Origin of the sequence: Erysipelatoclostridium sp. An173 (genome assembly GCF_002160495.1) — a bacterium.
GTDB lineage: Bacteria > Bacillota_I > Bacilli_A > Erysipelotrichales > Coprobacillaceae > Thomasclavelia > Thomasclavelia merdavium.
Genome location: NZ_NFKR01000001.1, coordinates 1 through 57671, shown reverse-complemented (window position 1 = coordinate 57671; position 57671 = coordinate 1). Strand labels below are relative to the sequence as shown.

Below are 57671 nucleotides of genomic sequence, written 5' to 3'. Positions count from 1 at the left end.
TGATAAATATGTAGAAAAGTATGGCGTAAATTAAAAAAAGTGCTAGTAATTATTAAAAGACTATGATATTATATATGTCGAAAGTTTACTGATGGAGGTGTAAATAATGAGAGAAAATATTATTTATAGATGTACTGAATGTGGTGAAGAAAACTATATTAATACAAAAAATAAACGTAATCATCCAGAAAGAATGGAAATCAACAAATATTGTCCTAGATGTAACAAAAAAACTGTTCATAAGGAAAAGAAATAAGCACTTGGGCTTTTTTTCTTTATTGGAGCATTAATTATGAAAATAAAAACTTTTGTTTTAGGAGTTATGCAAACTAACTGTTATATTGTTAGCAATGATGAAAATCACTGTATGATAATTGATCCGGGAGCACAAGGAAAAAAAGTAGCTAAATATTTAGAAGAAAATGAATTGGTTTTAGATGCTATTTTATTAACTCATGGGCATTTTGATCATATTGGCGCTGTGGATTATTTGTATGATAAATATCATTGTCCAATTTATATTCATCATGAAGATATTGAAATGCTTACAAATTCGCGTCTAAATTTATCGTATTTAGAAAAACCATTTAGTTTAAGCGCTCCAGTGACTCCAGCTAGTGAGCATATGGAAATTTCCGGTTTTAAAATTTGCTGGTTTCATTTGCCAGGACATTGTCCCGGTGCTTCAATGATTTATCTTGAAGATGAAAATGTTATTTTTTCAGGAGATGTTTTATTCAATGGTTCTATTGGCCGATTTGATTTTCCAAATTCATCTAAATATGATACATTAACTTCAATTGAAAAAATTAAAACATTTAATTTTGATGCAACTTTATATCCAGGACATGGACCTAGTTCCACTTTAAAAAGTGAATTATTATCTAATCCATATTTACAAAAATCGTAATTTTTACGATTTTTTTTATTTTAAGCAAGTAATTTTATAGTTTGGGGTGTAAATGATAAGTAGGAGGTAGAATTTTATGGATGAACTTTTTGAAAAAATTCTAAATCGAGCAATAGAAAGCAAAACAACTGATATCCACTTTTTAAATAAAAATCGATGTACAATTTCTTTTCGACAGCAAGGAGATTTGATTTTGCATGATCAAATTGAAACTAAAATCGGAGCTAAATTATTTAACTATATTCGATTTAAATCGAATATTGACATGAATTATCGTTTACGCCCACAAACAGGTCATTTAAATTATACGTATGAAAATAAAGTCTATTATTTAAGAATTTCTAGTTTACCAGGTAAAGATTTAGATAGTATCGTAATTAGAATTTTAAACAATCATAAAATATTATCGATTGAAGAATTAACTATATTTAATGATGTTATAGAGTTTCTAAAATCAATTACTTTGCAAAATACTGGTTTATTTATTGTAAGTGGGGCAACAGGTTCTGGTAAGTCTACTACACTGTATGCATTGTTAGATACTATTAATCAATATCGACGCAAGAATATAGTTACACTAGAAGATCCTATTGAAATAAAGAAAGACTATTGTTTGCAATTACAAATAAATGAAAAATTGGGAATTACTTATCAAAACTCTTTAAAACAGATTTTAAGACATGATCCCGATATAATTATGATAGGTGAAATTCGTGATGAACAAACGGCTAAATTGGCAATTACGTGTGCATTGACTGGCCATTTAGTTTTAACTACACTTCATTCAAGTGATTGTTTAATGGCAATTAGAAGATTATTGAATTTAGGAGTTTTAAAAATAGATATTGAAGATGTTTTGGTTGGTGTTTTGTCGCAAAAAATGCTTTATCATAAATATAGTCATAAACCATTGATTTTACCTGAGTTTATTGATCGTAAAAACGTTTTAAATTATTTAAATAATCAGGATTTTAAATATCATACTTTTAGTGAAAATGTAAAATATTTATTAGAGAAGGATTTGGTTGATTATCGCCAAGTAACCGGTATCGGATATGAATGATGATTATCGATTATTAGAAAATATAGCGATATTTTTAAATCAGGGTTATTTAATTGAAGATATTTTACAATTATGTCAGGCAGTTTCTAAAAATCCAAATATTAACTCAATAAAGAAGGCTTTAAATGAGGGATATAGTTTAGATGAAGCGATTATCCAAAGCAATTTTAATCATTTATTTATAGAATTTTTTAAGTTCTTTCGTTTAGATAATAATATTTCTAAAGCAATATTACAAAGTTTAAAAATATGGAAGAAAATGAGTGAAACAAAAACAAAACTAAAAAAACAATTAACATATCCATGTATTTTGATTATTTTTTTAGTTGCATTTTCAATTTTTATCGTCTATGGATTATTACCATCGGTTAGTCAGCTCTTTCTTGAATTTGATATCACACCTGGTTTTTTTACAAATCTTATTTTTACCTTATTTAAAATAATTCCCATTTTAATTATTTTTGCAATTTTAATACTTATTATAGCTTCATCAATAACGATATATGCTATTAAAAAACAGTATTATCAATTATTGGATTTTTTAGTTCAACACGTGTTCATAACTAAAGCAACTATCCAAAAGTATTATTCATTAAAATTTGCCCTTTATTACAATGAACTTTTGGAAATTGGTTATGATTCAACTGATATTATTGTTATGCTTTATCAAAAGATAGATGATAGTGATATTAAAATGTTAATCTATGAAATCTATTTAAAAATTTTAGAAGGTGAAGATCTCGAAAAGATAATTAGTGAATTTATCTATTTTGAACCATTATTAGTTACATGTTTTAAGTTATTGTATCACGATAATCGAAAACAAAAATCAATGAGCAATTATTTGACTTTATCACTTGATAATTTAAATCATCATATTAGTAAAATTATTAAAATTGCAGTTGTTTTTGTGTATTGTTTTACTGCGGTATTTGTAATAATGGTTTATGTTTCCATTATTATTCCAATGATGAATGTAGTAAATAATTTATAAAGGGAGCGATGGAAAATGAAAAAGATGCAAAAAGGTTTTACTTTGATTGAATTGATTTTTTGTATTTCAATTATTTTAGTAATTTTGTTATTGGTTATTCCTAATGTAACTAGTAAAAATCGAGTTGTTAAAGAAAAAAGTTGTGACGCTCAAATCGAAGTGGTTAATTCACAGATAATATTGTATGAGATCGAGCATGGCAGATTACCAACTAGTATTTCTGATTTAACATCAGGTGATCATCCTTACTTAACTCAAAAACAGGCTACTTGTCCTAGTGGTTTATCAATTTATATCAGTGATGGTCAAGCATATGCTAGGTAAAAAAGGATTTACCATGGTTGAGATGTTATTTGTATTAAGTATTATGATTGTCTTAAGTGTCTTTACTTTACATTTTAGTATCTCTAATCGTCCTAAAATTGCAATAGAACAGCAATGTAGTCAGATTATATCTTTATTAGAGGAAGCAAAAATGTTAGCTTTAACTAGTCACGATCAAGTAGATATCAATATTTCATCAAATCAGATATCGTATAGTCAAGGTAACAAAAGTCGTACACTGTTATTAAATTTTTCTTATTACTTTAAATATTACTATGATTTTCATTTTAATAAAAATGGCAATATTAGTTCAGGCGGTCGGATCGAACTAGGCAATACAAATGAAATTAAAACAATTATTTTAAATGTTGGTAGTGGGGCTTTTTATGTTCGTTAAAAAAGGAACTACTTTAGTTGAAACTTTACTTGCGTTTAATATTTTTGTAAGCTGTGTTGTAATTATTTTAAGCTGTTACAATTTGGCTTTAAATCATTATCAAGATAATCAACAAGAATATAAGCAATATATAGAACAGCAAAAAATCAAGGAAAGACAGTTATGGAGTGGCAACAATTTGTACACAATGATAAACGAGGTTTTACCTTAATAGAGGTATTGTTTTCATTATCGATATGCTTGTTGATTATTTTAAATACAGTACCAATTTTAAAAGTTATTACAGTTAAAGATAACCTTGAAATTACTACAAGCAGCTTTTCACTAGGTGCCAATCAAATTAGTAAAATTTTATTTACTGCTAAAGATATTCAAGTATCTGATAGCTTAATCTATACTAATGAAGATGATGAGCAGTTTACAATATCGCTTGATAATGGTCGGGTTGTAAAAGAACCAGGATTTGATATTTTGATTCATAATGTAGATGAGTTATCTTTTTATCAAAATGATAGAAATATTTATATGGAATTAAATCGTGATGATAATAATTATACTTATTTGATTGCCTGTGATTATCAAATAAGCGAGGAAGAAAATGAAACTAGTGCTGAAATCGAAGAAAACTAAGGGAGCTATTTTACAAATTGTTTTAATTATCTTTATGGTCATTGTTTTAAATATTACAACATTTTTTTCTAATGTAATAGAAAATAGTCGAAGTATATCAAGAATAAAAGCAATTGATGAAAATCGTCTGATTGAATTGGCAATAATAACTTACTATAAAGAAACGATAGCTAATAGTATTTTATTTAGCGATGAAATTAGTGTTGGTGATTATCAGATTAATTATACTGTTGATGATATGGGGAGTTATTATTATATTGTAACAAAAGTAATTCGAGATAGTGATGAATATGGTTTTGAAATAGAAATTGATTTAGAAAAACTGATTCTAATTTCTTTTGAGTATCAATAATTAGTAAAAATACTTCACTTGAGATAATATTTTTGATATACTTACAAAGTAATTTACATATAAGGAGAATTTTAAAATGATAAGTGTTGGAGATTTAAGACCAGGAGTTACATTTGAATATGATGGAAATTTATTCGTAGTATTAGATTATTCTCATAATAAAACTGCTCGTGCAGCTGCAAATATTAGAATTAAAATGAAAAATTTACGTACTGGTGCAACTACTGAAATTACTTTTGGTGGAAATGACAAAGTAAAAAAAGCTCATGTTGATAAAAGCAAAATGCAATATTTGTATAATTCTGGAGAAGCTTTAGTATTCATGGATAATGAAACATATGAACAAATTGAAATTCCTGCAGACAATTTAAAATGGGAAATCAATTTCTTAAAAGAAAGTGATGAAGTTGAAGTAACTAGTTATGAAGGTGAAGTTTTAGGAGTTGCTTTACCAATTAACGTACCATTTAAAGTTATTGAAACTGAACCTGCTGTAAGAGGTGATACTGCAACTGGAGCAACAAAAAACGCAGTTATTGAAACTGGTTTCCAAATTAAAGTACCTTTATTTATTTCAGAAGGTGAAGTTGTAATTGTAAATACTGTTGATGGAAAATATCAAGGTAGAGCTTAACACTAGTTTAAAAACTAGTGTTTTTTCATATTTTTTTCTTTTATGCATATAATAAAATAGTGATAAAGGAGAAATAATATGAATAGACAAGCTATTACATTTTTGACATTATTTAGTCTGATTTTAGTACTTTCAATTTATTATGTTCTTCTACCTCCAGAAACAGAAACTAATGAAGTAGCAGTAAATAGTGGTGAATTATCGCAAATTGAAATTTTACAAGAAGAACTTGATCAAAAGCGAGCTGATTTGATTAGTGAAAATAATGCAATCATTGCTTCAAGCGAAAGTAGCAGCGATGAAATTGCAAGTGCTCTAGCATCTATTAGTGAAGCTAAGGAAACAGCAGCTTTAGAAAAAGAAATTACTAAAATAATTAATGATGCTGGTTTTAAAAGTGCTTTTGTAGAAGTAGAAAATAAAACAATTAAAGTTGTTGTTGATAAAAAAGAAGCCAATAGCAGTGATGCCAATAGTATTATTAAAACAATAATGGAAAAAACTAACAATGAATATCAAGTAGAAGTCAAGTTTATTAGTGACACTTGAATTTTGTCTTGATTTTATATACAATTATAGTATATAAAAGGAGTAATTGATATGAATCAAGAATACTATTCAGTAAAAAATGAATCAAATTTAGGAAAATTGAATATCGGATTAAATGTTTTTCAAACTATTGTTGAAAAAGCAGTAGATTCTATCGAAGGTATTCAATTTGAAGGAAATATGATTCCTATTCCTGGAAATGGACCAGTTAATGTAACAATCAATAAAAATAATCATGTTTCAATTACTGTTGCTATATTGGTAAATTATGGTTTAAATGTTACTACATTAACAACAACTCTACAAAATAAAATTGCTCAAAGTTGTTTTGAAATGACAGGAATTAAAAATGTTAAAATTAACATTGATGTTAAAGGAATTAATTTCTAAAGATTATCGATTTGATAATCTTTTTATTTGCTGTAAATTCGTTTATTTTAAATGCCAAATATGGTAAAATCATGATAGATATTTTGGAAGGACGGTTTTAATGAGAAAATATAGAAAAAGATTAATACGTGAAAAAGCTGTGATTGCAACTTATCAAAAGTTGTTAGTTGATACAAGTGAAGAAGAAATTAAAGAATATTTAAATAGTGATAAAGAATTATGTGCTGATCGTAGCGATTATGATTATTGTTTATTAATGATCACTAGTATTGTAAATAAAATTGGCAAGTATCAAGATGAAGTTGCTAAACATTTAAAGAAAAACTGGTCAGTGGATCGCTTGTCAAAAATAGAATTAGCAATATTAATTGTAGCTTGTTATGAGTTATTAGAAACTGATCAAAGTCGTGAAATAATTATCAATGAAGCAGTAGAATTATCAAAGAAATATTGTGATAATGATTCATATAAATTTATTAATGGATTATTAAATAAAGTCGTGAAATAGTGGAAAGAAAATATTTAACGGTTACTGCTTTAAATCGCTATTTAAAAGCAAAAATTGATGCTGATAGTCAATTACAAAAAATTTACATAATGGGTGAGATTTCCAATTTTAAGCATCATAGTTCTGGACATTTGTACTTTACTTTAAAAGATGAAAACTCTCGAGTTAATGCTGTTATGTTTTCTTCAAAGGCTCGAAAATTGCCATTTGAGCCTGCTAACGGTATGAAAGTATTTATTCAAGCAAGTGTTTCAATTTATGATGTTGCCGGAACATATCAGCTTTATGTAGATAAAATGGAACAAGATGGACTAGGAAATCTTTTTTTACGATATGAACAATTAAAAAAACAACTAGCTGGGGAAGGATTATTTTCACCTGAAAATAAAAAACAGATTCCTAAGTTCCCTAGTAGAATTGCTGTATTATCAGGTTATCCAAGTGCAGCGTTGGCTGATGTTGTTAGGACGATCAAGTTAAGATTTCCTGTTGTTAGAATTGTAGCTTTTCCAATACCCGTACAAGGAAAAGATGCATATATAAAAATTTGTCGAATGTTAAAGTATGTCGATAGTTTAAATTTTAATACGATTATTATTGCCCGAGGTGGCGGTTCGTTAGAAGAACTTTGGAATTTTAATGAAGAATTGTTAGCTCGAGCTATTTTTGAATGTAAAACTCCTATTATTAGTGGAGTGGGTCATGAAGTTGATTTTACTATTTGTGATTTTGTTGCTGATTATCGTGCAGCTACGCCTACTGCGGCTGCAATTAAAGCAACTCCGGATTTAATGGAATTGAAGCAAAATGTGGCAAACGTTGAGTATACTTTAAGTACATTAATGAAACAAAAAATCAATATATATAAAGAAAATTTTAATCGTTTAAGTTCGTTTTACTTGTTTAAAAATCCAAATAAATTGTATGAGGATAAAAAAGCTAAAGTTGATTATCTATACGATAAACTTTGTTACGCTTTTAATGATAATTTGAATAGTCAAAAAAATAAGACTACTAATTTGATTCAGGTTTTTAATCATCAAACTAACCTTTTTTTGACAAATCAAAAAAATCAATTAAAAGTTATTGATCATACTATGAATATGGAAATAAAGCGAAAATTGCAAATCAATCAAGAAAAATATCGGTTTTTAATTTCAAAATTAAATACTTTATCACCATTAAAAACATTAGAAAGAGGATATGCTATTGTTTTGAAAAATGAACAAGTTGTTGCTTCAAGTAATTCTTTAAGCAGTGGTGATGAAATTGAAATTAAAATGAAAGATGGTTCGAAAAAAGCAGTTATAAAATAGGAGGGATAGAATTGGAAAATATTACTTTTGAAGAAGCAATGAAAAGATTAGAAGAAATAGTTGCAGCTTTAGAAAATAATCAGGTTTCTTTAGAAAAAAGTGTTGATTTATTTCAAGAAGGTATTAAATTATCAAAGATTTGTAATGATAAACTTAATAATATTGAAGATAAAGTAGCTAAAATTTTAGTTGATGATAAACTAGAAGATTTAGAAATAGAGGATAAAAATGGATAGTATAGTTGAACAAATCAACACTCGATTAGAAACAATTTTAAATCCATATCAAGATTCTAGAGTTAAAGATGCAATGATGTATTCATTGCAAGCTGGTGGAAAGAGAATTCGCCCTGCTATGATGCTTCAAGTTATTCGTAGTTATGGATTAGATTGGCATCCATATCTAGATATTGCTTGTGCTATTGAAATGATTCATACATATTCATTGATTCATGATGATTTACCAGGTATGGATAACGATACATTAAGACGTGGAAAACCTACATGTCATGTACAATTTGATGAAGCAACAGCTATCTTAGCTGGAGATGGTTTGTTGAATGAAGCTGTTAATATTATTTTAAATACTAATGTTACAAGTAATCAAAAAGTTGCATTACTAAAAATCTTATATCAAGCAGCTGGTATCAATGGAATGATTTTTGGACAATCATTAGACTTAAAATTTGAACACCAAAAAGCAAACCAGCAAGAACTAAATATGATCCACCATCATAAAACAGGTGACTTAATTAGTGCTGCATTAATGATGGGAGCTTGTATAGCTAATGAAGCTGATCAAAAAATCTGGCAAGAGATTGGATATAAAATAGGTTTAGCTTTCCAAATCCAGGACGATGTTCTTGATGTAGTTGGAAATAGTGAAATTTTAGGAAAAGAAGTAGGAAGTGACATAGAAAATCATAAATCTACTTATGTTACTTTAATGGGAGTAGAACAATCTAGTCAGGAAGTAAATAAATTATTTAAAGAGGCAATGGAGTTAATATATAAATTAAGGATTAATCATGGCTTAATTTTAGAAATTATTGAAAAATTACAGAAAAGAGTGAAATAATGGATCTAAATAAAATTAAAGATCCCTCTTTTTTAAAAGAGTTGGATATTAGACAATTAAATGAACTAGCTGGAGAAATACGCCAATTTTTAATCAATAGTATTTCGCAAACTGGAGGGCATCTTTCTAGTAATTTGGGGGTAGTTGAATTAACAATAGCTTTGCATTATGTTTTTAATTCGCCAGAAGATAAAATATTTTTTGATGTTGGACATCAATCATATGTTCATAAAATTTTAACTGGTCGTGCTAACCAATTTGCCACATTGCGTAAGTATGGTGGACTTTCGGGATTTCAAAAACGCTGTGAAAGCGAGCATGATTGCTTTGAAGCCGGACATTCTTCTACCGCATTAAGTGCAGCAATAGGAATGGCAGTAGCTCGTGATTTAAATCATCAAAATTTTCATGTTATTCCCGTTATTGGTGATGCTGCAATGGTCGGTGGAGAGTCATTAGAGGCATTAAATCATTTAGGTTCAATTAATAATAAAGTGATTATTATCTTAAATGATAATCAAATGGCAATTGGTAAAAGTATCGGTGGTTTTGGTGAATTTCTTTCTTCTGTTCGTATTAGTGGGACTTATAATAATTTAAAGGAAGATTATCGTAACTTAACATCACATAATAAATTTGGACAAATGATTTTTAATGTTTCTAAAAGAATCAAAGATTTTGTTAAACATGGTTTAATTGATGATACAATTTTTGAAGATTTTGGTGTTGAGTATTTAGGGCCGGTCAATGGTCATAATTTTGATGATTTGATTAGAGTTTTAAATTTGGCTAAAAATAGTAAATCAAGTGTCGTTGTTCATGTAGTGACTAAAAAAGGACGTGGTTATAAATTTGCAGAAAATGATAAATCAGGAAAATGGCATGGTATTGCTCCATTTAATATTGCTGATGGTACTTTAAAAAATCCTGAAAAGAATGGCAAAGTTAGCTGGTCTAAAGTTGTCGCTGATTATATTGAAATGAAAATGGCTAGTGATCAGGATATTGTCGCTATTACTCCAGCAATGATTCATGGCTCAGCAATGGATAACTTATTTAAACATTATCCTGATCGTTGTTTTGACGTAGGAATTGCTGAAGAACATGCATTAACTTTTACTTGTGGTTTATCATTAGCCAAGAAAAAGCCGTTTATTTCCGTTTATTCTTCTTTTTTACAACGTGCCTACGATCAAATAAATCATGATCTTGCTAGAATGGATTTAAGTTGTTTGATTTGTGTTGATCGCTGTGGTTTTGTTGGTGCTGATGGGCCAACTCATCATGGAGTATTTGATTTAGGAATTTTAAATCAATTACCAAATGTTATTATTTGTGCTCCTAATGATAGTGCTAATACTAAAAGATTTATTAATACATATTTAAAAAATAATGATCACCCTTATATTTTAAGAATTCCTCGTGGTGAAATTGAAAACAATGAAATTGAAGAGGATGAAATTTTACCGATTGGTAAATGGCAAATCGACATAACAAATGACTATGATGTTACAGTTATTAGTTATGGCCAAAATGTAACACGTATTAATGAATATTTTAAGGATAAAGAAATAAAGATAAGGTTAGTAAATGCTTTATATATTAAACCGATGGATACACAAATGTTGCAAGATATTGTTGATGACAAGCCATTAGTTGTATATGAAACAGATTTAAAGATCAATTCGCTTGCAAGTAATATAGCTTATTATTATTCACAAAATAAAATTTTGAAAAATATCTATAGTTTTGGTGTTGATGATCATTATTCTACACAAGGTACTATTGATGAAATCTTAAAAGATGAAGGTTTAGATATGGATAGTTTTTATCAACGGATAAAGGAGATTATTAATGAAGAAAGAACGAATTGATGTTTTATTAGTTGAACAAGGTTTTTTTGATTCACGCGAAAAAGCTAAAAGAGCGATAATGGCCGGAATAGTACATGATGAACATGATATTATAGATAAGCCAGGCACTAAAATACCAGTTGATTCAAAATTATATGTTAAAGGTAAAGTTTTGCCTTATGTTTCTCGTGGTGGCTTAAAGTTAGAAAAAGCCATAAAAGAATTTAATTTAGATTTAAAAGATAAAATCATGGTTGATATTGGTAGTTCTACGGGTGGCTTTACTGATTGTGCGCTGCAAAATGGTGCTAAATTAGTTTATGCTATTGATGTTGGAACTAATCAATTAGTTTGGAAATTAAGAAATGATCCTAGAGTTGTCGTAAAAGAACAAACTAATTTTAGATATGCAACAAAAGAATTGTTTGAATATGGTATACCATCATTTGCAAGTATTGACGTATCCTTTATTTCTTTAAAATATATTTTTGAACCACTTAAAGACATTTTATCTAAAAGTGATCAGGTTGTTGCTTTAATTAAGCCACAATTTGAAGCAGGAAGAGAAGAAGTTGGAAAAAAAGGAATTGTAAAAGATGCTAAGATTCATCATCAGGTTATTGAAAATGTAATTGAGTTTGCTCATAACAATAATTTTGAATTAGAACAGTTAACATTTTCACCAATAACTGGTGGTGAAGGAAATATTGAATTTTTAGGTTTATTTGTTAAAGACGGTATTTTTAATAGTGACATAAATATCGATGAAGTAGTAAATAATGCGCATGATTGTTTTAAAAGGTAGGTGAAAATATGCTAGAAAGTATCTATATTGAAAATTTTGCTATAATTGATCGTTTAGAGGTGGATTTTTTAAATCATATGACAGTTTTAACTGGAGAAACTGGAGCTGGAAAATCAATTATTATTGATGCTATTGGTCAATTAATGGGCAATAGAAGCCAAACTAGTTTTATCAAAGCTGGTAAAGATGAGTGTTTTATTGAAGGTGTTTTTACTATTGCTAAAAATTCACCAGTTTTAGCTAAATTAAAAGAATTTAGAATTGAATTTGATGATAAACTAGTAGTATCAAAATCATTTAATCGTGATAACCGTACAGTTATTAAAATCAATTATAGAAATGTATCAAAGATGGTATTGCAATCAATTATGAGTGAGTTGATTGATATTCATTCACAGTTTGAAACTCATAGTTTATTTGATTCTAATAATCATTTAGATATTTTAAATCATTTTATTGGTTCTTCAATTGAATCTTTAAATAAGCAATATAGTTTAGCATATCGTACTTATCGAGAAATAAATCGGGATTATCAAAAAGCTTTGAATGAGGAATTAAGCGATGAGCAATTAGAATATTATCAAAGCCAATTAGATGAGATAAATAGTCTTGATCTAGATACAATTGATGAAGATAGTCTTGACTATGAAAAGAAACAATTACAAGAATATGAAAAAATCAAAGAAAAAATTAATAATTATCGCCAATATATTAATGGTGAATACGGTGTTTTAGCAAATTTAAATAATGCCGTTAATGAATTAGAAGCGATTAGTGATAATCCTAATTATAGTAGTATCTATGAAAAAATGTATGATTTATACTATAATTTAATGGATTTAGATGATGAAGTAATAAGTGAATTTAATAGCACTAATTTTGATGAGTATCGTTTAAATGAAATACAGGAAATTTTATTTAAATTAAATCGCTTGAAAAGAAAATATGGACCATCAATTTCAACTATCAAAGAAGCCAAAAAAGAAATTGAAATGAAAATTGCAACCTTTAATAATCGTGAAAGATTTTTAAATGATCTAAAAAAACAATTATCAATTGCATTTCAAGAAGCAAAAGAGCTGGCTGATGCTATAACTGAGCTTCGAAAACAAGAAGCGCAAAAGTTTACGGATGCTGTAACTAATGAGTTAAAATCATTATATTTAGATAAAGTTGTGTTTAAGATTGATTTTAAAAAAATTGATTTGCAAGCTAATGGACAAGATAAAGTAGAGTTTTTAATCTCAACTAATGCTGGTCAAACATTGAAACCATTAAATAAAGTTGCTTCTGGTGGGGAAATGTCACGTATTATGCTTGCAATTAAGATTTTATCTTTAAAAAGCAGTTCTATTGAAACTATAATTTTTGATGAAGCTGATACTGGTGTTAGTGGTAAAGTTGCTGAAAGTATTGGTGCTAAAATGAAAAAAATAGCTAAAGATCATCAGGTTTTATGTATTACTCATTTAGCACAAGTTGCTGCTTTTGCTAAAAATCATTATTTAATTAAAAAAGTAGCTAATGATAATGATACTAACGTATCAATAACTAAATTAAATTATGATGAAAGTATTATGGAAATTGCTAAATTAATATCTGGTAAAGAAGTATCTCATGAATCGATTGAACACGCTCGAAAATTGAAAGAAAATAGCGAATAAATAATTACATAATAGCCAAACTAAAATGTAGCTAATGCTACAAGGAGGTTTTTATGCTTTTTAAAAAGCTATTCCTTTCTTTGATCCTGGCTTTGACCATTATTAATCCAGTTGCCGCTTATGCAATATCACTAATTCCTGGTGGCGATTCAATTGGAATTGAATTAGATTATCAAGGTGTTGTTATTACTGGTGGATATGCAATAGAGATTGATAACAAAAGTTATAATCCAATTAGTAATGATTTTCAAGTTGGTGATTTAATAACAGCCATTGATGATCAAAAAGTAACTTGTATTGAAGATTTAACATATGTGATCAAAAACAAAACTGATGATTTAACATATGATTTAACTATTAAACGTGGTGATAATGTAATTCATCAGGGTTTAAAAGTTGTTTATGATAATCAACAGTTTTCAACTGGACTATATGTAAAAGATTCTATTAGTGGAGTAGGGACTTTGACCTTCTATAATCCAGAAACACATTCATTTGGGGCTTTAGGCCATGCTATGAGTGATTCTAAACTAGATAGTGAAAGTTTGCTTCAAGAAGGAAGCATTTATGAAAGTAATGTAACTAGTATCAAAAAAGCAACAAGTCAATCTTCAGGAAATAAAATTGCAGACATTTCCAATGTTGAAATAGGTAGTATAAACAGCCATAGTCAATTTGGTATCTATGGAACTTATAATTATGATATTTCCAATCGTGAAATGATGGAAACTGCAACTATTGAAGAAACGAAACTTGGTAAAGCTTATTTCTTGACAGTTTTAGAAGGTAATGAAATTGTAAAATGTGAAATTGAAATCACAAAATTAAATAGTCAAGATACGGTTAAAGAAAAGGGCATTGAATTTACAGTAACTGATAAAGAGGTTATTGAAAAAGCTAATGGTATAGTACAAGGAATGAGTGGCTCACCAATTATTCAAAATAATAAGATAGTTGGTTGTGTAACTCATGTATCAGGAAATAATCCAATGACCGGATATGGTTTGTATATTGATTGGATGTTAGAAATGGATAGTCAGGAATAAACAGGTGCTCTTTTAGAGCACCTTAATATTTAGATAAAGGAGGCAAATGATGATGCAAGTAATATTTCACATTGATTTAAATGCTTTTTATGCTAGTGCTGAAATTTCTAGAAATCCTTCGTTAAAAGGGAAACCAATCGTAATTTCAGGAAAATCTAAAAGAAGTATTATTACAACTGCTTCATATGAAGCTAGAAAATACGGGATTCATTCAGCAATGCCTCTTTTTCAAGCTAAACAATTATGTAAAGACTTAATTATCTTACCCGCTGATTTTGAGTTATATCATCGTTTATCAAATGAATTTTTTACAATAATAGCATCATACAGTGAAATATTAGAGGTAGCTAGTATTGATGAGTGTTATCTTGATGTTACATCAATTATTCAAGAGAAAAAAATTCATCCAGTTGTTTTAGCTAAAGATATCCAGACTAAAGTTTATGAACAATTAAATTTGCAGTGCTCAATTGGTATTTCTCCTAATAAGTTTTTAGCTAAGATGGCTAGCGATATGAAAAAGCCAATGGGAATTACTGTTCTTACTAGAAATAATTTAAAAGAAGTAATGTGGCCATTAGATATTAAAGATATGTTTGGTATAGGTAAAAAAACACAGCCTAAATTAAGAGCGGTTGGTATTAATACTATTGGTGATTTAGCTGATTATAAAAATTATGATAATTTAAAAAAGGTTATTGGTAAAAATGCTTTACTAGTTTATCGAAAAGCTAATGGTATCGATACTAATCCGGTTGATTATGGACATAATGAGTTAAAATCAGTTGGGAATTCAACAACTTTACCAGCTGATACTAACGATGAAGTATATTTAAAAGAAGTTTTAAGTAATTTAGCAAAACAAGTATCTACACGAGCTTTAAAAAGAAACCTGGTATCTAATTCGATTTCGATAACAATTAAATATACTCGCTTTGAAAGTGTTACTAGACAAACAACTGTTTCTAAATATATCAATGATTATGAAACAATTTTATCAACTGCTAAAATGCTATTTGATAGTAATTATAACGGTAGACCAGTTCGATTATTGGGGGTCAGTTTAAATAACACTATTAATAAGAAAAATTTAAAAGAGCAGATCAGTATTTTTGAAGTTGAGCAACAACCAAATATAAAAAATGAAAATTTAGATAAGTTAATCGATAAAATTAATGAAAACTTTGATCATCCATTAGTTACTAAAGCTTCTGCTTTGTCTAAAAAAGAAAAACAACCCCAAAAGAAATATTTAAAATAAAAGAATAAAATTTTTAAAATGCTCATAAGTTATATAAACGGAGGAACACTTATGGGTATTTTAAACAAAATATTTAAAAATGAAAAATTAGTAATTAATACGTTTGCAGCAATTTTATTTATTTGTGGATTATTATTTGGAATTGTATTTTATTTTTATGGTAATGAAACAATAGTCCAATTAAATAAATATATATTTTTTTATAAAGATAATACAGCAACAAATAATTACAATCTTTATTTAACAATAACTAGTTTATACATACTTTTATCATTAATAATATCAACAAGTTTTTTAGGAGTTATTTTAAATAGTTTTGTAATTTTTTCAAAGGGAATGCAGATTGCAATTGCTACTATTTATTATTTTACTTTAAACAAATTTAGTGCTTCAATGCTTTTTTTTAGCTTTTTTCCACAACTTATTTTAGAACTAGCCTTATTATATGTAATTTCAATAATTGCCATTAGATTGTCATTAAATTGCTTTACAATATCATTTTTAACAACTGAAGTTTTTAATAGTCGTAAAATAATTAATTATATATTAGATTATATTATTATTATTTTAATCATTGTAAGTCTGTCAATGGCATTTAAAGTTTATGTACTTTAGTTACCAAATCATTGGCAATATTATTTTTAAACGTGTTATAATATCCAAGTAGGCAGGATGTGTTGATAAATGGAAGCAAAAGAGGTATTAGATGAATATAAGCAATACTTAATAGTTGAAAAAGGATTAAGCAAAAATACGGTGAGTGCGTATGATAGAGATCTTAAAAAGTTTTTTAAATATATAAATGAAAAATTTGAAATAGATCAGGTAGAAAAAATTGATAAAGAACATATACGCCTATATTTAAAAGAACTAGGCAAAATTCAAAGTACTAATTCTGTTTCTAGAAAAATTGTATCTTTACGGATGTTTTATCTTTTTTTAGTGAGAGAAAAAATTGTTCCTAATAATTTGATGAGTAGTTTTACGCTGCCAAAAAAAGATAAAAAATTACCAACGGTATTATCTAAGTCAGAAATGGCTGAACTTTTAAATAGTATTGAAGTGGTTGATGCAATAAGTTCTAGAAATCGCTGTTTAGTTGAATTACTATATGCAACAGGAATGCGTGTTTCAGAATTATTAAATTTAAGAATGTCTGATTTAAATATTAAAATGGGGTTTGTAAAAGTAATTGGTAAAGGTGATAAAGAGCGACTAGTTCCAATAAGTAAATATGTTGGTAAATTATTAACGCAGTATATCAATGAATATCGTGATGAATTAAATTTAAAAAATGATTCATTGTTATTTTTCAATCAACATGGTAATCCATTAAGTCGCCAAGAGTTTTATCATATACTTAAGACAATTATTAATACAACAACGGTAAATAAAAACATTTCTCCCCATACTTTTCGACATACTTTTGCTACTCATTTATTAGAAAATGGCGCTGATCTTCGTTCGATTCAAGAGTTGCTTGGACACAGTGATATTTCAACAACTACTATTTATACGCATATTTCTAATCAGAAAATTAGACAAGAATACCAGCAGTTTCATCCAAGAATGAAAAAGATAATTGATAATGATAAATAGTTTACATATGGAGGGTAAGATGAAATATAATCGAATTTTTTTAATAGTTTGTGATTCTTTAGGGATTGGAAATGCTTGTGATAGTGCATTATATGATGATTATGGTGCTAATACATTAAAGCATATCTGTGAAAAATGTAATGGTTTAGATGTAGTGAATTTAGAAGGACTAGGATTAGGTAATTTAGGTGACTTTAAAGGTATTCATCAATTAAGCTTACAATTAGGATATACTCTTTCTTTAAGTGAGATTTCTAATGGTAAAGATACTATGACTGGTCATTGGGAAATGATGGGATTAAAGACAGAAAAACCTTTTATCACTTTTACTGATACTGGTTTTCCTGATGAATTTATTCGTTTATTTGAAGAAAAAACAGGACGAAAATGTGTTGGTAATAAAGCGGCTAGTGGAACTGAGATTATTCAAGAATATGGTGAACACCAGATTAAAACAGGCGATTGGATTGTATATACATCAGCTGATTCAGTCTTCCAGATAGCAGCTAATGAAGAAGTAATACCGCTAGAAGAATTATATGAAGCTTGTCAAATTGCTCGTGAACTAGCAATGGATGAACGATGGAAAGTAGGTAGAATTATTGCCCGTCCATTTATTGGTAAAAAAGCAGGGGAGTTTGAAAGAACTGCTAATCGCCATGATCTAGCCTTAGCCCCATTTGATAAAACTGTATTAGACACTTTAAAAGAGAATAATTTTGATGTAATCGGTGTAGGTAAAATTCCTGATATTTTTGTTAATCAGGGAATAACAAGAAGTGTTAAGACTATTAGCAATAAAGATGGTATGGAAAAAACTATTGAATTAGCTAAAACTAACTTTAACGGATTATGCTTTGTTAATCTTGTTGACTTTGATGCTAAATACGGTCATCGTCGTGATTATCAAGGATATGGTCAGGCAATTGTCGAATTTGATGAACAGTTAGGTGAATTGATGAAATATTTACAAGCCGATGATTTATTAATGATAACTGCTGATCATGGTAATGATCCAACATACAAAGGTACTGATCATACGCGTGAACAAGTTCCTTTGATCATTTATTCTAAAGAATTATTGCAGCCACGTTGTTTAGCACCAATGGAATCATTTTCAGTAATCGGAGCAACTATTGCAGAAAACTTTAATGTTGAACTACCTAAAATTGGAAAATCAATTTTAAAGAATATAATTTAAGGAGTATACATGGAAGATAAGACTAAAAGATTAATTGTAATGTCAATATTAGCATATGGGATTGGAACTTTCTTATTTGCAATAGGAATATTGACAAGAACTTTTGTTGGTACATTTCTATTTTATATTATTGCGATTGCATTGATTGTTTGTGGAATATTAGCTTTATTTAATAATTATCGAAAAAATGAAAAATTTAAGATATACATATATTTAATTATCGTAGGAATATTTTTCTTTGTTTTAAATACGGTTGTATTTATTAATACAATTTAGGAAATCTAACAGATTTCCTTTTTTATTCACATTGTGCACATTTTATTCACATTATTCCATACATAAAAATTTCATAATATACATTATGCGAAGTTATATATATAATTATAATAAGAACAGGAGCGATTTACTTTACCCCTGTTCTTTATAAATTAAATATTTAATCCTGCATAGAATGCTTCATGTATTGCTTGATCTACTTTTCGTGGTTTAACAGCATCACCAACTGAGACTACTCGAATTCCTTATTTTTTACAGAAATTCTTCCGATAGCAGAAATTATTGTATCAGCTTCTGTAAATATTTTTTTATCCATATTATCAACTGTTAATACTTTGTCTTTAAAAATCTCTACAATTGGTGTATGAGCATGGAATTTAATTTGATATTGATCAAATAATCCTGTTGGTCGATATAAAGATATTATTGGTACTCCACCTGTAGAATTTAATAATAATGGTGCTTGTTTAAGCACCATTATTATTATGTAAATTAATTTTAGATTTTTCCTTTTTTCTCTTTATCATGTTCAAAAGCATCATAAATATCAGTTACATAATCGCCATTGAAACATGCTAGACATAAACCACATTTATGTTTTTCTTTGTTGAAATGAATTGATTTATCAATCCCTTCTTCACTAATAAATGCTAGTGAATCAGCTTCAATATATTTGCACAATTCATTAACTGATAAGCGATTGGAAATTAATTCATCCATTGTTGACATATCAACTCCATAAAAACATGGATATTTAATTGCTGGTGAAGCGATTCGTACATGAACTTCTTTGGCTCCTGCTTCTTTTAGTAGTCTTACAATTCGTTTAGATGTTGTTCCCCTAACGATTGAATCATCTATCATGATTACACGTTTGTCTTTTACAATTGATGAAACAGCGGAAAGTTTCATTCGTACACCTTGTTCTCTCATTTCTTGAGTCGGTTGAATAAATGTTCTTCCAACATATTTATTTTTTATTAATCCCATTTCGTATGGTATTCCTGAAGCTTCAGAATAACCAATAGCTGCAGAAATTGATGAATCTGGAACCCCAATTACTAAATCAGCCTCAACTGGAGATTCAATAAATAATTGTTTTCCTGCAAGTTTTCTAGTTGTATGGACATTTATACCATCTAGATTACTATCAGGGCGTGAGAAGTATATATACTCCATTGCACATATTTTATCTACAACATCAGTTGTATATAATTTTGATTTAATTTCACCATTTTTTACACGAACAATTTCCCCTGGTTCTAAATCTCTTAAAAATTTAGCCCCTACTACTTCAAATGCACAAGTTTCTGATGAAAATACATAAGCACCGTTAGGAAGTTGTCCAATAGAAATTGGTCGTAAACCATATTTATCACGAGCGACATATAAAGCATTTTCTATTAATATTAAAAATGCAAAAGCGCCATCTAATTTATTTAATGAATTACAGATTCGATCAATCATATGCCCTTTTTCACGCATAATAAGATGACCTAAAATTTCTGTATCAGAAGTACTAGAAAAGATACTTCCTTTTTTTTCTAATTCACTTTTTAATATATTAGCATTTACAATATTACCATTATGAGCAATTCCTAATGAGCCATTTAATGTTCTAAATAATAAAGGTTGTACATTAGCAATTCCTCCACCACCAGCTGTTGAGTAGCGAACATGACCAATTGCATAATCTCCAATCATCTTAGAAATCTTTTCTTGATCAAATACTTCAGTAACTAAGCCTTCACCTTTTTGAATTGATAATGCTTCTTTATTTTTTACAATAATACCAGCGGCTTCTTGACCACGGTGTTGCAAGCTATGTAAACCATAATAACACATTGCTGCGGCATTTTCGTAACCACATACAGCAAAAACACCACACTCTTCATGTAATTGACGATCTTGATAGTCCATTAACTAACCTCCTTTAAATCTTTTTTATTTTATAATGTAGAAGTTGGTTAGTCAATAAAAAATTATCTCAGAGACACTCGTTGATATAAAAATTATTATCTTGACAACTATTTTTTAAGAAGTTTGTCAACATTGTACAAATAACCTGGCTTTCACCATTAATATTTGTAAGCATATCTGATTCAATTATTAATTCTTTATCATCATTAATAATTGCTGCAATCATTTTATTCAATGCAGTGTCATTTTCATAAATCAATTCAGAAACCTTAATTTGATTTTCATCTTCGCTATAGATCATGTAGCCGATGGCATTAGTTTTATCATAAAATATTTTCAATGATTCATCATACGCTAAACAGCGAGCAATTAAATAATTTTTGTAATAATCTAAATCACGTTTTCGATAACCGTTATATTTTTTGGTAAATTTTTGATATAAAGATAATGACTTAGTACAATCATAATCAGTTATAATATTTAAATCACTATTATTTTGATAGTACTCTTTATTAACTTTTGTTATCTTATGAAAATAATCTTCTTTAAATCCAAAATTATAATATATTTCTGGTTGATAAGCTTGTAATAGAATTTTTTGTCCTTGATATTGTGGTAAGTTTAAAACATAATTCATTAATTTTTTCATTAAACCTTGTTTTTGGTAATTCTTATCAGTAGCCACACCTAAAATAAAGTATGCCAAACATTCCTTATTATCTAGTATTATTGTATAAGGGACAATCTGTACCATTGAAACAAGATGATGGTTATTTTTCAATAAATAAGTATTTTCATTTTGATAACATTTATCAAAATAAAATTTAGTTGATTGCTCATTTTCATCTTTAAAACTTTTTTTCCATAAATCAATTATTTGTGGAATATCGCTATTGTTTGCTTTAACAATTGATTGATTGTTTGTAACGATTGTATATTTATGAATCATTTTAATTGGATGAAGCATTTTTTTAGCTCGTCTTAAAGAATCTAGACCCATATCTTCTTCTCTGTTTACAAGTTCATAATCGGCATAGTTTTGCTCTAAGAAAAATTTGCCGATTGCAACATATAAACCGCGAATTTCTTTATTTGCTTTTTCAACATGAATTTGTACTGTTTTATGCTTTAATGGTGATCCAATTATAAAAGCTTCTAATTGACCATTAAGATAAATACAACCTGTTTTGATATTTAATTCTTTACGATGTACTAAAAGATATACGATACCAATAAATTCAGATACGACACTGTTTTCATTGCTATGATCAGTATCCCATTTTTTAAGACAGTTTAAAACATTATCAATATCTTCATCTTCAATTTCTTTATAAACGTAATCAGGATGTTCTTTTATAAAAGCATTAAAATGATTTCGTCTTTTTTGCATTTTTTTACCTGATAATGTTTCTAAAGATTTTTTTTCGTAAACATAATCATCGTTATCTTCATTATGTAAATATAAGAATTTATCTTGGTAAATTTCTTTAATTTTATCGACAAATTTATCTACTGCTAGATCTATTCTAAAAGCAAAATGATGATTATTTGCATACTCCATCATATACTCAATAGCTTCTTGATAATATTCTTCTTTACAAAAAGGCATTGAGAAAAAGTGTTCGTTTAAATATGTGTGTAACATAATTAAGTAATGATCATGAATTTCATAATAGATCTCATATTCATGATCCCACATCATCATTGTTACAAAATTAGAGTTATAGCCTTCATAGTTAGCATCATCTAAATATTTTTTGATTTTATCATAATCACTTATTAATAATTTTTTCATAATACCTCGACTCTATTTTCCAAGCATTGCATGAATAAACTGTTTAGCTGTTCTTCCTGAAAAACCGCCATGACGAATTTCCCATGTTAATGCTTTTTGATGTAATTCGTCACGATCCATTTTTAAACCATATTGCTTAGCTAGTCCATCGACAATGTTTAAATAATTAATGCGATCAGGATGCATAAATAATATTTTAATACCAAATCTAGAACTTAATGAAGTTTTTTCTTGTTTAGCATCGTTAATATTAACCTCATCTTTGTCTTCACGTTCACTCCATGTTTGTTTAACAATATGACGACGGTTACTAGTTGCATAGATTAAAATATTATCTGGTTTTTTCTCTAAGCCACCTTCGATAACAGCCTTTAGATATTTGTATTCAATTTCAAATTCTTCAAATGACAAATCATCCATGAATAAAATAAATTTATAATTACGAGATTGTAATTGTTGAATGATTTTAGGTAAATCTTTAAATTGATGTTTATATACCTCTATCATTCGTAATCCATCTTTATAATATTCATTTAATAAAGCTTTAATACTACTAGATTTTCCAGTTCCACTATCACCGTATAGTAAAACATTGTTAGCTTTTTTACCCGCTAAGAAAGCTTCTGTATTGTTTCTTAGGGTTTGTTTTTGAGTTTCATAGCCAATCAATTGGTTTAAACGACCGTTTCCAATATGTATTATAGGCACAATTTTTTTATTTTCATAGCGAAATGCTTTATTTAATCCAAATTTTCCAACGCCGTATGTTAAAAAGAATTTTTCTAATATAGTATAGAAGTCATCTACATTATTACATTTTGTAAGATTTTCTTGTAAAGTTGTTGAGACTTCAAATAATTCTTGATTAATTACTGGTTTAGAAGGTGTAAAACTATTGATTAGATTTCTTTGTAATGGTTCTAACATCTCAAAATTTGTATTAAACATGTTAAATATAATTTTAAAATCATTCATTACTACTGCTTTTAAGTTGCTAGAAATTGGTTTTTTTCTTTCTAAAGCAAGTGTAAATGAATTTTCATTATTAATTAATAGATAAGTTAGTAAGCTATTAAATAAATTATCATATAAATTATATTTTTCAGCTAATTTTATTAACAGTGATACAAATTTATTACTGTTTTTAAGATTCCCATTAATTAGTTCGTTATACATGTTAAAACATGATTCAATTTCATCATCTTGATATAAAGGATTAAAAACGATCAATTCATCCATATTATATTTACTCCTTTGTGAATAATTTAAAAAGACGATAATTCGTCTTTTAATTTTTAAAACTATGAATTGGGGCAGGAATTCTACCACCACGATTTACAAACTCTGCACAATCAAATTTATTGACTGGCATAATTGGAGCATAACCTAATAAACCACCAAATTCTACCACTTCACCGACATCTTTACCGATAACTGGAATGATTCTAACAGCAGTTGTTTTTTGATTGATCATTCCAATTGCCATTTCATCAGCAATAATTCCAGAAATTGTAGCTGGTGATGTACTACCAGGAATAGCTATCATATCAAGTCCTACTGAACATACACAAGTCATTGCTTCTAATTTTTCTAAAGTTAAAGCACCACGATTAACAGCATCGATCATCCCTTGATCTTCACTAACTGGAATAAAAGCACCGCTTAATCCCCCAACATAAGAAGAAGCCATAACGCCACCTTTTTTAACCTGATCATTTAAAATTGCAAGGGCTGCAGTTGTTCCAGGTGCTCCAACACTTTCTAATCCCATTCCTTCTAAGCAATCAGCAATACTATCTCCGATTGCTGGAGTTGGTGCTAATGATAAATCAATAATTCCAAAAGGAATACCTAGTTTTTCAGATGCTTCTAAAGCTACTAACTGTCCTACTCTAGTAATTTTGAAAGCTGTTTTTTTAATGATTTCACATAACTCACCAAAATCTTTACCTTTAGCTTTGTTTATTGCATTCTTTACAACACCAGGACCGCTAACACCTACATTAATTACTGCATCAGCTTCACTAACCCCATGGAAAGCACCAGCCATAAATGGATTATCATCAGGAGCATTACACAATACAACTAATTTAGCACAGCCGATTGAATCATTTTCTTTAGTTAAATCTGCAGTATCATGAATAATTTCCCCCATTAATTTTACTGCATCCATATTAATTCCAGTCTTTGTTGATCCAACATTGACAGAACTACAAACATTGTTTGTTACTTTCATTGCTTCAGGAATAGAGCGAATTAGTAATTCTTCAGCTTTTGTCATTCCTTTAGAAACAATAGCACTGTATCCACCGATAAAATTTACCCCTGTTTTTTTAGCACATTCATCTAATGTTTTGGCAATTTTTACAAAATCATCAGTGCTTTTACATGCATTTGCACCAATAAATCCTATTGGTGTTACAGAGATACGTTTATTGACAATTGGGATACCATACTTCATTTCAATTTGTTTGCCTGTTGCCACAAGATCTTTGGCCACTGTTGTAATTTTATTGTAAATATTTTGACATAAAACATCGATATCATGATCCATACAGTCTAATAAACTAATCCCTAGTGTAATGGTTCTGACATCAAGGTTTTCTTGTTCAATCATTTTATTTGTTTCTGTAACTTCAAATAAATTAATCATCATTAATCTCCTTAAATACGGTGCATTTTATTAAAAATATCTTCATGTTGTAATTTAATGTTTACACCTATTTCTGCCCCTAAATTATTTAATTCATCACAAACAGAACCAAATTCATCAATTACAGATGTTAGTTCAACAATCATCATCATATTAAAATATCCTTGAATAATAGTTTGTGAAATATCTAAGATATTTATTTGCTTTTCAGCTAGAAAAGTACATACTTTGGCAATAATTCCAACTTGATCCTTTCCTACTACTGTAATTATACCTTTTTGCATCAATCATTTACCTCCTAATATTTAGGATATTATATCATAGTAACAAATATTATAAAACCCCAAATAAAAATTTGAATAAAATTTAGTAAAAATAAAAATGGGTATTGCCACCCATTTTAAATTATTTACCCATCAATTTTTTTGCAAATTCGTAAACAGCTTTACCATTCATCATTCCGTAATCTTTCATTTCAATTACATCATAAGGAATATCTTTACCTGTTTCTTTGATGATTTGCTCTACTTCTTTTTTTGCATATCTTACTTGTGGGCCAAGTAATACACAATCTACAGTGTTAATGATTTTTTCACCTTCAGATAAAGGTAAAGCAAAGATTTCTACTTCTTCACCGGCTTCTTTTGCAGCTACTTCCATTTTAGTTACTAATAAACTAGTAGACATACCAGCTGCACAAACTAACATAATTCTAGTTGCCATATTTTTTCTCCTCTAAATATAATAGAAAAGGTATTATAACAATACCTTTTCATTAATTATCCAATCATTTTCATTGCTGATTCGAATACTGCTTTACCGTTCATTGTTCCATAATCTCTCATATCGATTACGTCAACAGGGATAGGACCAGCTTTACGTCCTGCAGCTAATTTTTCGATTGCAGCTTTTTGGAATCTTACTTGTGGACCAAGTAAAATGCAATCAACTTCTTCTAATACTCTTGGTGCATCAGAGAATGGTAATGCAAAGATTTTACATTCTACACCAGCTTCTTTTGCAGCAGCTTCCATTTTTGTTACTAATAAGCTAGTAGACATACCTGCTGAACATACTAATAAAATAGTTTTCATAATTATATACACTCCTTCTTTTCAACCTACGTTAATTTTACACCGAAAAAATGAGAATGTAAACACTTTCTTGTTTCTTTTAATCTATTTTTATAAACAAAAATACAAATTATCTTGATTAAATCATTTAATATTTACAATAAAAAATTTTTAATAAAACATGTAAATATTTCAATTCTAAAAAATTACATGTTATTATATATAAAGAATAATTATAAATAAAGGAGGTTTGTTTATTAAAATGAAATTGTTAGTTGTTAGTGATACCCATTTACAAAACGATTTATTTGAGCAGATAACAATGAAATACCCAGACATGGATTTTTATATCCATTGTGGTGATTCGTCGCTAGAACGTGATAATAAACTGCTTAAAGGTTATCTTACTGTAAAAGGAAATCATGATGAGGCAGATTTTCCTTTAGAAATTGAGTTTCAAAAAGATAACTATCGTTTTTTAGTTGTTCATGGACAACAACATCAAGTATATCAAGGAGATGATTATTTATATAATTATATGGTAGAGCATAATATTAATATTTGTTTTCATGGACATACTCATGTCCCTTCTTTAAGCAATATAAATAATCATTATATCATTAATCCTGGTAGTGTGATGATAAATCGGGGTTCTTATGGCTTTGGAACATATGCAATAGTTACGATTGAAAATGAAATTGTAGATGTTAAATATTATAATAGTGAAACTTATCAAGAATGTACTGATCTAGTTTTAAGTGACGGTAAATTGGTTTTAGAAGAATTTAAAAAGTTGTTAAAGTTATAAAATAAAAAAGCTGGATCTTGAAATGAACCCAGTTTTTTTAAATTTAAGTAATGCGTTAAATTACTTCTTCATTTTTTCTTCGTTTCTTTTTCTTTTATATTCAATAATAAACATAATCTCTTTTAAATCATCATCAGGTAATTCAGTTAAAAGACGTGCAATATTTGCAATATTATAATAATCATACTTTTTCCCGCTCATTATTTCTTCTACACTTCTACCATACAAGTTAGAAAAAATTCGTAATTCACTAACAGTAATATCTCTTTTCCCGTTTTCTATATCAGAAATAGCTGAATGAGGTACTTTTAAATATGCTGCAACATCTTTTTGTGTCAAATGTTTGAAATTCCGATAAGATTTTAATCTTGCTGCTAAATCTTTATCTATCATTGGTACACCTCCGCTAAATAGATTTTAGCATTTTCAATAATCAGTTGCAACAATATTTTGAATTAAACTAAAAAATTAGAATTATAGTAAATGTTTTTTATCTTTTTTAGATAATAAACTACATAAACTGTTTAAATATTACAAGTTTATATTTTAAAATTGTCGATATATATTTTAAGAGTTTATACACCCATTGGTTCTTAATCATCAACAGTAGTGTAGTTTATAAAAATTAAATATGATATCATTTTGCCAAAACAATCAAAATTTAATCACTAATTGACAAAAACTCTCTTAGTGTTATTAACATGCTAAGAGAGTTGTAATTAATTAGTCTTCTCTAGTATATTTTTTTAATAAATAAGAATTGTATAAAGCCATAACTGCATCAAGTTCATCTTCAGTTGTTTCAACATCAAAAAATTTTTCCGCTTCAATAGCATTTTCACCATATCCAAAATTATCGATTGTATCAATTTTTTGATAACTAATATATAATTTTTCTTCTTTAAATAATTCTTCAAGTTCTTCTTTTGTATATTTTTTAGAATTTATTTCGTTAATTTTATTTTTTACTTTTTCATAGCATTGATAACTATCATTCGTTCTTTTTATTTCTATGATATCCTGATAGAGAATTTGGACACCACCGATTAGTTTATTTATATGATAATGTCCTGCAAACCAGGCATCAAAATTTACTGATTCTAAAATATTTTGAAGAAAGTTACATAAGTGAATATATTTTCCATGAGTGTAATAATCCATGATCGGTATATTATATCCTAAATGCATATTTATACTAGAAGGAACATCATGAGTGATAATGTAATTGATTTGATTATGATATTTTTTTAAATTTGCAATAGCATTGTCTATTTCTTCTTGAACTGGTAATTCATCTTGCCACCAGCTAATATTTTCGATGCGATATTCAATGTCGTGAGAAAAAGCACCACCAAAACAAAAATAAGTTTCGTCATTGATCGTCATTATTTCCCCTCTTTTAATATGAAATAGCGAATCGCTTATTTTATGAGCTTTTGCACCAAAAAAATCAATGACTGGATATGTTTTTAACAAATTATGGTTTTCATGGTTACCATCAACATAAACAGTAGTCCAAGGTCTTCTAGAAATCCATTCAATCCATTTTTTATCACGGTTACCACCATTCCATACAAAACCAGCATCTCCACAAATAATTAAGATATCATTTTTAGTTAAATTATTACCTTCATCAAAACATTTAGAATTAAGTTTATCAATATCTATTGGACAATGAATATCACCAGTAATAAATACTCTTGACTTTTTTGTTGTCATATTAATCCCTCTCTTTTTGATTAATAATTATTATCTTTATATTATTATACAATATAAAAGAAAAAACAGAAGTATAGTCCTTACTTAATTAGTAATTTCTATTACTCTGTTTTCATGTTAATCATAAAAATATCCGTTTGTTGGTCTAGTTTTAAGTTTAATTTGACGTGGCTTACCTAAAATAATATTGTTTTGAAAATCATAAAATACTTTTTTACATTCTTCACAATTTTCATCACTAAAAGATAGTAAAATATAGTCAACATCAACATCACTAATGTTTTCCAAATATAAACAATGACTATTAAAGACAAGGTTATTACAATTATCATCTGTTAAAATTGTAAACTTTTCATTTTTTCGATCTACTAAATTATAATGTCCCTGATGACATAAATTACATTTTTCTTTTTTACAGTTAAAATAATAATCACTGATTATACAATGTTTTAAATGCATATTAATAGTTTTTCCATAAGCAACAAGAATTAATTCTTGATTAATATCATTTAAATTATTGATCATATTTTTACTCATCTCTAATGATAATACAGCTGCATAGTTATTAAAATAATTTAATGAATAACTATTATAAAGATTAAAGTTGAAATCTAAAAGACATTTTTTATCATTAAATATTTGTAAAGCACCATAATCCCCTACTAATATTTCATCAACTTTACAGTATAAGTCACTTTCTTTAAATTCATTAAGTTGTTTTGAATTAGATAAAAAACCAGTAAAAGGAACGATTTTTTTATTAAAACCTGTTGCTAAATCAATTGCTTTATCTAAATCTTTAGAAAGTGGAAAATAGTAGCGATGAATATCTTCATTAATTAGTGCTTCAAGCTGTTTTAAATTATAGACTCTTACATCAATTCCTTTTATTCTTTTTGGAACATGGTGTAATGATACTTCAGGATATTTAATATTAATTTTGTTTTTAAGTGTTATTTTTTGAATTAGCTGTTCAATTCCTTGACGACGCATTTCGTTAATTTCTTTAATCGGGAAAAAAGCGTTATCAGGGAAATCAATATCAATTTTATTGGCATTAAAAACAGTATTTCCTAATTTAGTTAATTGTTTAAAAATTCTTTGTGTGTCTAATGGTACATTTGAAGCTGATTCGATTTTTTGATTTGATTTTATTGTTATAATCAGATCTTGGTATTTTATTGTTAAAAGCGGTGTAGAATTTAGGGATCCTATAAATATCATATCGATTGGATTTTTAATATTTTCATTGTTGTAGCTGGCTTTTGCTTCTTCAATTAAATTATTATCGATAATTTTAAAAACTTTTTCATTAGTTTTAACCGGTTGATTTAATTCGATTTCTACAACTTTTCCCTTTTGGCTTGAATTTACAAGTCGTCCTTTTTCAAATAATTTTGTAATTGTTCTCGTTAATTCAATACTAGCAAAATTAATGCGATCACCCTGTTTTAATTCATTTAGCAATTTTAATTTAACAATTCTTTTTTTACCATCGTAACTAATAACCTTTGCTACTTCAATACCACGATTACCAGGAAAATCCTTCGCCATAAAACTTTGATCATTTAATAAATAACCACCTGTAAAACCTCGATTAAACATTTTTTTCATTTTCAAAATTCTTTCAGGTATATTATTTAATTTTTTTGAATGACAATAAGCATCAATTGCTTCACGATACTGTTTAACTACAATGGCAACATATTCAGGCCGTTTCATTCGCCCTTCAATTTTAAATGAAGTAATCCCTGCTTCTATTAATTGATCAATATTTTCAATCGTGCATAAATCTTTTGGCGATAATAAATATAAAGGTTGTTCATTTAAATCTTGACCATTTTTTTGTAATTTGTAAGCTAAACGGCAAGGCTGACCACAAGCACCTTTATTACCGCTTCTTTTAGCAATCATACTTGACATCAAACATTGCCCTGAATATGACATACAAAGAGCTCCATGAACAAATACTTCAATATCTAAATCAGTATTTTGGCATATATTTTTGATTTCAGCGACTGTGTTTTCTCGAGCTAATACTACACGGTCAACCCCTTTTTCCTCAAAATATTTTACCCCTTCTAAATTATGAACACTAGTTTGCGTTGACATATGAATTTCAAATTGAGGAAAATATTTTTTTACATAATCCATCAAACCAATATCTTGAATAATTAATGCATCAACGTTAATATTCGCTAAAAACAAAAGATAATCATGGAGTTGTTTAAATTGATTATCTTCATATAATGTATTAACAGTGACATATATTTTAACATTTCTTAAATGACTATAATCAACTGCTTTTTGTAATTCCTCACGGTTAAAATTAGTGGCAAAAGCTCGAGCACTAAACTCGTTACCACCTAAATAAATGGCATTAGCGCCGTTTTGAATAGCAGCAACTAATGCCTCATAACTACCTGCTGGTGCTAGTAATTCTATATTTTGCATTTATTTATGCTCCTTAACTAAAGTAAAACAAAATTCTGCTGATGTTGAAGCGGCTTTTTTCAAATATTCATCAAATTGGATTGATGAATCACCTTTTCCATAAACATCACTTAATGATCGAGTAATTATAAATGGAACATTAAACTTATAGCATGTTTGTCCAACAGCTGCAGCTTCCATTTCAGCACATTTTGCATCACTGAAATTTTTCTTAATAGTATCTACTTGAGCTTCTTTAGCAATAAACTGATCACCAGAAACAATTAACCCTGTTTCACATCTTTGATTAAGTTCTTTTAAAATATTTTTAGCTGTCGCAATTAAATCTTTGTTAGCAGGAACACGTGCTGGCAAACCAGGAACTTCACCAATGATTCGATTAGGAAAAGCAGTTATATCAAAATCATGCTGACAAACTTCATTTGAGATAATAATATCTCCTACTTCTTGATTTAATGATAATCCACCGGCAGATCCAATATTAATTACATAATCAATTGGAAAATTTGTAAGTAATAATGTAGTACAAATAGCTGCATTTACTTTCCCGATTCCACCTTGTAATAATACTACTTCTTTATTAGCCATTGTTCCTTGATAAAAGGTACAGTCAAGAATCGTTTTTTCTTCATGAATTTCAAGAAAATCTTTTATAGCTGCAACTTCTTCTTCCATTGCACCAATAATACCTATCATTTAACTTCCTCCCTTGTTTTATGACAAACAAAAATAATTCGTTGACTTTCTTGGTGATATGGTTCAAATTCACCATAATATTCAACTTTATTAAAACCAGCTTGTTTTAATAGATTTAAATATGTGTCAATATCATAAGTTTGTTGATGATGGACTTCTTGAACGTGATCATTGTTTTCTTTATCAATAATTTCAACGTAATGTTCTACTTTTCCTGGAGCCACTTTTTTTACAGCCCATTTAAAATAAAAATCATCATCATTTTCTTCTTCAAGATAATTATCTAAAATCTGGTCTGTTTTATATAGACTATTAACATCAAAAATAAAAGCGCCATTATATTTTAAAGAATCATATACGTTTTTAAATGTTTTTAAAACCTTTTTCTTACTTAAAACATAATTTAAGGAATCACATAAACATAAAACCAGATCAACTGCCTGATTAGTTTCAAAATCAGTCATATCAATTCTACCTAATAGTAAATCAACATTAGCATCCATTGCTTTCATTCTAGCAACTTCAAGCATATCCTTTGATAAATCAGTTGCATAAACTTGTTTTTTATCTTTAGCCAATAAAATAGCTATTTCTCCTGTACCACATCCTAGTTCAAGAACACTTTTAAATTTAGCGTGCTGATTAATGAATTGATAATAATCTTGATAAAACTGGTCATCCATTAAACTATCATAATAGTAAGCAAAATTTTCATATGACATTATTGTAAATACCCAGAAATATCAATTTTTGGCATGTCAGCCCATAATTTTTCTAAATTATATACTTCACGTTCATCGATATCGAAAATATGAACAACGATATCACCAAAATCCATTAATAACCATTTACTATTGCGACGTCCTTCAATTCTTTTAACTTCGTATCCATGTTCATGACATTTTTCTTCAACACTGTCACGTAATGCGTTCATTAATCGTTCATTTTCAGCTGAACAAATAACAAATGTATCATACATTGGACTTGCAAGCTGCATATCAATAGCTACAATATCTTTACCTAATTTATCATCTAATGCTTTTACAATTATTTCTAATTTATTCATTTATATCTCCTTTTACATATTTGTTATAAATTTCAAAAAAGCTTTTATCAATTTCTCGTCCTTTTTTAGTAGAAAAATCATAAAAATCTTGTAAACAAGCCTTAAAACCTGCAACGATATCTTTTTTGCATAATGCAATTTCCTTTGATGAATCGTAATCACGGCTAGGATCATATTTATCAGCTGTATAAATACACATATCTAATTTAGACATATTTAATGATGCTGTTGTGTGATGTCTAATTGCTTGTAATATTTCTTTATCATCTACTAAATATTCAGTTTTAGCAACATATTCAGATAACCATTGATGCCAAACCGGAACTGGTTTATCGATATATGCTGGATAATGGTCTTGCATTATTTGTAAAGCTTTATCATATTCCATTTCTTTAGCAATATCATGTAACATACCAGCAACATAAGCTTTTGTTTCATCTAAATCATTTTTTTTAGCAAATTTTTTAGCTAGTTTAGCCATACTTACTGTATGACGATAACGTTTTTTAGACATTTTACTTTTTATAATAGTTTCTAAATAGATCCCATTATTTACTATGTATTTCAATACTTCAGGATTTAAAGCATGTAAATTACCATTTCGAATATGTTTACTAGCATCATCGGTTGCTACTAAATCTAACTTAATAAAATGGTATTTTTTAATATTTTCATTTGTTTGATAACCAATTCGATCAAATACAACTAACTGGACTAATTCGCTTATTTCCTTTGCAGCTAACCATTTATGAAAAAGACTAGCTTGATCCATTCCCATAATAAAGTATAGCTGATCGTTAGGATAAATTGTTTTTAAATATTTTATTGTATCAATTGTGTAGTTTTTTTCTTTGTTTTTTTGTTTTATTTCATAATCACAAATTTCAACTTTAGAATAACGTTCTAGCGCAATTTCTAACATTGCAAGGCGTTGTTTTTTAGTTGCTCCCGATGAATCTTTCCAAGGATTATTAGCAGTAGGAACAACTAAAATTTTATCTAATTCTAATTGTCTGATTGATTCTTCAATTACGCGAACATGAGAACGGTGGATAGGATCAAAACTACCACCAAAAATACCAATTTTCATTATGGTAAACGATAAATTTCTTTTTCGCTAGGTCGATATAATAAAATAGTGCGACCTAATATTTGAACTACATCAGCTTTTGTTCTCATGCTCAATTCGATTGCAATTTCATTTTTTGATTGCATACAAGATTCTAGAATTTTTACTTTAATTAATTCATGAGCTGTTAAGGCATCATCAATACTATCAACTTGACTTTGATGAACACCGTCTTTACCAATTTGAAAGATTGCATTTAAATTATGACCAATCCCTCTTAAATATCTTTTTTGTTTTCCTGTTAACATAAATTCTATCCTTTCTATATCAATGCTTCTCTTATAAATACCCCAACACTTTTAGGTGCATGAATTTTTATATTGCCACCAGGACAATTTATACTTACAAAACCTAAACCAGAAATGACAATATCAACTTTATAATTTGGAAGTTTAAATACATGAACAGCCATGTCATTAATATCTTTTATTGATTCAATTTCTGGTTGTAATGTTAAATGTCGATTGTATAAAGCATCACCATTACTTAATTTTGTACGATTAATTTTTAATCGTTTTGGGAAAAAACAAGTAAATGAAGTTTTTTCACCTTTAATATAATCTAAACGAGCTAGACCACCAAAGTACAAAGTTTGTTGAGAATTTAACTGATAACTAATTGGCCGCAACTCACTTTTAGGAATAATTATTTTCAAATCTTCATCTTTAACTAAATGAGCAATTTGATGGTCATTAATTATTCCTGGTGAATCATATAAATAACTGTCATCATCTAACGGTATTTCAATTAAATCCAATGTAGTTCCAGGAAATTCACTAGTTGTAATTAGATTTTCGCTTTGACTATAATGTTTTAATAATGCATTTATCAATGATGATTTACCAACATTAGTAACTCCAACAACATAAACATTTCTGTTGTTACGATATTGTTCAATTTTATCAATTAATAAATCAAGATTATAATTTTTAACAGCACTCGATAAAATAACATCTACCGGTTTAATTCCTGATTCTTTTAATTGGCGTCTTAACCAGTGTTCAATTTTAATATCTTTAACTGATTTTGGTAAAACATCACGTTTGTTACCTACTACTAAAATATCATTGTTGTTTAAATGTCTTGTTAGACCATTGATGATACTGCCATTATAGTCAAATAAGTCAACTATATAAACAACTAAACAATTATGGTTTCCTATTTCTTGCAATATCTTTAAAAAATCATCATTAGTTAAACTAGTTTTTTGTAATTCATGATAATTTTTCAAACGAAAGCAGCGTTTACAAAGAATTACATCTTTATTTAAAGCATTTTTAGGAACGAATCCAATTTTCTTTTCATCTTCACTTTGAATAACGGCTCCACAGCCAAAACATCTAATTTCTTCTGTCATATACTCTCCTTTTTAAACCACAACCATTGTACCTTATTTTAGTATGATTTTAAAGTACAAGAATTAAAAATATATTTACTAATAAAACTAAATTTGTATTATTATGTCATAAAAACTGTTTGCTTTCGTAAAATGTATCAGAGGTGGCAATAATGTTTTCAATGTTATTACAATTATTAACTAATGGCTTTTTTTTATCTTATATCAAATCTAAATCATTTGAACTACCCTTGAGTGCTAAAGAAGAAGAAAAATATTTAGAGCGCTTTTTTAATGGTGACCAGGATGCTCGAAATGTTTTAATTGAACGTAATCTTAGATTAGTAGCCCATATTGCAAAAAAATATGAGAATAGTAAAGATTTACAAGAAGACTTAATTTCCATTGGTACAATTGGACTAATTAAAGCCGTTGATAGCTATAAACAAAATCATAAAACCAAGTTAGCAACATATGCTTCTAGATGTATTGAAAATGAGATTTTGATGCATTTAAGAACTAATAAAAAAACTAGTTTAGATGTATCTTTAAATGAAACCATTGGTATTGATAAAGATGGCAGCGAAATAGTTTTAGGTGATATTTTAAGCAGTAATCAAGAAGAATTTATTGATATAGTTGATCGTAATGATACCATCGATAAGTTTAAAACATATTTTAATATTCTTGATGGTCGTGAAAAAGATACTTTAATAATGCGTTATGGTTTAAATAATACCAAAAAATATACCCAAAAAGAAATTGCTAAAAAATTAAATATATCACGTTCTTATGTTTCTCGCCTTGAAAAAAGAGCGTTAATTAAATTATTGCGCGAATATATGAAAGAAAAACCGTAAAAATAAATTTACGGTTTTAAAAATCATCTTCATTCAAAAGATCCGCTAAACTAATCTTTTCATATTTAGTCTGATTATTATCTTGCGATTTTTTTTCATCAGCATTATCTTTTAAATCATCTAATAAAGTTCTTTCTTTTGGTTGTTCAAACACTTTTTGATCAACTTCGATTTTTTGTTCAAGATGATAATCATCGGTTGTAATTGGTTTATCAATATATACATCCCCAATCATTTGTATTTTTGTAAGTTTATTGCGAACAGTTGGTTTTTGAACTAAATTAGCATAATTAAAGTCAGTTGCTTTATAACTATAAACAGTTTGATCATTTAAAATAATTGAAAATTCTTGATTATTATCAACTATTTTTGCATCTTTAACATTAATTATCTTACTTTTAGGATTTTTGTATAATAATACACCTTTTTTAGTACGACTTGATGGCGTAATATCACTTATTTTAATTCGTTTAATGCCATTTTCATCACTAATAACAATTAAAGAACAATTAGCCATTGGATTAAATATATTAAGACTAACTAATTCATCATTTTTCAAATTAGCAGCTTTAACTCCAGCAGCTTTAATACCCACAGTAGAAACTTCCTGTTCAGAATATAAAATACCATAACCAGCTTTAGTTGTTAAAACAACTCCTTGATTATTATCAGTTAATTTAACCCCGATTACTTGATCATTATCTTTTAATTTAATACATTTTAATGGTTTTGTATAACGAGATACTTTAAATTCTGATAAAGCCGTTCTTTTTATTTGACCATTTTTAGTTGCGAGTAAAACATATAATGGTAAATTAAAATCTTTTACTAAAATAGACCCAATTATTTTTTCATTAGAATTTAATTTTATCAAATAGCTAATATGTTTACCGGCATCTTTCCATTTAAATTCATCAATTTTATAAACAGGAACAAATAGATAGTTACCAGCATCAGTAAATAATAATAAATGATCAAGGGTATTAGCTTTATATAGTGCTACTAAATAATCGTTTTCTTTTTTACCAAATGGCGTTCCTTCGCTTGCTTTTAAAGAACGGGTACTAATTCTTTTAATATAACCATCTCTTGTAATTGAGACATTAGTATCTTCTGATAAAATCATTGCTTGTTCATCAATTTTAATTTCTTGAATTTCATCACGGATTTTTGAAAGACGTGGCATTGGATATTTTTTCTTTACTGAATTTAAACGATCAATAATAACTTTATGTAAAACTGATTCGCTATTTAATATACTTTGTAAATATGTAATTTGTTCATCTAATTGCTTATTTTCATTTTCTAAAGTTACAATATCAGTATTTGTTAAACGATATAATTGTAACATCACAATAGCTTCTGCCTGTTTTTCAGTAAAATCATATTTAGCAATTAAATTTTTCTTAGCATCAGCTTTATCTTTAGATTGACGAATAGTTTTTACAACATCATCTAAAATAGAAATTGCTTTAATTAAACCTTCGACAATATGTTTTCGATTATTAGCTTTATTTAAATCATATTGACAACTACGAGTTACAACATCGATTTGATGAGCAATATATCCATCTAAAATTTCTAAAATACCCATTAATACAGGTCTTTTATCTTTAATTGCAACCATGTTGTAATTGTAATTTTTTTGTAAATCAGTATTTTTATATAAATAGTTTAAGGTATTTTGTACGGAAATATCTTTTTTTAAGTCAACAACGATTCGTAAACCACTACGGTCTGATTCATCACGAACTTCGATAATTCCATCAACATGACGATTAAAACGAATTTCATCAATTTTTCTAACTAATTCGCTTTTATTAACTTCATATGGGATTTCACTAATGACAATTTTGTTCATGTTTTTTTCTTCAACGATTTCTGTTTTACTACGAACAATTACTTTGCCTTTACCAGTTTTAAAAGCTGATAAAATTCCTTGTTTCCCTTCAACAATAGCTCCAGTTGGGAAATCAGGTCCTTTTATATAATCCATAATTTTTTCTAAAGTACATTTAGGATGTTTGATACGATAAATGGTAGCATCAATTACTTCTTCTAGATTATGAGGTGGTATTTCAGTTGCATAACCAGCTGAAATACCAGTTGCTCCATTAACTAATAAATTAGGGTATGCTGCTGGTAAAACAGTTGGTTCGTATTCAGTATCATCAAAGTTTAATGACATTAATACAGTATCTTTATCTAAATCCTGTAATAATTCTTCAGCAATTGGTGCTAATCTTGCTTCAGTATAACGCATTGCTGCTGCAGGGTCATTATCAATAGAACCATTATTACCTTGCATATCTACTAATGGTGCGCGCATTTTCCAATCTTGAGATAAACGAACCATGGCATCATATACTGAAGTATCACCATGAGGATGATAGTTACCAATAACATTACCGACTGTCTTAGCTGATTTACGGTATGGTTTTGAATGTAGATTTCCTTCTTTATACATTGAATAAAGGATTCGACGTTGAACTGGCTTTAACCCGTCTCGAACATCAGGTAATGCCCGATCCTGGATAATATATTTAGAATATTTACCAAAACGGTCCCCCATTATGGTTTCTAATGACATAATTATTTTTTTATCCACAATATCAATCTCCTTAATCAATACTATAATTATCTTCTAATGTAAATTGAACATTTTGTTCAATCCATTCTCGTCTAGGTTCTACTTTATCACCCATTAATACAGATACTCGTCTTTCAACAATAGCAGCATCATCAATAGTTACCTGGATTAGTGTTCTTGTTTCTGGATTCATCGTAGTTTCCCATAATTGAGAGGCATTCATCTCACCAAGACCTTTGTAACGTTGAACAGTATATCCGCGGCCAATTTTCTTTTTAGCCGCTTCTAATTCATCGTCTTCCCAAGCATAAATAATTTCTTCTTTTTTACCAGTTTTTTTAGAAACTTTATATAATGGCGGTAAAGCGATATATACTTTTCCGGCTGTAATTAAATCGCGCATATAGCGATAGAAAAAAGTTAATAATAAAATTTGAATATGAGCACCATCAGTATCAGCATCGGTCATAATAATAACTTTATTATAATTACTATCTTTTTCATTAAAGTCTGGGCCTACTCCAGCTCCGATAGTGTTAATAATTGTTGCGATTTCTTCATTTTTTAAAATATCAGCCATGGCTGCTTTTTCAGTATTTACTACTTTACCACGTAACGGCAAGATTGCCTGATACTTACGATCTCGTCCTTGTTTAGCACTACCACCAGCTGAATCCCCTTCGACTAAATATAATTCTTTTAGTTTTCGATCTTTAGATTGTGCTGGTGCAAGTTTACCACTCAAGATTTTTTCCTGGCGATTTCCTTTTCCTTTACGAGCTGCTTCACGAGCTTTTCTAGCCGCATCACGTACTTGAGCAGCTTTAATCATTTTTTTAACTAATGTATCTGCTGTTTCTTTATTTTCTTCTAAATAGTAACTTAATTTTTCATAAACAACAGTATCAACAACATTTCTTGCTTCCGGTGTTCCTAATTTTGATTTAGTCTGTCCTTCAAACTGTAAAAAATGTTCTGGAACTTTAATTGAAATAATAGCTGACAATCCTTCACGTACATCGTTACCTTCTAAATTTTTATCTTTTTCTTTTAATAGACCGTATTTTCTAGCGTATTCATTAAAAGTACGTGTTAATGCTGTTCTAAAGCCAGTTTCATGAGTTCCCCCATCACTAGTTCGAACCAGATTAACAAAAGATAATGTATTTTCCTGGTAACCACTTGTAAATTGCATTGCTACATCGACTTCAATTTCATTGTTTATTCCTTCAATACTAATGATTTTATTTAAAGTTTCTTTTTCATAGTTTAAATATTCAACGAATGCTGTTAAACCATTTTCATATTGAAAAGTTTCTTGTTTATCAGTTCTTTCATCAAATAAATCAATTTTAATGCCTTTTAATAAAAAAGCACTTTCCATTAATCGTTCACTGATAGTTGAATAATTAAATTCAGTAATTGAAAAAATAGACGGATCAGGTAAAAAATGAATTGTTGTACCTGTTGTATTAGTTTTACCTATTACTTTTAATTTACCAATTTTGCTCCCACCATCTTCAAAACGCTGAAACCAGATTTTTCCATCACGGTGAATTGTTACTTCTAACCATTTTGAAAGAGCATTTACAACAGATGCCCCAACCCCATGTAAACCACCTGAAGTTTTATAACCACCATCTTCATTAAATTTACCACCTGCATGAAGAATAGTTAAAATAACTTCTGTAGCTGGTCTTCCTGAAGCATGCATACCTGTAGGCATTCCGCGCCCATGATCAGCTACCTTTATACTATTATCTTTACCAATAGTAACCTGGATATTGTCACCGTAACCAGATAATGCTTCATCAATTGAGTTGTCAACAATTTCCCATACCAAATGATGTAAACCACGGCCATCGGTAGAACCAATATACATCCCTGGTCTTTTTCTAACTGCTTCTAACCCTTCAAGGATTTGAATATTAGACTCATCATATTTCTTCTTATTTGCCATATAATTCAATTGCCTCCTTTAATCGCTTGTTCTATTATACCTAAGTTCAATGTTTTTTTCAAAGATTATTGCATTTTTACAACGATAATATATAATAGGTTCAGGTGATAAAAATGGATATAATAATTTCAATAATTTTAATTATTTGCGGATATCTCTATGGTTCGATACCTTTTGCATTAGTAATTGGTAAGCTATTTTATAAAACAGATGTTCGTAATTATGGTTCAGGAAATCTAGGGGGAACAAATACTGGCCGTGTTTTAGGGAAAAAAGCAGGTGTTGGTGTTATTTTACTTGATGCATCAAAAGCATTAATTGTAACTTTGTTAGCACGTTATATTTTAAATGCTCTAAATTTAAATAGCGATGTTGCCTACATATGTGCATTGGCTTGTGTAATCGGGCATTGTTACCCAATATTTGCTGGTTTTAAAGGTGGTAAAGCTGTATCAACCGCTATTGGATTTTTCTTTACAGTTACACCACTTGGATCAATTTTAGCTTTATTAGTTTTCTTTATTGTTCTAAAAATCAGTAAGTATGTATCGTTATCTTCGGTCCTTGCATCGGGATCAGTATTATTTGCAGTCCCATTTTTAGATATTTCTTTAGTGGGAAAAATTGTTGTCGCAGCAGTTATTTTAATTTTGATTTATCGACATCGTTCAAATTTAAAACGAGTTATTAATGGAACTGAATCTAAAATCAAGTGGATGTAATATTAGAAGCTAGTAATTAGCTTCTTTTTTTACAAAAAAATAAGGGTTGCCCCTTATTTATATTGTGCCATAACCGAAGACATAATTCTTTTGATTTGTGCTTCACTAGGTTTACGACCCATTTCCATATACATAGCACGAATCATCTTTTCGTTAATTGGCGGATTTTTTTGTAATTGTTTTTTAAACACATAACGTGCACCAAAGAATCCAACAATGGCACCGATTATAAGTCCAATAATGGCATTAAGCATCTTCATACCTCCACATTTTTAGATTGCTCCACCATTATAACATAACTTTTTGATATTTGGTATATAATGTCCATAAATATGTTTGTTTTTTTATTTGCTTCAACAACTATGTAATAATCATAAACAATACAAGTAAGACGTTCTTTAGTTAATTGATTATCTATATAATGTTTATTTTTTTCGCGATGATAATCATAACGATTTTTTAATTTATACTCAATATAATCACTAACTCCCTCATTTGGTTGAAAGAAACATTCCATTTGTTTAGAAAAAAAATTATTTTTTGGTTCTAGATTAATAAGCATTTCTTTTATTTGGGGATATTGTTTTAATAGTTCATGGACATTATGATTCAGTTTATATATTTTATATCTTTTCATTTATACCACCATTTATAGCTTAACAAAAAGAAAATAAAAATAATGTCAAAATAGCAAAAAATCGGAGTTTAACTCCGATTAAATTATTTCTTTAATATTTTTAATAACGTTTTCAACAGTAAAACCGTATCTTTCAATTACAACATCAGCAGGAGCACTTGCACCAAATGTATTTACTGACATAGTTTTTCCATCTAGACCAACGTATTTATACCATCCAAAATCGCATCCCATTTCAATTGATAAACGAGCGCGTACATTACTTGGTAAAACACTTTCTTTATATTCTGAATCTTGTTTATCAAATAATTCCATAGATGGCATTGAAACAACTCTAACATCAATGTTTTCTTTTAATAATTCATCTTTAGCTTGCATTGCTAAGCTAACTTCACTACCGCTAGCGATGATAATTGCATCAATACGATTTTGTTCTTTACCAACAATGTATGCTCCTTTACAAACTCCTTCATAAGAAGAATCTTCTAAAGTAACAACATTTTGCCTAGTTAAGATTAATGCTGTAGGAGTTTTTTTAGATTCAATAGCAATTTTCCATGCTGCTACCATTTCTTTAGCATCAGCAGGACGAATTACTTGAATATTTGGTAATGAACGTAACATTGTTAATTGTTCAATTGGCTGATGAGTTGGACCATCTTCACCTACGGCAATAGAATCATGTGATAATGGTAAAATAATTGGTAAATGCATTAAACAAGCCATTCTTAAAGCTGCTTTAAAATAATCTGCAAATACTAAGAATCCACCAGCTGAAACTCTAACGCCTTTATGTAATGTCATCCCATTCATCATGGCAACCATTGCAAATTCACGAATCCCAAAAGCAATATTGCGTCCATCATAATTTTCAACACTAAAGTTTTTTTCAGAAGCAATAGTTGTTTTTGTAGAAGAAGCTAAATCTGCTGTTCCTGATAAAAATGTTGGATTTTGTTTGGCAATTTCTTGAATTGTTTCTAATGATGTATTTCTTGTAGCATCATTATGTCCAGCAGGATATTTTTTAATTAACTCTTCAATATCTAATGAGTATCTATCATTGATCGCGTCATCAAATTCTTGAGCTAATTCAGGATATGCTTTTTTGTATTCTTTCATTAATCGGTTCCATTTATTAAAGCGATTACGACCACGTTTAATACATGTATTTGCAAAATCTTCATAAACTTCTTCAGGAACGTAGAATTCTTCATGATCAAAACCATATGATATTTTAGCATTTTTACCATCTTCATATCCTAATGGGCTACCATGTACTTTGCTTGTTCCTTCATTTGCGGAACCATAACCAATTACAGTATTAATGATGATTAATGTTGGTTTATATAATTCTCTTTTTCCTTTACGAATAGCTTTTTGGATTGCATTTACATCATTACCATCGTTTACTTTGATAACTTGCCATCCAACAGCTTCAAAACGTTTTTTAACATCTTCACTAAATGACATTGATAAAGGACCATCTAAAGTAACATTATTAGCATCATATAAAACAATTAATTTACCTAATGATAAGTGTCCCGCTAAAGAAGCTGCTTCATAAGTAACACCTTCTTGCATATCACCGTCACCACATAATGCAAATGTGTAATGGTCAACAATATCAAATCCTTCACGATTAAATTTTGTTGCTAAAAACTTTTCAGCTAACGCCATACCAGCTGCCATTGGGATCCCTTGACCTAAAGGACCTGAAGAAGCATCTACACCATCAGTGATATCACATTCTGGATGACCAGGAGTTACAGAACCCCATTGTCTAAAATTCTTAAGATCATCAATAGAAATATTGAAACCTGATAAATGTAAAACTGAATATAAAAGTGCTGATGCATGACCAGAAGCTAAAACAAAGCGATCACGATTGATCCAATCTGCTTGTTTATGAAAAATATTCATTTCTTTAGTAAATAAAGTATACATAGCTGGTGCCGATCCTAAAACCATTCCTGGATGTCCAGAATTAGCTTTGTTAATTGCATCAATACCTAATGCACGAATTGCTGCTATTGATAAACTCGATCTTTCCATTAATTTTCTTTTCTCCTTTTTTCACAAAAACTCAACTCTATTATACACAAATAAAAAAATAACGCAATATTAGGTTATTTTAAATGTAGAAAAATATTAAGAAAGCATTAAGATAAATTAGTTAATTAAAATTATGTTGATTATTACTACCAAATTAAAAAGCGAACTAAAAAAAATTCGCTTAATTTAATTTTTTAGACTGTTCACTTTTTAATTTTTTTGGAGTTACATCATTACCTTTTTCATCAACAATTTTAATACCCATTAATTGCTGTTTAAAATTACCACGAAAAGCTTTTAAATATTCTTGTCTTAATTTAGCTTGTTCGTCTAATTCTTTTTTTGTAATAGTACCCTCTTTTTTCTTTTTAGCTAATTCATTAATTCTAGCAATTAATTTTGGATCTATTTGACTCATAATCTTTCTCCTTAAATAAAAAAGGAAGAGAGTTTTTAGATATTTCCCTGTTTTGTACAGGTGGGCACCTTTAAATTAGCTTTAGGATCCCTATTCGAAGACAGGTTTTCAACACCACCATTTAAGTCAGGTTCCCTTATCTATGATGTGGAAATTTATTTACTCTCTTACCACCGTTATTATAACATAAGCACTTCTTGTGTCAACTATTTTAGATTTAACGTTTACCTTAATGATTTTTTTTCACGATACAAACACTAGTATATTGCAAATCAAAATATTTAAAAACATCGTAAATATCATCTATTTCTAATTTTGCAACTTCATCAACTAAATCAAAAGCATTTGTTCCTTCAAAATAGTAACGACTAAATAAATTAGCAATACTTTCTGGACTATTAAACATATTAATAAATAAACCAATATTTTTCTTTTTAATACGATTAAAGTCTTCTTGATCAATTTTAATTGTATCAAAATCTTTGATTAAATCTAATAACTTTTCTTTTAGTGTTTCATAATCATTGCAATCACAACCAATTTGAATAAATGCATAATCACGTTCTTGCGTAAAACTTGCGCTAAAAGAATCATTAATAATGCCTTGATTTAACCAATCATTGTATAATTTTGCACTTTTAGAAAATAATAGATCAAATAGTAAGTTTAACGCTAATTCTCTTTTGATTTTATCTTTAGGATTTTCCAGAATTTCATTAACTTTAATTGAAACAATTATTTTATTCATTTCAACATCCATAGTTAATACTTTTTCTTTTGTTTTAATTTCCTTAGGCTCATTTACTTTTTTCAAGACAATTGGGTTAGCTAAACTAAAATTCTTTTTATCCTGATTTTCTTTAATTGTAGCCATTGCTTTATCTGGATCAATATTTCCAACTACAAAAATCATCATGTTACTTGGATGATAAAAAGTGTTGTAGCATAATTCAAGCATATCCTTATCAGTACGATTTACTGTTTCTACAGTTCCAGCGATGTCAACAGCAACTGGGTGTTGTTGATATAAATTTTGAATTGAACCAAAATAAACTTGCCAGTCTGGATCATCATCGTACATTTTTATTTCTTGACCAATAATCCCCTTTTCTTTTTCTACACTTTCAGGGGTGATTTCTAATTTTTGAACAAAGTCTAGTAATAATTCAATACAAGCATATTCGTTTGAAGTAGTACTAAATAAATAAGCTGTACGACTTGAAGATGTAAAAGCATTAGTACTAGCTCCTAACTTAGCAAATTTTTCTGAAGCATCACCATCACTCATATCAAACATTTTATGTTCTAAAAAATGAGCAATTCCGTCTTCAACTTTAATCATTTCATCTTTATTTAAAGGAATAAAAGTTGTATCAATAGCTCCAAACTTAGTTGAAAATAACCCATAAGTTTTTTCAAAACCCATTTTTGGTAGAAGATAAACTTGTAATCCATTGGCCATTTTTTCATGATATAAAGTTTCTTTTAATGTTTCAAAATATATCTTTTCCATTATTTATCACTCCCTGTAAGTAAAAAGATTGTATCTAAATGAACTTTTTTACTAGCTGCAATTATTTCTTCTTTAGTAACGCTCATTAATTTTTCTAAATATTCATCATTAGTTTCTTGAATATTAGTTAAATCACGATTGTATGCTAAAGTAATTAAACTAATTGGTTCATCTTTAGTTTTAGTTAATGAACTTTTTAACATTAATTTAGCCAAATTAATTTCATCATCATCAAATTTACCGTCTTGGAAGTTTTTAAGTTCTTGAGCGATTAAATCTAATGTTTTTTGATAATCTTTTCCTTCAATTCCTGCATTAACAGTCATAATACCACTAAAAGCACCATAGCTTGAAGAAATATAATAGCATAAACTATGTTTTTCTCTAACTACTCTAAATAATCTTGACTGTGAAAAACCACCAAACATGGCATTAAAAACAGTCATTGCATAAGTTCCTGGATCACTAAAGTTGCAATCTACTACATAACCAATATTTAATTTAGATTGAATAATGTCTTGTTTTTCAATTACTTCTAAAACTTCTTTTTTTGTTGATTTAAAATTAGTAACTGGATAAACAGCAGCTGGGTTAGTTTTAAATTGTAAGTTTTCTTTAAATGTCTCAACTATATTTTCATTAACATCACCTACAACATAGATATGTTTTGAATCATTTTCAATGCATTCTTGTAAATATTGATACAATTCTTCATTAGAAATTTGATCGATTTCATCGATATAGCCATTATTACGAATTGATAAAAAGCCACCTTCACCCATATTTGTAAATAATTGATCAATACCATACATGAATTTATCATCATTTTGAGCAATTAAGCGTTCTTTCAATTCTTTTTTCTTAATATTAAATGTTTTTTCATCAAATTTGCCATCTTTTACATTAGGATTAAATAATACATCGTTAAACATTTTTATCTGTTCTTTTAATAAATCTTCTTGATATGGTAAAAAAGCTTCATTAATACAAACACTAGAAATATTTAACACTTGCCCTATTCCTTTTGTTGCAAGATTTGTTCCAAAACTCATTCCATATAAATCTTCTAAATGTCTTGATAAAGCTTGGGTTGAAGGATAATTTTGAGTACCACCTGTCAACATGAAAGCCAATAAAGAACGTTTAGTAACATTTTCTCTTGTTAATTTGTTTTCTAATTTCAATGACATTGTTATATTTTTAAACTTTTTAGTTGGAATTACATGTAATGTATATCCTGATAATTGATAACTTTTTTTCATAAAACACTCCTTTACAAACATATATGATATTATACACCAATTTAATAAAATTAAAATTAAAATACAAAAAAATAAGACCGTAATTAAAATTAATCAAGCACTATTAAAATAAAAAAGACTTCGCAAAATGAAGTCTTAAATCATAAAATAATAAATTAAATATCTTCTTCTTGATAACCACGTATATACACTTCTCGTGGTTTAGAACCTATTTGAGGCCCAATAACGCCCTCAGCTTCTAGCTGATCAATAATTCGAGCAGCCTTATTATAGCCAATTCTAAATTGGCGTTGTAATAGCGAAGTACTCGCTTTTTGAGCATTGATTACAAAGCTACGACACATCTCATATTCAGCATCTTCCTCTTCTTCTTTAGATGAAGAAGCAAAAGTACTAGTATTTAATTTAACATTTATATATTTTTCATCATAATTAGCTTCCTGCTGACTTGAAGCATAGTCGACAATTGCACTGACTTCTTCATCAGAAACAAAGGCTCCCTGCACTCTTATCGGTGAACTTGATCCCATTGGTGAAAACAGCATGTCTCCTTTTCCTAATAACTTCTCAGCTCCAGAAGCATCTAAAATAGTTCTCGAATCAACGCCAGAAGAAACAGCAAAAGCAATTCTTGATGGAATATTAGCTTTTATTACTCCAGTAATAATATCAGTAGAAGGTCTTTGCGTCGCCACTATTAAATGTATACCTGCAGCCCGGGCCATTTGAGCAATTCGCATGATACAGTCTTCAACCTGTTTACTTGCAACCATCATTAAATCAGCAACCTCATCTAATATAACAACATGGAATGGTAATAATTCTAATTGTTCATCTTGCGATAATGCATTATTCTTTTTATTAACATATGTATTATAAGATTCAATATTTCTAACATTTGCTTTGGCAAATAAATCATAACGGCGTTCCATTTCAACAACTACTTCTTGTAAAACTGCTGCTGCTTTTTTAGGATCAGTGACAACCGGTGCTAATAAATGAGGAATACCATTATAGTTTGTTAATTCAACTTTTTTAGGATCGACAAGAATGAATTTTACTTCATCTGGACGAGCACGCATTAAAATACTACAAATTATCGTATTTACGCAAACTGATTTTCCACTACCAGTAGCTCCGGCAATTAAAAGATGAGGCATTTTATTTAATTCAGCATAAATAATTTTTCCACTAACATCTTTACCTAAAGGAACTAATAATTTACTATTTTGATATTCTAATGGAATATCTTTAATTACTTCTTTGAAGCTTACTGTAGTAGCAACACTATTAGGAATTTCAACACCTACAGCCGCTTTACCTGGAATCGGTGCTTCAATTCGAATATCTTTAGCTGCTAAAGCTAATTTAATATCATCTTGAAGCTGCATAATTTTATTGACACGTGTTCCTGTTTCTAATTTTAATTCATATTTAGTAACTGATGGACCAATAAAAATATCACTAATAGAAGCATTAACACCAAATTGATGAAGAACATCAGTTAAGGTTTCAGCTTTGGTTAGCGCATTATCTTTATTTTTAGTAGTTTTCTTTGCTGTTGAATTTTTTAATAAATTAAGTGGTGGTAATCGATAATTTTTATTAACACTTTTTTTATTTTTTTCTTGTGATTCATGAACTTTAGGTTGTTTATCTTTGATTTCCAATGTCATTGATTCATCGTTAAACTCAAATGTTGAAGGAATATTATCATCTTCTTCTAAATGTATCTTTGCTGCTGGTTTAGCACTTTTTTTAGTTTTCTTCTTTTTATTTTCATCTTCAAAAATTTCTTCTGGAAAGAATACTTTTTCCTGCTCTTTTTTTCTAGAAAAGAAATCAACAAATTTACTGTTTGTCTTATTATTTACGTCTTTAACAGTCTTGTGTATTTTGTTTATTTTTTTGTAATGATCAATATAAAATTTACTTCCTAGTAATGCAATTCCAATAACTAAAATAAAACCTGCAGCAATCATTGCACCAGTTTTATCAAACAATGCGCTTAAGATACCATAAAAGATAGCACCTAAAAAACCACCACGATTACATGAGGATGTATTTATATATTGATTGATAACTTTTATTCCAACCATTGTATCATCATTAAAAGACGACATTAATGTTAAAATTGCACCAATTACAAGATATAAACCAACTGCTCGGGGATTACTTAGTTTTGGCATTTTGGCTTTATAAATAACATAACCACTTAACATAATTAATAATATATAGCCAATTCCCACAAAATTACCAATTAAATAAGTACATAAAAAATTTAATTGTTGTCCAATTGGTCCTAGCTTCATGGCACTTACAACAATTAAAAACAATCCAACAGCAGCAATAATGCGCATTTTTAGATTTTCACTTATTTGTTCTTGTTTGGATTTTTTTGAACGACTTGTTTTTGCCATAACTCTTTTCACTCCCAACTTAACTTCATCATTATAACACAGGCAACCACTATGAAAAAGAAAAAGCAAGAATAAACTTGCTTAAACTTCAATTATAATTGGTAAAACAACTGGTTTTTTTCCGGTTTCTTTAGAAATATATTTATTAACTTTATCCTTAATTGTCTGACGAACTTCAATCGCTTCTAATTTAGGATTGTTTTTCATTTCAGCAACACATTTTTCAGAAATTTCAATAATTCCTTTAATTATGTATTCTGAATCTCTTAAATAAACAAATCCACGTGTCTGGACATCAGTATTAGCAATAATATCACGAGATTGACTATCAATCGTAACGCCAATAACCACAACGCCATCATTAGATAATTGGATGCGATCATCAATTACTTTATCACCAACATCACCAACCCCGATACCATCAATCATAACATCTTCAACTTCAATAGTATCACGGTAATCTTGTAATTTTCCATCGATAAATGTCAATATTTCCCCATTATCAATAATTCCCACATTTTCAAAAGCTATTTCCATACTTCGAGCAATATCTAAATTAGAAATAAAGTGCTGATATTCCCCTTTAATTGGAATAAAATATTTAGGTTTGAAAATTTGAATGATAACTTTAATATCTTCTTGTGAAGCATGCATTGAACACAATTCTTTATTTTTCAAAACATGAATATTAGCATCAGTTTTATATAACTCATTAATTGCTTTATTAGCGATTTTTTCTGTCCCTGGTATAACTGGTGAAGCAACAATAAATGTATCATTTTCATTTAATTTTAATGATTCATCGCCACCATCAATTATATCTAAAATATCATGATAAATTCTTTGTGGGGTTCCACTTAATAATACAACTAAATTATCATCCACATTTTTCTTACCAATATCAGTTGAAAAAGCAATAATTTCTTTAGGAATTTCAATAACTGCTTTTTTTAACTGTTGTCCGATACGAACAATACTATTAGTGCTATCGTATTTATCGCGACCATAGAAAACTATTTTACGACCATATTTTTTGGTCAATTCAACAATTTCTTTAGTTCTAAAAATATTTTGGGCATAGCTTGTAATTATGATTCGCCCTTCACTATCTTCAAAAATATGATCTAATTTGTCAGTTAATTTATGCTTTGGTGAAGTATATCCGGAATTTTTAGAATAAGATGATTCGCAAAGTAATGCTAAAACACCTTTTTTTCCAATTTCCATCATTTTCTGAATGTCGCATCTAAATCCTTCAGGAGCACCAAAATCAATAATGAATTCACCGCTATAAACAATATAACCATTTTCACTCCAAATAGCTACTCCTACACTTCCAGGAATAGAATGAGTTACTGGGAAAAATTCAACTGGAATATCACTAATGATAATAGAATCATTGCGCTTTACTCTTGTAATATTGTAATTTAATTTTAAATTATTTTGTTTTTTATACCGTTTCAACATTTGTTCAATCAAATCAGCTGTTAAAGCTGGTGCATAAATTGGCACATCGATTGTTTCTAATAAATATGGCAAGGCTGCCATAACATCATCATGACCGTGAGTAATAATTACTGCAACTACACGATCTTCATTTTCTTTTAAAAAATCAAAACTAGGAATTATTATATCAACACCTAATTTACTAACTTCTGGGAAACGAAATCCAGCATCGATAATAAAGATTTTTTCATTTACTTCAATGCAATACATACTTTTACCCATTTCCGCTTGGCCACCAAGTGGAATAATTTTTACACTTTCTTTACTCATTTTTACCTCCATTATTATATTATTAGTCATTTATTAGTACTTTATTATTGTGTGTGGTTTAACCATATTATCATATTTAACAAATGTTTACTAATACTTTCTATTCTAATTGTAACAAAATTCTTTCTAAAATTAAATTAATTTGTTTGGTATATTATTAACCGCCTTATATATTTTAGTAAACAAAGATCAATTAATTGTCATTTTTAATAATCTATCGATATTATTTTTTAATTCTATACTGATATTTGATAATGGAAGTCGTGTAAAACATTCAATATTTTCACTTTGACTAAGAGCATATTTTAAGGTACTAGTAATATTTTCCTGATAAAAATATTTTAATAATAACATTAAATAATCGTGATCTACTTTATTTGAAGAAGTAATTAATTTTTTTATATTTTGATAATTCAAGTTAGCTAAACTACTAATAATTCCTGATTTTATCTGGTGATGAAAATCTTTTAATAAAGTTTCATCATAAAAAACATCAAAATTGTCAATATGGTCTATTACATGATATTTACATATTATTCCAGCAATATTTTTGTGTTCCTGGACTAATTTAGAAATAGTCTGTTCATTAATTTTAACCTTTTGACAATCTTTAATAATAATTTTTTTATTAGTTGTTAAAGCGATAAAATTAAAATGTTTAAATATTTCTTGTTGTTTTAAACCAGAAACTTCTGGAATTTTAATAATAAAACCATTTAGATTTTGTAAATCACTTAGGTTATTGATTTTTCGAATTACTTTTTTGGTTGATAAATCATTGATAACTGTATAAATATTTATTTGTGGATAATGAAAACAAAAATAACGTAAAAAATGTTTCAATTCTAAAAAACTTAGTGTTGCTCCTTCTCCAGTATTACCACCAATAACAAAATTATTACACCCCTGTTCAATTAAACGATCAATCAATTCTTTAGTTTTATCATAGTCAATAGTATCATCAGCTTTAAATGGGGTTAGTAAATTAATAAATATTTTTATTTTTAATCACTCCTAACAATTATATCATGCAGTAAGTTTAAATCCTGGTGCCAGTTTTTTTCTTCAACATAATAACTAGAAGTTTCATTTTGAGATATGATTGCAAATTTATCAAGAAAATTACGATATATTTCATCTTTATCAAGACCACAGCCAACAAAATGAACTTTGGCATAGTTTTTGATTTTAATAAAAGGTGTTTCTAATTTTTTTAAATTTTCTGTTGCAACAAAATAATTTTTACCATAACAATCATTTAAATATTTAAGATCATTAGAATTAATTGTTTTTTCAAAATGAATCAAACAATAATCAAAGTCAATTGACATTGTCCTAATACTAGTATCATCATGATTAATCAAAGTTCCAATTTGATCATTTAAATAAGAACGAAGTTTAATTTTAAAACCAATTTTTTTATATCCTTCATTTAAAGCTTTATAACAAATAATCCTTGCTTTATGTTTAGCTAAATCTAAAGCCTGTTTATAGCCAACATGACAAATTAATTTAGAATCATAAATATATTTAGGATCTCCAGTATATATTCCACAAACATCACTAAAAATATAAACTTCATCAAGGTTTAACCGCCGCGCTAAATAAGCAGCTGTATAATCACTATCACCTTTTTCTAAAATCTTTAAATTACCACGATTATCAATTCCTTGAAAACCAGGAACTATAATAATATCATACGTTTCAAAATATTTTTTAATCCTGTTTTGGTTAACATTTACTAATTTATTTTTATGAGTTTTTAATTCAATTTGTCTTGATGATACGGAAATAGCTTTTAAATGCTGTTTTTTTAGTTCATTAGACAAAATTATACTACTAATGATCTCGCCACAACTAAGCAAACGACTATATTCATCACTGTTTACCTGGCTAACTAACGATTTTAATGTATCAGTTGCATATGGGTCAGGATAACGACCCATTGCACTAGTAACAATTAATAATTTATCATCAGCATATTTTTTAATTATTTCGATGACCTTATCAATAGATTCTTGATTTTGTAAACATGTTCCACCAAATTTTAAAACTTTAATCATCTTTATTCCCTTCTAATACCGGTTGAATCTGTTTGTTATTTAATGCATTTATTAATGTAGGAATAACAAGATTTTCATCAAAAAGCATACTGTTTGGTTTTTTTATATAATCATCTTGATACATTGGTACTAAATAGAAATGCTTTGTATTTAATAGTTGCATTATATTTTTTCCAGAGTTGCTTAAAGCATCATTAGTTGCTATTGCTAGTACAACATTATGTTCATTTCGTAGTGTTGATTTACAAGCCATAGTTACAGCGTTATCATTTAAACCATATGTCAGTTTAGCTAAAGTATTACCACTACATGGCATTACTAACATGATATCCAAAGGAATTTTAGGACCGAAAATTTCACTATCAACAACATTATCAATTATTTTACGTTTGGATAATTTTTCTAATTCTTCAATTAATTCATCAGCTTTATCAAAGCGAGTATCACATGTTAATATTTTTTCACTTGCAAAAATATATAAATCACACTTTAACTTACTTAAATCTTTTATTACCGATAATGTTTTTTCTAACGAGCAAAAAGATCCAGTTAATCCAATTCCAATTTTTTTATTTTCCAGCATAACGATCAACAACTTTCTTAATAGCCTGATATAAAACTAAAGCACTGCTTTGATAAGCATATTTTGTTGGTAATTGTTTTAATAGATGATAATTTTCATCACGATCTTGAATGTTCATACCATATGGTTTAGAAGCAATATCATAGATCTTGCAACCTGTTTTTTTGGTACTTAATATTTGTCTAGTTAAAATCTGCTTTGGAATAGTATTAATAACATAATCATATTTATCTAGGTTCAAATGATTTAATGAATGATATGAATATCCTTTTTTTATTACTTCATCAAAGTAACGGTTATTGTGATTAGCAATAGTGATCTTAGCTTTAAAAGCTTCTAATTTATTAGCTAAATCTCTACCACAATGACCATAGCCTAAAATCAATATTTTAGCATTCGCTAACGAAATTTTATTATCTATAATCATATAAGCTATTAATGCTTCATCACAAATAAAAGTATTTTCCCAAACAAAATCATCATCATGATATAAATATTCATAATTAAAACCTTTTAATTTACTTAAATAAGATAATCGTTGATTTTTTAATAAAGTTATTACAATAGCATTGGGCTTAAAATCAACTTGTTCAAATCCAGCACCATCACGTCCTAAATACAGAATGTGACATACATCTAACATATTAATATTAGTTTCAACGCGATGACCATCTGCTTCTATTAACTTAGCTAAATACTTACAGCGATTATCATTTCCATTAATATAAACTATCATATTCCACCTCTACTATAAAATATGATTATTTTATTAGTTTGTTACTAAGTTGACTAAATAAAAGTCAACTTAGTAAGTTTATACCAATTTCATCGCATAGCATTCCTAAAATTAATTCAATTCGCTTTTCTAATTGACTAACAGCTTTATCAAGCATATCTTTTTCATTATTTTGATTAACCGTTTCTTCAACTAAATAATTAATTTTAACAACAAAAACATTTTTGTTATGCTGTATTAATGAAATATGATAGTCAATTTCTAACTTTTTATCCTTGTTATAGCTATAACCAACTTTTATTAGTGCGCTAATTTTAGAACCATCAATTACTTCACTTTCATTAACTACATTGGCATGGATACTTTTTAGTCTAATTATCATTTTAATTCCTCCTTTACTAGTATTTACTTTTTAAAATATATTTTTTCTTTTATTATTTGCTTTTTTTTCTATTTTTATTAGAATGTTTTTATTGGAGGAAAAAAATGTATATCTTATTGTTTATCATAACCATACTGTTATCTTTAAAAACATCATGGACTTATAATAATTTTACTTATTTATCTTATCAAAATGATTTACGTATTTATTATTTATTATGGGTCAGTTGTATTTCGATATTTTTATTATATAAGGTAGTTAAAATATATCGGCAGTTTACATATTTTACTAAATCAGATTGGATCTTAATTACTACTAGTTTTATTACTATGCTTGTAGGGTCTTTTTTACCATATCATCCTGATAGTGAAGATTTATTTTCATCGTTACATATTATTTTATCGATGCTTGGTGCTATTACTATTTTATTGATTATTTTTATCTTGATTAATCGTTTGATGAATTTTGATTTTTCTTTATATCAAAAAATGACTTCTTTATATCGAAGTCAATTACTTATATTAGGAATGTTGATTGTGATGTTTGGCAATATTAATAGTATAATTGAGTTATATTTTACGGCTATAGTATTATATAATTTAGCTAAAATAGAAAAAAGTACGACATAACATCGTACTTTGCAAAGATCTTTCTTTGAAATTTAGCCATTATAATTATCATTCTTTGCATTGGTAATTATACTCCAAATTTCTAATAAAAGAAAGAGGTAAAATTTAAATATTTTTTTCTAAGTATTTATATTGCATACCCTCTTTTAATTCATCACTATCATACCCTAGTTGTTCTAATAATGTATAGCCAAAAGCCAGTGCTGCTGCCGGCCCTTTTCCAGTAATAATATTACCATCAACTTGTACCAAAGCTTCTTGATAATTGGCACTAGTTAGTTCATCTTCAAATCCTGGATAACAAGTTACTGTCTTATTTGCGATAACATCAGCTTTTTGTAATACAATTGGTCCAGCACAGATAGCACCAATGAATTTATTATTTTCATTAAATCTTTTTACTAATTCAATAACTCTATTATCATCGCGTAAATTTGTTGCCCCTGGTAGACCACCTGGTATAACGATCATATCATAATCATCTAAGTTATTATCATAAACACAATCCATTGAAATTTTAATTTGATGTGAACTTGTAACCACTTCTTTATCCATTCCAACCATTGTACATTCAACATTAGCGCGACGCATAATATCAACTACGCTTAAAGCTTCTAATTCTTCAAATCCATCATGAAATAATACTGCAACTTTTTTCATTTAATAAAACCTCCTATACTTGTATTTTACCACTTATACTAATTGATAAGCAATTTAAATTATTGAATTATTATATAGATAGTAATATAATTACTTTGTTATTAAGTAAATATTTAATAGTGACTTGACACTAATTATCTAATTACAAATAACGTTTAATATATTTTAACACCGTATCTTTATGAACGGTAGTGGAGGTAAAAATGAAAAACAAAAAAACTAAAAATCTTGTCTTGTATGCAATGTTTATTGCCATTGAAATGTTACTAGTATTTATTCCCTTTCTAGGATATATTCCAATTGGCCCTTTGCGTGCAACAACATTACACATCCCAGTTATTATTGCCGGAATTACTCTAGGTAAAAAAGGTGGTTCATTAATTGGACTGGTTTTTGGACTTTCAAGTCTATTTTATAATACTATTAGTCCAACAATAACTTCTTTTGTTTTTTCACCATTTATTAGTGGAAATATCCTAAGTGCAGTTATTGCTATTGTCCCTAGAGTTTTGATTGGTTATATTGCTGGAATTATTTTTGAAAAATTCCAAAAAGCTAAAATTAATAACAATATTGGTATAATTATTGCTGGTTTAGCTGGTTCTTTAGTTAATACCATTTTAGTTTTAGGGGGAATTTATTTTATTTTTGGCCAAAGTTATGCTATTGCAATTGGTCAGGATTTTAATCTTCTTGTTACATATTTAATTGGAATTATAACAACTAGCGGTATTTTAGAGGCAGTAGTTGGAACAATTATTGCTTTATTTGTATGTAAGCCGCTATTAACATATACTAGGTAGTGTCAAATAAGTTATGAAAAAATGAAATTTATTCATAACTAGAATTCCATAGTTGATTCTATGAAGTAATTCAATGCTTCATCTAGCAGTATGTTCCATTTGTT

Annotated in this window: 64 protein-coding genes (1 of these 64 running past the window's edge); 31 read left to right on the top strand and 33 right to left on the bottom strand. The window is 28.2% G+C overall.

Going from position 1 to position 57671, the window contains the following annotated elements; genetic code table 11:
• From B5F09_RS00320 to B5F09_RS00195, 26 genes are all read left to right on the top strand, one after another.
• On the top strand, window positions 1–34 hold the final stretch of the coding sequence (locus B5F09_RS00320; protein WP_087370468.1) for a penicillin-binding protein 2. It extends 2072 nt beyond the left edge of the window; the window shows 34 of its 2106 coding nt (coding positions 2073–2106); its start codon lies off the left edge, out of view; the stop codon is at window positions 32–34.
• A gap of 72 nt (window positions 35–106) precedes the next feature.
• Complete coding sequence (gene rpmG, locus B5F09_RS00315; protein WP_087298491.1) at window positions 107–256, top strand: 50S ribosomal protein L33; 150 nt, start codon at window positions 107–109, stop codon at window positions 254–256.
• A gap of 36 nt (window positions 257–292) precedes the next feature.
• The gene (locus B5F09_RS00310) at window positions 293–910 is read left to right on the top strand and encodes an MBL fold metallo-hydrolase (RefSeq protein ID WP_087298492.1); all 618 of its coding nucleotides are present in this window, start codon (window positions 293–295) and stop codon (window positions 908–910) included.
• A gap of 76 nt (window positions 911–986) precedes the next feature.
• Window positions 987–1973 (top strand): ATPase, T2SS/T4P/T4SS family, encoded by a 987-nt coding sequence (locus B5F09_RS00305; protein WP_087370465.1) that lies wholly within the window; start codon window positions 987–989, stop codon window positions 1971–1973.
• Entirely contained in the window at window positions 1966–2967 is a 1002-nt protein-coding gene (locus B5F09_RS00300) for a type II secretion system F family protein (RefSeq protein WP_087298494.1), read from the top strand. The genes B5F09_RS00305 and B5F09_RS00300 overlap by 8 nt, the downstream gene beginning before the upstream one ends.
• Before the next feature lie 15 nt (window positions 2968–2982).
• Window positions 2983–3291 carry a competence type IV pilus major pilin ComGC gene (gene comGC, locus B5F09_RS00295; RefSeq protein WP_087298495.1) on the top strand — a complete coding sequence of 103 codons (309 nt, stop codon included), beginning with the start codon at window positions 2983–2985 and terminating at the stop codon, window positions 3289–3291.
• Window positions 3281–3688, top strand: a complete 408-nt coding sequence (gene comGD / locus B5F09_RS00290) for a competence type IV pilus minor pilin ComGD (RefSeq protein WP_087370462.1) — start codon at window positions 3281–3283, stop codon at window positions 3686–3688. Before comGC ends, comGD begins: the two co-directional genes overlap by 11 nt.
• Window positions 3678–3899, top strand: a complete 222-nt coding sequence (locus B5F09_RS00285; RefSeq protein WP_087298497.1) for a hypothetical protein — start codon at window positions 3678–3680, stop codon at window positions 3897–3899. Before comGD ends, B5F09_RS00285 begins: the two co-directional genes overlap by 11 nt.
• Window positions 3851–4318 carry a prepilin-type N-terminal cleavage/methylation domain-containing protein gene (locus B5F09_RS00280; protein WP_087298498.1) on the top strand — a complete coding sequence of 156 codons (468 nt, stop codon included), beginning with the start codon at window positions 3851–3853 and terminating at the stop codon, window positions 4316–4318. The genes B5F09_RS00285 and B5F09_RS00280 overlap by 49 nt, the downstream gene beginning before the upstream one ends.
• Window positions 4287–4670, top strand: a complete 384-nt coding sequence (locus B5F09_RS00275) for a hypothetical protein (RefSeq protein ID WP_087370459.1) — start codon at window positions 4287–4289, stop codon at window positions 4668–4670. Before B5F09_RS00280 ends, B5F09_RS00275 begins: the two co-directional genes overlap by 32 nt.
• 76 nt (window positions 4671–4746) lie before the next feature.
• A complete protein-coding gene (gene efp, locus B5F09_RS00270) occupies window positions 4747–5304 on the top strand; it encodes an elongation factor P (RefSeq protein WP_087298500.1) in 558 nt (185 codons plus the stop codon).
• A gap of 78 nt (window positions 5305–5382) precedes the next feature.
• Window positions 5383–5853, top strand: a complete 471-nt coding sequence (locus B5F09_RS00265; protein ID WP_087370456.1) for a SpoIIIAH-like family protein — start codon at window positions 5383–5385, stop codon at window positions 5851–5853.
• A 51-nt stretch (window positions 5854–5904) separates the two neighbouring features.
• Window positions 5905–6243 carry an Asp23/Gls24 family envelope stress response protein gene (locus tag B5F09_RS00260; protein ID WP_087298502.1) on the top strand — a complete coding sequence of 113 codons (339 nt, stop codon included), beginning with the start codon at window positions 5905–5907 and terminating at the stop codon, window positions 6241–6243.
• A 100-nt stretch (window positions 6244–6343) separates the two neighbouring features.
• Window positions 6344–6751, top strand: coding sequence for a transcription antitermination factor NusB (gene nusB / locus B5F09_RS00255; RefSeq protein WP_087298503.1), 408 nt, complete (start codon window positions 6344–6346; stop codon window positions 6749–6751).
• On the top strand, window positions 6751–8067 hold the full coding sequence (xseA, locus tag B5F09_RS00250) for an exodeoxyribonuclease VII large subunit (RefSeq protein WP_087370454.1): 1317 nt from the start codon (window positions 6751–6753) through the stop codon (window positions 8065–8067). The genes nusB and xseA overlap by 1 nt, the downstream gene beginning before the upstream one ends.
• Window positions 8068–8078: 11 nt before the next feature.
• Window positions 8079–8303 carry an exodeoxyribonuclease VII small subunit gene (gene xseB / locus B5F09_RS00245; RefSeq protein WP_087298505.1) on the top strand — a complete coding sequence of 75 codons (225 nt, stop codon included), beginning with the start codon at window positions 8079–8081 and terminating at the stop codon, window positions 8301–8303.
• Entirely contained in the window at window positions 8296–9144 is an 849-nt protein-coding gene (locus B5F09_RS00240; RefSeq protein WP_087370451.1) for a polyprenyl synthetase family protein, read from the top strand. Before xseB ends, B5F09_RS00240 begins: the two co-directional genes overlap by 8 nt.
• Entirely contained in the window at window positions 9144–11018 is a 1875-nt protein-coding gene (dxs, locus tag B5F09_RS00235) for a 1-deoxy-D-xylulose-5-phosphate synthase (protein ID WP_087370448.1), read from the top strand. Before B5F09_RS00240 ends, dxs begins: the two co-directional genes overlap by 1 nt.
• Entirely contained in the window at window positions 10999–11802 is an 804-nt protein-coding gene (locus B5F09_RS00230) for a TlyA family RNA methyltransferase (protein WP_087298508.1), read from the top strand. The genes dxs and B5F09_RS00230 overlap by 20 nt, the downstream gene beginning before the upstream one ends.
• Before the next feature lie 8 nt (window positions 11803–11810).
• Entirely contained in the window at window positions 11811–13466 is a 1656-nt protein-coding gene (gene recN, locus B5F09_RS00225; RefSeq protein ID WP_087370445.1) for a DNA repair protein RecN, read from the top strand.
• A gap of 53 nt (window positions 13467–13519) precedes the next feature.
• The gene (locus B5F09_RS00220) at window positions 13520–14512 is read left to right on the top strand and encodes a SpoIVB peptidase S55 domain-containing protein (protein ID WP_087370442.1); all 993 of its coding nucleotides are present in this window, start codon (window positions 13520–13522) and stop codon (window positions 14510–14512) included.
• Between the two features lie 49 nt (window positions 14513–14561).
• Window positions 14562–15773 carry a DNA polymerase IV gene (locus B5F09_RS00215; protein WP_239404196.1) on the top strand — a complete coding sequence of 404 codons (1212 nt, stop codon included), beginning with the start codon at window positions 14562–14564 and terminating at the stop codon, window positions 15771–15773.
• Between the two features lie 51 nt (window positions 15774–15824).
• Window positions 15825–16388, top strand: coding sequence for a hypothetical protein (locus B5F09_RS00210; RefSeq protein ID WP_087298511.1), 564 nt, complete (start codon window positions 15825–15827; stop codon window positions 16386–16388).
• Window positions 16389–16457: 69 nt separating this feature from the next.
• Window positions 16458–17372, top strand: coding sequence for a site-specific tyrosine recombinase XerD (gene xerD, locus B5F09_RS00205; RefSeq protein ID WP_087298512.1), 915 nt, complete (start codon window positions 16458–16460; stop codon window positions 17370–17372).
• Window positions 17373–17391: 19 nt separating this feature from the next.
• Window positions 17392–18573 carry a phosphopentomutase gene (locus B5F09_RS00200; RefSeq protein ID WP_087298513.1) on the top strand — a complete coding sequence of 394 codons (1182 nt, stop codon included), beginning with the start codon at window positions 17392–17394 and terminating at the stop codon, window positions 18571–18573.
• A 9-nt stretch (window positions 18574–18582) separates the two neighbouring features.
• Window positions 18583–18849: a hypothetical protein gene (locus tag B5F09_RS00195; protein ID WP_087370439.1), complete on the top strand. Its 267-nt coding sequence runs from the start codon at window positions 18583–18585 to the stop codon at window positions 18847–18849.
• A gap of 232 nt (window positions 18850–19081) precedes the next feature.
• On the opposite strand, the gene B5F09_RS00190 is transcribed toward B5F09_RS00195, so the two are convergent.
• The 8 genes from B5F09_RS00190 to B5F09_RS00155 form a co-directional block, all read right to left on the bottom strand.
• Entirely contained in the window at window positions 19082–19327 is a 246-nt protein-coding gene (locus B5F09_RS00190; protein ID WP_087370436.1) for a hypothetical protein, read from the bottom strand.
• 20 nt (window positions 19328–19347) lie between these two features.
• Complete coding sequence (gene purF / locus B5F09_RS00185) at window positions 19348–20769, bottom strand: amidophosphoribosyltransferase (protein ID WP_087370433.1); 1422 nt, start codon at window positions 20767–20769, stop codon at window positions 19348–19350.
• Window positions 20770–20836: 67 nt separating this feature from the next.
• Window positions 20837–22564, bottom strand: coding sequence for a GNAT family N-acetyltransferase (locus B5F09_RS00180; protein WP_087370430.1), 1728 nt, complete (start codon window positions 22562–22564; stop codon window positions 20837–20839).
• 12 nt (window positions 22565–22576) lie between these two features.
• Window positions 22577–23803 (bottom strand): ATP-binding protein, encoded by a 1227-nt coding sequence (locus B5F09_RS00175; protein WP_087298525.1) that lies wholly within the window; start codon window positions 23801–23803, stop codon window positions 22577–22579.
• 49 nt (window positions 23804–23852) lie between these two features.
• Window positions 23853–25217: a PFL family protein gene (locus B5F09_RS00170; protein ID WP_087298526.1), complete on the bottom strand. Its 1365-nt coding sequence runs from the start codon at window positions 25215–25217 to the stop codon at window positions 23853–23855.
• 11 nt (window positions 25218–25228) lie between these two features.
• A complete protein-coding gene (locus B5F09_RS00165) occupies window positions 25229–25501 on the bottom strand; it encodes an ACT domain-containing protein (RefSeq protein WP_087298527.1) in 273 nt (90 codons plus the stop codon).
• 121 nt (window positions 25502–25622) lie between these two features.
• On the bottom strand, window positions 25623–25940 hold the full coding sequence (locus B5F09_RS00160) for a PTS sugar transporter subunit IIB (protein WP_087298528.1): 318 nt from the start codon (window positions 25938–25940) through the stop codon (window positions 25623–25625).
• A gap of 56 nt (window positions 25941–25996) precedes the next feature.
• Complete coding sequence (locus tag B5F09_RS00155; RefSeq protein WP_087298529.1) at window positions 25997–26311, bottom strand: PTS sugar transporter subunit IIB; 315 nt, start codon at window positions 26309–26311, stop codon at window positions 25997–25999.
• 241 nt (window positions 26312–26552) lie between these two features.
• On the opposite strand from B5F09_RS00155, the gene B5F09_RS00150 reads away from it, so the two are divergent.
• A complete protein-coding gene (locus B5F09_RS00150; protein WP_087298530.1) occupies window positions 26553–27098 on the top strand; it encodes a metallophosphoesterase in 546 nt (181 codons plus the stop codon).
• 60 nt (window positions 27099–27158) lie between these two features.
• Here the strand turns inward: B5F09_RS00150 and B5F09_RS00145 are convergent, their stop codons facing one another.
• The 9 genes from B5F09_RS00145 to yqeH all read right to left on the bottom strand — a co-directional run bounded on the left by B5F09_RS00145 (window position 27159) and on the right by yqeH (window position 35519).
• Window positions 27159–27491 (bottom strand): helix-turn-helix domain-containing protein, encoded by a 333-nt coding sequence (locus B5F09_RS00145; RefSeq protein ID WP_087298531.1) that lies wholly within the window; start codon window positions 27489–27491, stop codon window positions 27159–27161.
• A gap of 330 nt (window positions 27492–27821) precedes the next feature.
• The gene (locus B5F09_RS00140; protein WP_087370428.1) at window positions 27822–28817 is read right to left on the bottom strand and encodes a metallophosphoesterase; all 996 of its coding nucleotides are present in this window, start codon (window positions 28815–28817) and stop codon (window positions 27822–27824) included.
• Window positions 28818–28934: 117 nt separating this feature from the next.
• Entirely contained in the window at window positions 28935–31271 is a 2337-nt protein-coding gene (locus tag B5F09_RS00135; protein WP_087370425.1) for a U32 family peptidase, read from the bottom strand.
• Window positions 31272–31967, bottom strand: a complete 696-nt coding sequence (locus B5F09_RS00130) for a 5'-methylthioadenosine/adenosylhomocysteine nucleosidase (protein WP_087370422.1) — start codon at window positions 31965–31967, stop codon at window positions 31272–31274.
• Window positions 31964–32689, bottom strand: a complete 726-nt coding sequence (locus B5F09_RS00125) for a class I SAM-dependent methyltransferase (protein ID WP_087370419.1) — start codon at window positions 32687–32689, stop codon at window positions 31964–31966. The genes B5F09_RS00130 and B5F09_RS00125 overlap by 4 nt, the downstream gene beginning before the upstream one ends.
• Window positions 32689–33033, bottom strand: coding sequence for a ribosome silencing factor (rsfS, locus tag B5F09_RS00120; protein ID WP_087298536.1), 345 nt, complete (start codon window positions 33031–33033; stop codon window positions 32689–32691). The genes B5F09_RS00125 and rsfS overlap by 1 nt, the downstream gene beginning before the upstream one ends.
• Entirely contained in the window at window positions 33026–34123 is a 1098-nt protein-coding gene (locus B5F09_RS00115; protein WP_239404195.1) for a nicotinate-nucleotide adenylyltransferase, read from the bottom strand. Before B5F09_RS00115 ends, rsfS begins: the two co-directional genes overlap by 8 nt.
• The gene (gene yhbY, locus B5F09_RS00110) at window positions 34123–34410 is read right to left on the bottom strand and encodes a ribosome assembly RNA-binding protein YhbY (protein ID WP_087298538.1); all 288 of its coding nucleotides are present in this window, start codon (window positions 34408–34410) and stop codon (window positions 34123–34125) included. The genes B5F09_RS00115 and yhbY overlap by 1 nt, the downstream gene beginning before the upstream one ends.
• 14 nt (window positions 34411–34424) lie before the next feature.
• The gene (gene yqeH, locus B5F09_RS00105; RefSeq protein ID WP_087370413.1) at window positions 34425–35519 is read right to left on the bottom strand and encodes a ribosome biogenesis GTPase YqeH; all 1095 of its coding nucleotides are present in this window, start codon (window positions 35517–35519) and stop codon (window positions 34425–34427) included.
• A gap of 152 nt (window positions 35520–35671) precedes the next feature.
• Here yqeH and sigK point away from each other — a divergent pair, with 152 nt between their 5' ends.
• A complete protein-coding gene (sigK, locus tag B5F09_RS00100; RefSeq protein ID WP_087370410.1) occupies window positions 35672–36358 on the top strand; it encodes an RNA polymerase sporulation sigma factor SigK in 687 nt (228 codons plus the stop codon).
• 16 nt (window positions 36359–36374) lie between these two features.
• Here sigK and parC read toward each other — a convergent pair whose 3' ends face one another.
• On the bottom strand, window positions 36375–38966 hold the full coding sequence (gene parC / locus B5F09_RS00095) for a DNA topoisomerase IV subunit A (RefSeq protein WP_087370407.1): 2592 nt from the start codon (window positions 38964–38966) through the stop codon (window positions 36375–36377).
• Window positions 38967–38979: 13 nt separating this feature from the next.
• Window positions 38980–40908 (bottom strand): DNA topoisomerase IV subunit B, encoded by a 1929-nt coding sequence (gene parE / locus B5F09_RS00090; protein WP_087370404.1) that lies wholly within the window; start codon window positions 40906–40908, stop codon window positions 38980–38982.
• Between the two features lie 113 nt (window positions 40909–41021).
• Here parE and plsY point away from each other — a divergent pair, with 113 nt between their 5' ends.
• Complete coding sequence (gene plsY, locus B5F09_RS00085; protein ID WP_087370401.1) at window positions 41022–41630, top strand: glycerol-3-phosphate 1-O-acyltransferase PlsY; 609 nt, start codon at window positions 41022–41024, stop codon at window positions 41628–41630.
• Between the two features lie 53 nt (window positions 41631–41683).
• On the opposite strand, the gene B5F09_RS00080 is transcribed toward plsY, so the two are convergent.
• The 13 genes from B5F09_RS00080 to B5F09_RS00020 all read right to left on the bottom strand — a co-directional run bounded on the left by B5F09_RS00080 (window position 41684) and on the right by B5F09_RS00020 (window position 55475).
• Window positions 41684–41884 (bottom strand): YneF family protein, encoded by a 201-nt coding sequence (locus B5F09_RS00080; protein WP_087298544.1) that lies wholly within the window; start codon window positions 41882–41884, stop codon window positions 41684–41686.
• Window positions 41885–41886: 2 nt separating this feature from the next.
• A complete protein-coding gene (locus B5F09_RS00075; RefSeq protein WP_087298545.1) occupies window positions 41887–42267 on the bottom strand; it encodes a sporulation inhibitor of replication protein SirA in 381 nt (126 codons plus the stop codon).
• Between the two features lie 78 nt (window positions 42268–42345).
• On the bottom strand, window positions 42346–44322 hold the full coding sequence (gene tkt / locus B5F09_RS00070) for a transketolase (protein WP_087370398.1): 1977 nt from the start codon (window positions 44320–44322) through the stop codon (window positions 42346–42348).
• Window positions 44323–44503: 181 nt separating this feature from the next.
• Window positions 44504–44740 (bottom strand): DUF896 domain-containing protein, encoded by a 237-nt coding sequence (locus B5F09_RS00065; RefSeq protein WP_087298547.1) that lies wholly within the window; start codon window positions 44738–44740, stop codon window positions 44504–44506.
• 229 nt (window positions 44741–44969) lie between these two features.
• Window positions 44970–46253 (bottom strand): EF-P 5-aminopentanol modification-associated protein YfmH, encoded by a 1284-nt coding sequence (gene yfmH / locus B5F09_RS00060; protein WP_087298548.1) that lies wholly within the window; start codon window positions 46251–46253, stop codon window positions 44970–44972.
• Window positions 46253–47515 carry an EF-P 5-aminopentanol modification-associated protein YfmF gene (yfmF, locus tag B5F09_RS00055; RefSeq protein WP_087298549.1) on the bottom strand — a complete coding sequence of 421 codons (1263 nt, stop codon included), beginning with the start codon at window positions 47513–47515 and terminating at the stop codon, window positions 46253–46255. The genes yfmH and yfmF overlap by 1 nt, the downstream gene beginning before the upstream one ends.
• Before the next feature lie 155 nt (window positions 47516–47670).
• Window positions 47671–49935: a DNA translocase FtsK gene (locus B5F09_RS00050; RefSeq protein WP_087370395.1), complete on the bottom strand. Its 2265-nt coding sequence runs from the start codon at window positions 49933–49935 to the stop codon at window positions 47671–47673.
• 81 nt (window positions 49936–50016) lie between these two features.
• The gene (locus tag B5F09_RS00045) at window positions 50017–51711 is read right to left on the bottom strand and encodes a ribonuclease J (protein ID WP_087370392.1); all 1695 of its coding nucleotides are present in this window, start codon (window positions 51709–51711) and stop codon (window positions 50017–50019) included.
• Window positions 51712–51900: 189 nt separating this feature from the next.
• Window positions 51901–52701, bottom strand: a complete 801-nt coding sequence (locus B5F09_RS00040) for a dihydrodipicolinate synthase family protein (protein WP_255375464.1) — start codon at window positions 52699–52701, stop codon at window positions 51901–51903.
• A 14-nt stretch (window positions 52702–52715) separates the two neighbouring features.
• Window positions 52716–53774, bottom strand: a complete 1059-nt coding sequence (locus B5F09_RS00035) for an aspartate kinase (RefSeq protein ID WP_087370387.1) — start codon at window positions 53772–53774, stop codon at window positions 52716–52718.
• Complete coding sequence (locus B5F09_RS00030; protein WP_087298554.1) at window positions 53767–54357, bottom strand: dipicolinate synthase subunit B; 591 nt, start codon at window positions 54355–54357, stop codon at window positions 53767–53769. The genes B5F09_RS00035 and B5F09_RS00030 overlap by 8 nt, the downstream gene beginning before the upstream one ends.
• Window positions 54344–55093, bottom strand: a complete 750-nt coding sequence (locus tag B5F09_RS00025) for an NAD(P)-dependent oxidoreductase (RefSeq protein WP_087370384.1) — start codon at window positions 55091–55093, stop codon at window positions 54344–54346. The genes B5F09_RS00030 and B5F09_RS00025 overlap by 14 nt, the downstream gene beginning before the upstream one ends.
• A 64-nt stretch (window positions 55094–55157) precedes the next feature.
• Window positions 55158–55475 (bottom strand): hypothetical protein, encoded by a 318-nt coding sequence (locus tag B5F09_RS00020; RefSeq protein ID WP_087370382.1) that lies wholly within the window; start codon window positions 55473–55475, stop codon window positions 55158–55160.
• Between the two features lie 104 nt (window positions 55476–55579).
• Between B5F09_RS00020 and B5F09_RS00015 the strand changes: the two genes are divergently transcribed.
• Window positions 55580–56104 (top strand): hypothetical protein, encoded by a 525-nt coding sequence (locus B5F09_RS00015; RefSeq protein WP_087370379.1) that lies wholly within the window; start codon window positions 55580–55582, stop codon window positions 56102–56104.
• 105 nt (window positions 56105–56209) lie between these two features.
• Here the strand turns inward: B5F09_RS00015 and B5F09_RS00010 are convergent, their stop codons facing one another.
• Complete coding sequence (locus tag B5F09_RS00010) at window positions 56210–56764, bottom strand: DJ-1 family glyoxalase III (protein WP_087302476.1); 555 nt, start codon at window positions 56762–56764, stop codon at window positions 56210–56212.
• Window positions 56765–56967: 203 nt separating this feature from the next.
• Between B5F09_RS00010 and B5F09_RS00005 the strand changes: the two genes are divergently transcribed.
• Complete coding sequence (locus B5F09_RS00005; RefSeq protein ID WP_087370377.1) at window positions 56968–57567, top strand: ECF transporter S component; 600 nt, start codon at window positions 56968–56970, stop codon at window positions 57565–57567.
• Window positions 57568–57671: the final 104 nt, after the last annotated feature.

Excerpts from the sequence above, each read along its gene's own strand:
- rpmG (WP_087298491.1), top strand. The coding sequence starts at position 107 with ATGAGAGAAAATATTATTTATAGATGTACTGAATGTGGTGAAGAAAAC.
- B5F09_RS00310 (WP_087298492.1), top strand. The coding sequence starts at position 293 with ATGAAAATAAAAACTTTTGTTTTAGGAGTTATGCAAACTAACTGTTAT.
- B5F09_RS00305 (WP_087370465.1), top strand. The coding sequence starts at position 987 with ATGGATGAACTTTTTGAAAAAATTCTAAATCGAGCAATAGAAAGCAAA.
- B5F09_RS00300 (WP_087298494.1), top strand. The coding sequence starts at position 1,966 with ATGAATGATGATTATCGATTATTAGAAAATATAGCGATATTTTTAAAT.
- comGC (WP_087298495.1), top strand. The coding sequence starts at position 2,983 with ATGAAAAAGATGCAAAAAGGTTTTACTTTGATTGAATTGATTTTTTGT.
- comGD (WP_087370462.1), top strand. The coding sequence starts at position 3,281 with ATGCTAGGTAAAAAAGGATTTACCATGGTTGAGATGTTATTTGTATTA.
- B5F09_RS00285 (WP_087298497.1), top strand. The coding sequence starts at position 3,678 with ATGTTCGTTAAAAAAGGAACTACTTTAGTTGAAACTTTACTTGCGTTT.
- B5F09_RS00280 (WP_087298498.1), top strand. The coding sequence starts at position 3,851 with ATGGAGTGGCAACAATTTGTACACAATGATAAACGAGGTTTTACCTTA.
- B5F09_RS00275 (WP_087370459.1), top strand. The coding sequence starts at position 4,287 with ATGAAACTAGTGCTGAAATCGAAGAAAACTAAGGGAGCTATTTTACAA.
- efp (WP_087298500.1), top strand. The coding sequence starts at position 4,747 with ATGATAAGTGTTGGAGATTTAAGACCAGGAGTTACATTTGAATATGAT.
- B5F09_RS00265 (WP_087370456.1), top strand. The coding sequence starts at position 5,383 with ATGAATAGACAAGCTATTACATTTTTGACATTATTTAGTCTGATTTTA.
- B5F09_RS00260 (WP_087298502.1), top strand. The coding sequence starts at position 5,905 with ATGAATCAAGAATACTATTCAGTAAAAAATGAATCAAATTTAGGAAAA.
- nusB (WP_087298503.1), top strand. The coding sequence starts at position 6,344 with ATGAGAAAATATAGAAAAAGATTAATACGTGAAAAAGCTGTGATTGCA.
- B5F09_RS00240 (WP_087370451.1), top strand. The coding sequence starts at position 8,296 with ATGGATAGTATAGTTGAACAAATCAACACTCGATTAGAAACAATTTTA.
- dxs (WP_087370448.1), top strand. The coding sequence starts at position 9,144 with ATGGATCTAAATAAAATTAAAGATCCCTCTTTTTTAAAAGAGTTGGAT.
- B5F09_RS00230 (WP_087298508.1), top strand. The coding sequence starts at position 10,999 with ATGAAGAAAGAACGAATTGATGTTTTATTAGTTGAACAAGGTTTTTTT.
- recN (WP_087370445.1), top strand. The coding sequence starts at position 11,811 with ATGCTAGAAAGTATCTATATTGAAAATTTTGCTATAATTGATCGTTTA.
- B5F09_RS00220 (WP_087370442.1), top strand. The coding sequence starts at position 13,520 with ATGCTTTTTAAAAAGCTATTCCTTTCTTTGATCCTGGCTTTGACCATT.
- B5F09_RS00215 (WP_239404196.1), top strand. The coding sequence starts at position 14,562 with ATGATGCAAGTAATATTTCACATTGATTTAAATGCTTTTTATGCTAGT.
- B5F09_RS00210 (WP_087298511.1), top strand. The coding sequence starts at position 15,825 with ATGGGTATTTTAAACAAAATATTTAAAAATGAAAAATTAGTAATTAAT.
- xerD (WP_087298512.1), top strand. The coding sequence starts at position 16,458 with ATGGAAGCAAAAGAGGTATTAGATGAATATAAGCAATACTTAATAGTT.
- B5F09_RS00200 (WP_087298513.1), top strand. The coding sequence starts at position 17,392 with ATGAAATATAATCGAATTTTTTTAATAGTTTGTGATTCTTTAGGGATT.
- B5F09_RS00195 (WP_087370439.1), top strand. The coding sequence starts at position 18,583 with ATGGAAGATAAGACTAAAAGATTAATTGTAATGTCAATATTAGCATAT.
- B5F09_RS00190 (WP_087370436.1), bottom strand. The coding sequence starts at position 19,327 with ATGGTGCTTAAACAAGCACCATTATTATTAAATTCTACAGGTGGAGTA.
- purF (WP_087370433.1), bottom strand. The coding sequence starts at position 20,769 with ATGGACTATCAAGATCGTCAATTACATGAAGAGTGTGGTGTTTTTGCT.
- B5F09_RS00180 (WP_087370430.1), bottom strand. The coding sequence starts at position 22,564 with ATGAAAAAATTATTAATAAGTGATTATGATAAAATCAAAAAATATTTA.
- B5F09_RS00175 (WP_087298525.1), bottom strand. The coding sequence starts at position 23,803 with ATGGATGAATTGATCGTTTTTAATCCTTTATATCAAGATGATGAAATT.
- B5F09_RS00170 (WP_087298526.1), bottom strand. The coding sequence starts at position 25,217 with ATGATTAATTTATTTGAAGTTACAGAAACAAATAAAATGATTGAACAA.
- B5F09_RS00165 (WP_087298527.1), bottom strand. The coding sequence starts at position 25,501 with ATGCAAAAAGGTATAATTACAGTAGTAGGAAAGGATCAAGTTGGAATT.
- B5F09_RS00160 (WP_087298528.1), bottom strand. The coding sequence starts at position 25,940 with ATGGCAACTAGAATTATGTTAGTTTGTGCAGCTGGTATGTCTACTAGT.
- B5F09_RS00155 (WP_087298529.1), bottom strand. The coding sequence starts at position 26,311 with ATGAAAACTATTTTATTAGTATGTTCAGCAGGTATGTCTACTAGCTTA.
- B5F09_RS00150 (WP_087298530.1), top strand. The coding sequence starts at position 26,553 with ATGAAATTGTTAGTTGTTAGTGATACCCATTTACAAAACGATTTATTT.
- B5F09_RS00145 (WP_087298531.1), bottom strand. The coding sequence starts at position 27,491 with ATGATAGATAAAGATTTAGCAGCAAGATTAAAATCTTATCGGAATTTC.
- B5F09_RS00140 (WP_087370428.1), bottom strand. The coding sequence starts at position 28,817 with ATGACAACAAAAAAGTCAAGAGTATTTATTACTGGTGATATTCATTGT.
- B5F09_RS00135 (WP_087370425.1), bottom strand. The coding sequence starts at position 31,271 with ATGCAAAATATAGAATTACTAGCACCAGCAGGTAGTTATGAGGCATTA.
- B5F09_RS00130 (WP_087370422.1), bottom strand. The coding sequence starts at position 31,967 with ATGATAGGTATTATTGGTGCAATGGAAGAAGAAGTTGCAGCTATAAAA.
- B5F09_RS00125 (WP_087370419.1), bottom strand. The coding sequence starts at position 32,689 with ATGTCATATGAAAATTTTGCTTACTATTATGATAGTTTAATGGATGAC.
- rsfS (WP_087298536.1), bottom strand. The coding sequence starts at position 33,033 with ATGAATAAATTAGAAATAATTGTAAAAGCATTAGATGATAAATTAGGT.
- B5F09_RS00115 (WP_239404195.1), bottom strand. The coding sequence starts at position 34,123 with ATGAAAATTGGTATTTTTGGTGGTAGTTTTGATCCTATCCACCGTTCT.
- yhbY (WP_087298538.1), bottom strand. The coding sequence starts at position 34,410 with ATGTTAACAGGAAAACAAAAAAGATATTTAAGAGGGATTGGTCATAAT.
- yqeH (WP_087370413.1), bottom strand. The coding sequence starts at position 35,519 with ATGACAGAAGAAATTAGATGTTTTGGCTGTGGAGCCGTTATTCAAAGT.
- sigK (WP_087370410.1), top strand. The coding sequence starts at position 35,672 with ATGTTTTCAATGTTATTACAATTATTAACTAATGGCTTTTTTTTATCT.
- parE (WP_087370404.1), bottom strand. The coding sequence starts at position 40,908 with ATGGCAAATAAGAAGAAATATGATGAGTCTAATATTCAAATCCTTGAA.
- plsY (WP_087370401.1), top strand. The coding sequence starts at position 41,022 with ATGGATATAATAATTTCAATAATTTTAATTATTTGCGGATATCTCTAT.
- B5F09_RS00080 (WP_087298544.1), bottom strand. The coding sequence starts at position 41,884 with ATGCTTAATGCCATTATTGGACTTATAATCGGTGCCATTGTTGGATTC.
- B5F09_RS00075 (WP_087298545.1), bottom strand. The coding sequence starts at position 42,267 with ATGAAAAGATATAAAATATATAAACTGAATCATAATGTCCATGAACTA.
- tkt (WP_087370398.1), bottom strand. The coding sequence starts at position 44,322 with ATGGAAAGATCGAGTTTATCAATAGCAGCAATTCGTGCATTAGGTATT.
- B5F09_RS00065 (WP_087298547.1), bottom strand. The coding sequence starts at position 44,740 with ATGAGTCAAATAGATCCAAAATTAATTGCTAGAATTAATGAATTAGCT.
- yfmH (WP_087298548.1), bottom strand. The coding sequence starts at position 46,253 with ATGGAAAAGATATATTTTGAAACATTAAAAGAAACTTTATATCATGAA.
- yfmF (WP_087298549.1), bottom strand. The coding sequence starts at position 47,515 with ATGAAAAAAAGTTATCAATTATCAGGATATACATTACATGTAATTCCA.
- B5F09_RS00050 (WP_087370395.1), bottom strand. The coding sequence starts at position 49,935 with ATGGCAAAAACAAGTCGTTCAAAAAAATCCAAACAAGAACAAATAAGT.
- B5F09_RS00045 (WP_087370392.1), bottom strand. The coding sequence starts at position 51,711 with ATGAGTAAAGAAAGTGTAAAAATTATTCCACTTGGTGGCCAAGCGGAA.
- B5F09_RS00035 (WP_087370387.1), bottom strand. The coding sequence starts at position 53,774 with ATGATTAAAGTTTTAAAATTTGGTGGAACATGTTTACAAAATCAAGAA.
- B5F09_RS00030 (WP_087298554.1), bottom strand. The coding sequence starts at position 54,357 with ATGCTGGAAAATAAAAAAATTGGAATTGGATTAACTGGATCTTTTTGC.
- B5F09_RS00025 (WP_087370384.1), bottom strand. The coding sequence starts at position 55,093 with ATGATAGTTTATATTAATGGAAATGATAATCGCTGTAAGTATTTAGCT.
- B5F09_RS00020 (WP_087370382.1), bottom strand. The coding sequence starts at position 55,475 with ATGATAATTAGACTAAAAAGTATCCATGCCAATGTAGTTAATGAAAGT.
- B5F09_RS00015 (WP_087370379.1), top strand. The coding sequence starts at position 55,580 with ATGTATATCTTATTGTTTATCATAACCATACTGTTATCTTTAAAAACA.
- B5F09_RS00010 (WP_087302476.1), bottom strand. The coding sequence starts at position 56,764 with ATGAAAAAAGTTGCAGTATTATTTCATGATGGATTTGAAGAATTAGAA.
- B5F09_RS00005 (WP_087370377.1), top strand. The coding sequence starts at position 56,968 with ATGAAAAACAAAAAAACTAAAAATCTTGTCTTGTATGCAATGTTTATT.